Below are 55451 nucleotides of genomic sequence, written 5' to 3' on the forward strand. Positions count from 1 at the left end.
CGGCCGAGGGCGTCCTGGATGGCTTTCGCGTTGCCGGTGGCGTCGACGACCAGATCCCATCCGTGGTGCGGCGGGTCGATCTCGTCGGCGGACGCGGCTCCGGCGGAGCAGCCCAACTGCCATGCTGTGGCCAGACGTTCGGCGTTGAGGTCGACGACGTCGACGCTCGCGGCGCCGGTGGCCTTGGCGAGCTGGAGCATCATCAGGCCCATGGTTCCGGCGCCGTAGATGAGCACGCGGGAGGCGAGGCGGCTGCGCAGGACGTCGTAGCCGCGCACCGCGCAGGACAGCGGCTCGATCAGGGCCGCGTCCTGGGCGTCCACGTGGTCGGGCAGTCGGACGCAGTTGGCGGCGGGCGCCACGGCGTACTCGGCGGCGGCGCCTGGGTGGGTGACGCCGATGGCGGCCCAGCGTTCGCAGAGGTTGTTGTGGCCGAGGCGGCAGTAGTGGCACTCGAAGCAGTACAGCGACGGGTCCACGGCGACCTGGTCGCCGAGCGCGAGCTCGGTGACCTCGGCACCGCGGGCCACGACCTCGCCGGCGAACTCGTGGCCGGGGATGATGGGGAGCTTCGGGGCGAACTCCCCCTGGAGGATGTGCAGATCAGTGCCGCACAGCCCGGTGGCCGCGACCTCGACGACGACCTCGCGGGGGCCGGGAGCGGGGTCGTCGACGGTGGTGAGTTCGACGCTGCCGGGCTGCGTGATGACGGCCGCCCTCACTTCACCGCTCCGAGGGAGAGGCCTCGGACGAGCTTGTCCTGGGCGGCGAATCCGGCGATGAGGACGGGCAGCGAGACCAGGGTGGCGGCCGCGCACAGCCGGGCCAGGAACAGGCCCTCGTTGGTGATGAACCCGACGAGGAACACCGGCGCGGTGGACGCCTGCGTGGCGGTGAGGTTCACGGCGAACATGAACTCGTTCCAGCTGAAGATGAAGCAGATCAGCGAGGTAGCGGCGAGTCCGGGCATGGCGACCGGTGCGACGACCCGCCACAGCACGGTGAGCAGGCCGGCGCCGTCGACCTCGGCCGCCTCCAGGATCTCCTTGGGGACCTCGGCGAGGAAGGAGCGCATCATCCAGACCGCGATCGGCAGGTTCATGGCTGTGTAGAGGATGACCAGCGTCCACACGTTGTCCAGCATCCCGGCGTCTTTGACGATCAGGTACACGGGCAGCAGGGCCGCGATGGCCGGGAGGAACTTGGTGGACAGGAAGAAGAACATCACGTCGGTCCACTTCTCGACCGGCTTGATGGACAGTGCGTAGGCCGCCGGCACCGCCAGGGCGAGCACGAGCAGCGTCGAAAGGATGCTGGCCATGGCCGAGTTGAGGAGGAAGGGGGTGATGTCTCGGCTGAACAGCAGCTTGTACTGGTCGAAGGTGACGGCGGCGAAGGGGGTGGGCGGGTTGGTGGCCGCGTCGGCCTCCTGGTGGAAGGAGGTGAGGACCATCCAGGCCACGGGCGCGAAGAACGCCAGGGTGGCGAGCCAGGCGACGAAGGTCCACAGGGGGGAGAGCCGGGGCTCACCGCCCTGGTCCTGCTTGCGGCGGAAGAGCTTGGTGAGCCTCGCCCCGGGCGCGGCGGCTGCTGCGTGGGTCATCGGGATGTCTCCTCGCGGAACAGTGACGCGATGGTGCGCAGCGCGAAGGTCGCGATGACGAACGCGCCGAGGACGACGACGACACCGGCGGCGGCCGCCTCGCCGTACTCGTACTTGCGGAACATGGTCAGGTAGATCTCGTAGGGCAGGTTGGTGGTCTGGGAGCCGGGGCCGCCCTGGGTGATGGTGAAGACCGCGTCGAAGGTCTGCACGACGTAGATCGTGCCGAGCAGTACACCGAGCTCGATGTACTGGCGCAGATGCGGCAGCGTGATGTGGCGGAAGGTCTGCAGCGCGGAGGCGCCGTCCATGCGGGCCGCCTCCAGGACGTCACCGGGCTGTGCCTGCAGGCCGGCCAGGAGGATGAGCATCATGAACGGGGTCCACTGCCAGACCAGCGAGATCACGACGGCCGGCATGGGATACGAGGAGATCCAGTCGACCGTGGGGCCGTTGTCCGCTCCGAAGAACCTGTATACGGCGTTGAGGGTGCCGTTGAGCAGTCCGTAGTCGGGGTTGTAGATGGCGTGCTTCCACAAAAGCGCCGCCGCGACCGGCATGACCAGGAACGGGGCGATGAGCAGCGTGCGCGCCAGCCCGCGGCCGGCGAAGCGGCGGTCGAGGAGCATCGCCAGGCCGAGTCCGATGATCACGCTGATGACCACCACCGACGCGGTGAGGACAACGGTGTTGAGCACGGCCGTGCGCAGCCGCTCGTCGGTGAAGACGAACGAGAAGTTGGACAGGCCGACGAAGTGGCGCTCGCCCGGCTTGAGGATGTTCCACTGGAAGGTGGAGATGATCAGCGTGGCCACGAAGGGCAGCTGGGTGACGACGATGGTGAAGATCAGCGCCGGCAGCAGCGGGATGCGGCGCTTCCACTTGGCCGCCGCGCCCGAGGACTTGCGGGGGCGGACGGGTGGGGGTGGTGTCTTGGGGGGTGCGGTGAGCGTGGTCATGAGTGGTTCCTCTGCCGGTGAAGGCCGGGGTCGGGGAAGCGGCGCCCGGCCGGCGGGCCGGCCGGGCGCTGAAGGTCACTTCTGGTAGGTCTTGGCGACGTCCTCGGCCAGCTTCTGGCCGTCGTCGAGCGCCTTGTCCACGGATGTCTTGCCGGCGATGGCGGCGGAGATCTCCTGCGTCACCTTGGTGCCCAGGTCCTGGAACTCGGGGATGGCCACGTACTGGATGCCCACCGTCGGCCTGGGCTGGACGCCCGGGTTGGCCGGGTCGGCGCCCTCGATGGACTTCAGGGTGATGTCACCGAACGATGCGGCGGCCTTCTTGTACTGAGGGATCTCGTACGTGCTGGCCCGCTTGCCGGCCGGGACACGCGACCAGCCGAGCTTGTTGCCGACGAGGCTCTCGTACTTCTTGCTGGAAGCCCACAGCATGAACTTCGAGGCGGCGTCGGCGTTCTTCGTGGTCTTCGGCATAGCCCATGACCAGGCCCACAGCCAGCCGCTGCTGTCCGTCTTGACGGTCGGTGCGTAGGCGTAGCCGACATGGCCGGCGATCTTGCTGGAGGCGGAGTCCTCCAGCGATCCGGCCGCGCTGGTCGCGTCGTACCACATGGCGACCTTCTTCTGGCTCAGCGCGTTCAGGCACTCGGTGAACCCGGCCTGCGGGGCGCCGGCCTCACCGTGCTCGCGGACCAGGTCGACGTAGAACTTCGTGGCCTCCTTGAAGCCGTCGCTGTTGACCTGCGCCTTCCAGTCCTTGGTGAACCAGGTGCCGCCGAAGGTGTTGACCATGGACGTCAGCGGTGCCCCGAGCTCGCCCCAGCCGGCCAGACCGCGCAGGCAGATGCCCTTCATGCCGGGCTCGGCGCCGTCGACCTTGGCCGCGATGTCGGCGATCTGCTGCCAGGTCGGATGCTCGGGCACCGTGACGCCCTTCGCCTTCATGACGTCCTTGTTGTACATGAGCATCGACGACTCGCCGTAGAACGGCAGGGCGTACAGCTTGCCGTCCGAGCCGGTGAGTGACTGGACCATCGGCTTGAGCAGGTCGGCCTTGTCGAAGCTGGTGTCCTTGTCGGCGTAGGAGCCCAGATCGTGCAGCCAGCCGTTCTTCTCCCAGATAGGCACCTCGTAGGCGCCGATGGTCGCGACGTCGTACTGGCCGGCCTGGGTGGCGATGTCCTGGGTGACTTTGTCGCGCAGCTCGTTCTCGGGAAGGACCGTGAAGTTGACCTTGATCCCGGTGTCCTTGGTGAACGTGCTCTTGGTCAGCTTCGCGATGTCCTCCATCTGCGGGTTGCCGACCATCAGGACATTGATGCTCTTGCCGCCGCCCGAGGACCCACCGGCTCCGGCTCCGGAACAGGCGGTGGCGAGCAGGGCGGTGGCGGCGGCGCCGGCTATGAGGGCGTATCTGGTCGATGCCATGTGACGGGGGACCTCTCGTGCGGATTCGCCGGGACCTCGACTGAGGCGCGACGGGTCGAGCAGGGGTGTGGATGCGTCCCTGGGGAGTCGGGCGCGTTTCGATGGCCGAATTATTAGCAGGAGACTGCGCCGTTGTTAACACATCTTGCGAGAAATTCTCTTCAGACTTATCGTCAAGCGGTCTCTGAGGGCTGCGGGACTCCACCGATGAGCCCAGCCCCAGCCCGCGACCTTGCCGCCGCCGTCCCTGAGGAACCCGCATGAGCGCCAGACCGGAACCCGCAGACCAGCCTGCCGTCGTTGCCGCCGGTCTCGGCCGACTGCGAGTCCCCACGGCACTGCTCGCGCGCATCTCCGAAGACCACTTCGGCGATCTCCTGCGCGCGCACCTCGCGGCATCCGGCACCCGGCTCACCCACGCGCTGCCCGCATCCGACCCCACCACTCTCGCCGCCGTGCATCTGCGCGAGGACGGGCCGGCCGCCTACTCCTTCCACGCGAACGGCACCGCCGACCGCGGCCTGCTCCCTGAACATCTCGCCGCTCTCCCGGACCGCGGTGCGCTGCCCGCGGGGACGGCTCTGCACCTCGGGTCGCTGGGTCTGCTGCTCGAGCCCCTGGCCTCCATGCTCGACGGACTGTTGCGCCGGGAGGCGGGACGGCGGCTGGTGTCCCTCGACCCGAACGTGCGGCCGGGCCTGGTCACCGACCGCGCCGCCTATCTCCGGCGGTTCGCCGAGTGGGTGGCGCTCGCCGACGTGGTGAAGGCGAGCGACGAGGACGTGGCCTGGCTTTACCCCGGTGAGTCGTACGAGGCGGTGGCCGAACGCTGGCTGGCGTCAGGGGCAGGACTCGTCCTGATCACGTTCGGCTCCCAGGGAGCCTGGGCCGTCGGCCGCGACGCCCGCGTCCATGTGCCGGCCCCGGCGGTCCGGGTCGTCGACACGGTCGGAGCGGGCGATGCCTTCACCGCCGGAGTGCTCGCCCATCTGCACCACACCGGCCGACTCAGCCGCGAAGGAGTCGACCACCTCGGCGCCGGCGAGCTAGCCCGGCTGCTGTCGTACGCCGTGGACATCGCGGCCGACACCTGCACCCGCGCCGGCGCCCAGCCGCCATACCGCTACGACGGCGCGGCGACCCCCGTGCAGCGGCAGTCGCCGTGCCTGGAGGCCCGTCGATCCCTCATGTCGTCGGCTCGTCGGCCACTCGCTCGCGAGCCTCGGGCGCGTCCAGGCGAGCCCAGACCGGTCCGAGAGCCTCCAACGCCTCCCGGTACACCTGGTACGCCTCGTCGAGAACGGCGACCCGATCGGGGCGGGGTTCGTGGCGCCTGAGCACGGCCGCTGCGGCACGCGGGTCCGTCACGTCGTCGAGCAGTCCTACGGCCGTTGCGGCTAGTAGGGCTGCTCCCCGGGCGGCACTCTCTTGCACGTCGGTCACCTCGACCGGCCGCCGCAGGGCGTCGGCGAACATCTGGCTCCACACCTCGCTGCGCGCGGCGCCGCCGGTCAGCCGGGCTGCCCCGCTGATCGGCAGCTTCGAGCAGAGCGCGTCGACGTGCCAACGGTGATTGAGCACGACGCCTTCCATCAGTGCCCGCAGAAGATGGCCGCGCCCGTGCCAGCCGCGCAGTCCGAGGAACGTGCCCGACGTGGGATGCGGGTGCGGGGAGCCGTAGACGAAGGGGTGGAACAGCACCTCCGACGGACCGTCCAGGCATGCCTCGACCTCGCGGCCGATCGCCTCGTGGACGCCGTACCGCTGGTCGGCCGGCGCGCCCGCGACCCGCAGGAACCATTCCAGGTTCGCCACCGACGCGGGTGAGGTGGACATGGTCATCCACTGCCCCGGGCGGACGAAATGACGGACCTGCCAACGCGCATCGACCACCGGACGCTCGCCGACCACCTGGTTGATGCTGAACGACCCGGCGATCAGGCACAGTTTGCCCGGTGCTGTGCCGCCGATCCCGAGCGCGGCGGCGTCGACGTCATGGGCGCCCGTCACGACGGGGGTGCCTGCGGGGAGCCCGGTCAGCGCGGCGGCTTCACGGGTGACGGTTCCGCTGACCGCGTCGCACGCCAGGACGGGCGGCAGCAGGCCGGCGAGGGCGCCGAGACCGTAGAGATCGAGCAGCTCCGGCGCGTAGCCACCGCGCCGCATGTCGGTGAACGAGGCACTGGCGTCCGTGGGATCGGTGGCCGCCACGCCCGTCAGCCGCAGGCGCAGCCAGTCCTTGCAGGACAACAGCCAACGCGCCCGCTGAAGCACCCCTGGTTCGTGGCGGGCGAGCCAGGCCAGCAGGGCGGCCGGGGAGCCCGCGAAGGGCACCGTGCCCGACAACTCCAGGGAACGGGACCAGACCGGAGTGCCCCGCCACTCCTCCAGCACGGGTTCGGCGCGCGTGTCCATCGCCACGATCGCGGCGCGCACCGGCCGGCCGAGCTCGTCGACTGCGTACAGTCCGTCGCCGTGCCCGGCCACCCCCACCGCGGCGACAGCCCGCCCCGCGTCCGGACCGGCCTCGGCGAGACAGGCGGCGATGGCCCGGTGCGCCGTCCGCCACACGTCGTCCATGTCCCGCTCGACCCAGTACGGGCGAGGGGTGGACAGCGGCAGCGTGCCACTGCCCTGCGCCACCGGCCGGCCGACGGCGTTGAACAGCACGGCCTTGGCCACGGTGTGTCCCGCGTCGACACCGAGCACCAGTTCACGCGCCACCGCTCACACCCACCCCAGCTCGTCGAGGCTGCGGACCGGCCAGGAGCGTCGGACCGCACACCCACGCCAGGGCATCGACACGGTACCCGTCAGGGACGAAACGATCACCGACGACGAGAACCCACCATGCGGTCTCCTCGCGTGCCGAAGCCACACCGTTCACGAAACCGATCGTGCCACGCAACAGGACGGCGGGCCCGGACCGCCGCCTCATGGGGGCCACCTAGCGCCCGGCCGGAGCCTTGATCCGCGTGGAGCCTCTCCTGCGGACAGCAGTTCTTGAGGTAGCGGCGAGCGAGGGAGGTGGCGTGGTCGGCAAGGCGACGAGCGACCCGGAAATGGCCGCGCTGCGGGCTTCCCGGACGCTGAATCCCCGGCCGGAGGCTGTGGTCGATGCGGTGTTCAGCGCCTCGACGTTCTGTGATCCGCGGGATCTGGCGCAGGTGAAGTACGAGACGGTGCGGATCTTTGGGCTGCGACAGCGGTAGGGGTCCTCATGGCACGGATCTTCCTCGGCGTGTGAGGGTCGGGATCAGGAGGTGGCGCGCGGCAGTTCGCGGGTCCGCGGTCCGTTGTACTGCTCGTCGGAGACCGGCTCGGCCCAGGTGGTTTCCGTGCTGCCGTCGCCCTTGCCCTCCCATAGAGCGAGGTGCTCCATGAACCGGTCGGGCACGGCTCCGTGCCAGTGCTCCTCGCCCGGCGGGCACGTGACCGTCTCGCCCGGGTGGGCTTCGACGATCGTGCCGTCCCGAGTGCCGATCAGGGCGACGCCGGAGACGACGTGCAGGGCCTGGCCCAGCACATGGGAGTGCCAGTTGGTGCGCGCGCCCGGCGAGAAGCGGACCGTGTTGACGCGCATCCGGGACGGCTCCTGGCCGGCCACGATGACGTCCCACCAGACGTCACCGGTGAACCAGTCCGCCGGGGCCTTGCTGGTGGGCTGCTGCTTGACGAACTTCATGACGCCTCACAATCGTTGCTTACGAGCGGGGTTTGGGGTGCCGGCCCGATGCCGGCGTTGTGGCCTTTCCTTATCGGGCGACGTAGCCGCCGTCGACGGGGAGGGCGACGCCGACGACGAAGCTCGCGCCGGGGCTGCACAGCCACAGGACGGCCTGGGCGATCTCCTCGGCGGTGCCGAGCCGGTTGATGGGCTGGTTCGCCTCGGCCTCGGCGAGGTCCAGCTCGCCCTTGTCGATCATGTCGCTGACCATGGGCGTGTTGATGGTGCCGGGGCAGACGGCGTTGACGCGGATGCCGCGCGGGGCGTATTCGAGGGCGGCGCTGGTGGTCAGGCCGATCACTCCGTGCTTGGAGGCGTGGTACGAGGCGCGGCCCGGGAGACCGACCAGACCGCCGAGCGAGGAGCAGTTGACGATGGCGCCGCTGCCCTGGGCGCGCATATGGCGCAGCTCGTGCTTCATGCAGGCCCACACGCCGCGCAGGTTGATGGCGTTGACGCGGTCGAAGCGTTCGGCGGGCTCCTCGGCGGCGTCACTGGGCGGGATCTGGATCCTGGCGTTGTTGTAAGCCATGTCGAGGCGGCCGAAGGTCTCGACCGTGCGGTCGACCGCGGCAGTGACCTGCTCCTCGTCGCTGACGTCGCAGGTGAGGGCGAGGACTTGGTGGCCGGCGTCGGTGAGCTCCTTCGCGGCCGCGTCCAGCGTTGCTTCGTCGATGTCGGTGAGGGCGACGGCGGCCCCGGACTCGGCGAAGGCGCGGGCGGCCGCGAGGCCCATGCCGGAGCCGGCGCCGGTGACGAAGGCGACCTGTCCGGTGAAGTCGTAGGCGGGGGTCATGTCGTGCTCTCCCAACGTGGGCTGATTGTGGGTCCGGGTCTCGGCACGGCATTCGTGGCGAGGTCTGCGCGCCGCCTCCGTGCGCCGGTCCGTGTCGGTGGTCGTGCAGTGGGGGGTCCGCGCTCAGCGAGGGAACAGCGCCTGCGCGGGTTCGTCTTGCTCGGCGTGGGCCGGGGCAGTGCGCTGGGCCACGATGCGGCTCACGCCCGACGCGCCGTGGACGGCGAGGGCGATGAGCGGCAGCAGGGTGAGTACGGCGATGACCGTGCCGACCAGGGGCGGGCCGGTCAGGCCGAGGGAGGAGTCCAGGGCCACACCGGCGATCCAGGATCCGCCGGCCACGCCGACATTGAAGGCGGAGGTGGTCAGCGCGGAGGTGAGGGTGGGGGCGTCGCCGGCGAAGCGCATGGCGAGCGAGGTGACGACGGGGTTCACCGTGAATCCCGTCAGTCCCATGAGCAAGACGAGGACGGTGGCCGCGACCGCGTTGGTGGACAGCGGGATCATCAGGAACAGGACCAGGGCGGTGGCCGCGGCGGCGGTGATGGTGGTGGCCATCGGACGGCGCTCACCGAGGCGGCCGCCGGTGGTGGTGCCGCCCAGCGCGCCGACGCCGAAGGCGATGAGGACGAACGGTACGGCGTCCGCCGGGATCCCGGCGCGGTCGGTCAGCAGCGGGGTGACGTAGCTGTACGTCGCCAGGACACCGCCCATGATCAGCATGGCGGCGCTCAGCGCCAGCCACAGCCGGCCCTGGCGCAGGGCGCCGAACTCGGCACGCAGCGAGACGCCTCCGCGCTGTTCCTGGGCGGGGATGAAGCGGCCGATGAAGACGGCGGCGAGCGCGGAGAGGGCGGCCAGGGCCCAGAACGGGCCGCGCCAGCCGACGAACTGGCCGGCGAAGGAGCCGATGGGCACGCCGACGACGTTCGCCAGGGTCAGCCCGCCGATCATGACGCCGGTGGCGCGGGTGGCCCTCGCCGGGCCCGAGGCGGCGGTGGCGACGACGAAGCCGACGGACCAGAACGCTCCGGTGGCCAGCGCGGTGACGGCGCGGGCGGCGATGACGACGGTGAAGGAGGTGCTGAGGGCAGCCACCACGTGGCCGAGGCTGAAGACGGTCAGGGCGAGGATCAGCGTCTGGCGCTGGGGCAGGCGCAGGGTGGCCAGGGCCATGGTCGGCGCCCCGATGATCATGCCGATGGCGAAGGCGGTGATCAGCAGCCCGGCCTGGGAGGTGCTCACACCGAGGTCGGTGGACAGTTCGGGCAGCAGTCCGGCGATGACGAACTCGGTGGTGCCCATCAGGAACGTGCCTGCGGCGAGCACCCAGACGACGAACGGGAGCTTGCCGGGGGTGGTCCCGGACGCGGAAGACATGCGTGTGGTCTCTCTTCGAGCGGAATGGCGGAATCAGAAGGGCGGCCGGGACACCGGGGACGGGGAGGCGGGCGGAGCGGCCGGGGGCGGCCACCTGGCTGCCGAAGCTCAGGAGGCGGCTTCGATGGTGATGCGGTCGGCCGTGCCCAGTCGGTCGGCGTCGGCGTCGACGTGGCCGAGGATGAGCAGGTCGGCGGAGGCGGAGTCGCCGTCCCGGTAGTAGAGAGCCAGGTTGCCCCAGGGTGCGTAGTAGGCCAGGTCCCCGGCCCGGGGCACGGCTGGGTCCGGGGCGCCGGAGGTGGTCAGCCTGCGCGGCAGGTCCGCGATCCGCTCCGTCTGGTGGAAGTCCTCCAGATCCAGGGTGAGCGGGAGCAGGTCGGCGAAGTCGCGGGCGGCAGGGCTGTCGTTGAGAGTGGCGTCGACGGGCCGGCCGTCGATGGTGACCCGGATGGCCATGGCGGTGTTCCTGTCGGCTGATGCACTGGGTGCGGTGGATGAGGACGCCTCCTGCTGCCCCGAGGACGCCGGGGAGGAGGACGCGGAGGACGGCGTGGCTCCTGATGAGTCGCTGGTGCAGGCGGCCACGGCCAGCAGGAGAGCGGCTGCCGGGACGGTGCGGACCAGGGCGCGGCGGGCGGCGGAGTGCATGGGAGTGCTCCGGGGTCTCAGTCGGGCAGGGGCTCGGAGTAGTGGCGGAAGCCGTCACGCTCGCGGTGGATGTCGTAGAGGCGTTGGGCCAGGGCGTGGGGGCTACTGTGCTCGGCGTCGGGCCGGATGGCTCCGGGGACGATCAGCTGGGCGACGTGGATGTTCTCGGGGGCGAGCGTGTCGTGGAGCATGCGGGCGTACGCGCTCTCGGCGGCGAAGGCGATGGAGGTGCCGGCGACGTTCGGGTTGGGGCGTACGGCGCTGGAGCCGTTGATGAACAGCAGGGTGCCGCGGCCGAGTTCGCGCATACCGGGCAGGACGGCGTTCACGGCCGTGACGGGTCCCTTGACGGAGAAGGCGAGCGGGTCGTCGAGGTCGTCGGCGCCGGTGTCGAGGACCGGCTCCATGAAGTCGGCGCGGGGGACGGGACTGTACTGGAGGATCTCGATCGGGCCGAGTGAGGCTCCGGCCGCGTAGAGGGCCGCGTCGAGGGACTCGATGTCCAGGACGTCGGCGGCGAAGCCGCGGGCCTGGATACCGTCGTCGGCGAGTTCGGCCGTCAGGTCGTCCAGGTTCTGAGTGTTGCGGGAGATGAGGGCGACGGTGTGGCCGGCGGTTCCGAAGCGACGGGCGGTGGCGAGCCCGAGGCCGGGACCGGCACCGATGAGGGCGAAGGTGGTCACGGTGTGTCCTTGGTGGGGGAGGGGCGGGCTTGGCAAGCCCGCCCCGGATAGCGGGACGTTTTACGGGTCAGGGCTTGAGAAGGGTCTTGATGGCGCGGCGTTCGTCCATCGCCTTGTAGCCCTCGGCGACCTGGTCCAGGGGCAGGGTGAGGTCGAAGACCTTGCCCGGATTGATCCGGCCGGTCAGGACCCGGTCGATCAGATCGGGCAGGTAGCGGCGGACGGGGGCGGGGCCGCCGCGCAGGCCGACCTGGGAGAAGAACAGTTCCTGTCCGTCGAGGGCGACCTCGTGGGGGACGCCGACGAAGCCGACGTTGCCGCCGGGGCGGGCGGAGTGCAGGGCCTGCCGCATGGCCTCGGGGGTGCCGACACACTCCAGGACCGAGTCGGCGCCGATGCCGCCGGTGAGGTCCTTGACGCGGGCGATGCCTTCGTCGCCGCGTTCGTCGATGATGTCGGTGGCGCCGAATTCAAGGGCCAGCTTCTGTCGGGAGACGTGGCGGCTCATAGCGATGATCCGCTCGGCGCCGAGCTCCTTGGCGGCGATGACGCCGCACAGTCCGACCGCTCCGTCACCGACGACGACGGCGGTGGAGCCGGGCTTGACCTCGGCGGCCACGGCGGCGTACCAGCCGGTGCCCATGACGTCGGAAACGGCGAGCAGGCCGGGCACGAACTCACCGGACGGGTGCTCATCGGTGGCGACGAGGGTGCCGTGGGCGTTGGGGATGCGCACGTAGTCGGCCTGGCAGGTGCTCATGAACTCGCGGTGCAGGCAGCTGGACTGCCAGCCGTTACGGCAGTTGGCGCAGGTGTTGTCCGAGGTGGCGAAGGAGCCGACCACGAACTGGCCCGGCCTGACGTTGGTGACCTCGCTGCCGACTTCCTCGACGATGCCGACGTACTCGTGGCCCATCGGGTGGGGCTGGTCCACCGGCTCCGCCCCGCGGTAGGGCCATAGATCCGAGCCGCATACGCAGGTGGCGACCGTGCGGATGACAGCGTCGGTCGAGTGAATGATCTTCGGGTCATCGAGCTCTTCGAAGCGCACGTCGCCGGGGGCGTGAATGACTGCTCCGCGCATGGGGGTGCTTCCTTCAATACGAGGGTCTGTGTGCCGCAGCCGAAGTCAGGAATGGCTGCTCACGATCGAGCCTCACACGCGAGGGCGGGCGCGAAAAGCGGAGGAATCTATCCGGGGAGAGATGCATCCGGGGAGGAAATTCTCCCCCCTTCCAAAGGTGCGATCGATGTAATGCTGGGAAGCATGACCCGTAACGCCCCCCTCAATGAACTGGGAGAATTCCTCAAGCAGCGCCGCTCACGGCTGAGCCCGCTCACGGTCGGGCTTCCCTCGACCAGCCGGCCACGCCGGGTCGACGGACTGCGCCGTGAGGAGGTCGCCCAGCTCGCCTCCATCAGCACCGACTATTACACGCGTCTTGAACAGGGGCGTATGCAGGCGTCGGCTCCGGTGCTGGACACCGTCGCCCGCGTCCTTCGCCTGGACGACGACGAGCGGGGCTATCTGTTCCAGCTCGCGGGCAAGACCGCCACCCGCACCCGGCGCCGTGGCGCGCAGAAGGTCCAGCCGCAACTGCAGCGGGTGCTGGAGGACCTCACCTCCGTCCCGGCCATGGTCCAGGGGCGGCGCGGGGACATTCTGGCGTGGAACGCCCTGGCGGCCGCGCTGGTCACTGATTTCTCCCGCATCCCGGCGAAGCACCGCAACTACCCGCGGCTCCTGTTCACGGATCCGGCGATGCGCGACCTCTACGCCGACTGGGAGACGGCCGCGCACGTGACGGTGGCGCAGCTGCGGATGGAGGCGGCGAAGTATCCCGAGGATCCCCGGATGATCGCGCTCGTCGGTGAACTGTCTCTGCGCGACCAGCAGTTCGCCCAGTGGTGGGGCGACCACAAGGTCGCCGCCCGCACCGTGGGCAGGAAGACCCTGATCCATCCGGTCATGGGCGAGGTCACCCTCGACTGCGACACCCTCACCGCCAGCACCGACCCCGACCAGTACCTGACGGTCTGGACCGCCGCCCCGGGATCCCCCGCGCACGACCGGCTGCGCATTCTCGCCTCCTGGGCCGCCGACCAGAACCTGCCGGCCTCCTCAGGATGGGAAGCATGACCAGCAACGTTCCTCTCAATGAGCTCGGCGAATTCCTCAAGAAGCGCCGTTCCGAACTGAGCCCGCGCACGGTCGGGCTCCCGGAGACCGGAGGGCCTCGGCGGGTGGCCGGGCTGCGTCGTGAGGAGGTCGCCCAGCTCGCCTCCATCAGCACGGACTACTACACGCGTCTTGAACAGGGCCGTATGCAGGCGTCGGCTCCGGTGCTGGACACCATTGCCCGCGTCCTGCACCTGGACGACGACGAGCGGGGCTATCTGTTCCAGCTCGCGGGCAAGACCATCACTCGCACACGGCGCCACGGCAGGCAGAAGGTCCAGCCGCAGCTACAGCGGGTGCTGGACGACCTGACCGCCACCCCGGCCATCGTGCAGGGGCGGCGCGGTGACATTCTGGCCTGGAATGCGCTGGCGGCCGCGCTGGTCACCGATTTCTCCCGCATTCCGGAGAAGCACCGCAACTACCCGCGGCTCATCTTCGTCGATCCCGCGATGCGCAGCCTGTACGCCAACTGGAAGGGCTCGGCACACACGGCCGTGGCGCAGTTGCGGATGGAGGCGGCGAAGTATCCCGAGGACCCCCGTCTGATCGAGCTGGTCGGTGAACTGTCCACCCGCGACCAGCAGTTCGCCCAGTGGTGGGGCGACCACAAGGTCGCCGCCCGCACCGTGGGCACCAAGACCCTCAACCATCCGGTCGTCGGCGAACTCGTCCTGGACTGGGACACCCTCACCGCCAACACCGACCCCGACCAGCACCTGACCGTCTGGACCGCCGCCCCCGGCTCGCCCACCCACGAGCGGCTGCGCATCCTCGCCTCCTGGGCCGCCGACCAGAACATGGCGCCGTCCTCTGCGCTCCGCTGACCGCGCCCCGCGGCGGCCGACGAACCTGCTCGTGGGCAGGCCGAGCCAAGTGCAGCGTCAGCCACTGTCCTGAGTGCTGCACCCGACCGGTCGGCCTGAGGCTGGCCCCCGCTGAGTTGGGGGCGTCTCGGATCGGGCGGCGTGCATCAGCGCGAGGACGGTCAGCGGTACGAAGGTGAGGGCCGCCGCCACCGTGCCGACCAACGGAGGCCCCGCTTGCTCCAGCGGAGAGGCCAGGGACATGCCCGCCGTCCAGGATCCGATGGCGATTCCCACGTTGGGCGCCGCGCCACTGAGGCCGGAGGCGAGCGTGGGCGCGGAACCGGCGAAGCGCAGAGCCAGCGCGCCGAGCGCCGGGTTCGCGGCGAAGCCGGTCATCCCCATCAGCGTCACCAGAACGACGGCCGCCACGGGGCTCGGGGAGAGCAAGGTCAACAACAGCAGGACCAGCGTGGTCGTGGCGGCGGCCGTGAGGAGCGTGACAAGGGGGAGACGGTCACCCAGACGCCCGCCGACCGTGGTGCCCAGCAGGGCGCCCAGGCCGTAGCCGGTCAGAACCAAGGGCACGGCTCCAGCGGAGATACCGGCCCGCTCGGTGAGCAGAGGTGAGATGTAGGTGTAGGTCGCCAGGACACCGCCTATCAGCAGCGTCATGGAACTCAGCGTCAGCCAGACCCGAACATCCCGCAGCGCAGCGAACTCAGCCCGGACGGAAGGCGCATCGCGCCGCTCGTCGGCAGGGATGAACCAGCCGATGACCGCAGCCGCGCCCGCCGACAGCGCGGCCAGCACCCAGAACGGCCCGCGCCAGCCCGACAGCTGCCCCAGCCACGCGCCCAGAGGTACGCCCGCCACCGTGGCGACGGTCAGACCTCCCAGGAGCATGCCCAGGGCCCGTGATGTCGCCGTCGGCCCTGCTGCGGTCGTGGCCACGATCGCGCCGACGCACCAGAAGGTCCCGGTCGCCAGTGCGGTCACCACGCGGGCCGCGACCACGAGAGCGAAGGACGAGCTGAGCCCGGCGGCCAGGTGGCCGAGAGCGAAGACGACGAGCGCGAGGATCAGGATGGAACGCCGCGGCAGGCGCAATGTCGCGATGGCCATCGTCGGCGCGCCGACGATCATGCCTGCCGCGAATGCCGTGATCAGCAGGCCCGCATGAGAGACGCTGACATTCAGATCGTCGGCGATTTCGGGGAGCAGGCCCGCGACGACGAATTCGGTGGTGCCCATGAGGAACGTTCCGGCAGACAGCGCCCAGACGACGAAGGGCAGCTTGCGGGGTTGGCCGTCAGGGGTAGGTGACATTCGGTGGCATTCTCTTGCCAGGGCGACGTACGACCACTGCGGGGGATGAGACGTTATAGAGCATCGCACCGCGCTGGCGTTCTGTGAGGGGAGGAATTCCTCCCTGCTTCGCGGCGGATCGGCGAGTGACCTTCCCTTTCGGCGCCTGCCGCTTTACGGCAAGGGAAGCCTTTGAGCGTGGCCACTGATCGAGTGGCCGGATCGACGTCCGCAACGCCCGAGGCCCCTGTGTCGCGGGGCGGGTGGCCGACGTCTCAACGCGCAGGTACAGGAGTCGCATTGGCCGCTGGCGGAGTGTGACCAGCGCGGTGGCCGATCGGCCGAAACGGCCGCTGTGGCTCTCAACCGCACGCCCCGGGCCGTACACCCACCCTGCGGTTGTGCGGTATCGCACGACTGCGGTCAGCGGACCTTCCCCAACACGCACAAAGCTCCTATGCCGTTGAGGTCTCAGGGGGCTGCCGTCATCACGCTGGTGCAGGGCTACGACACGCCGCCGCCTGCGCCGAAGTGCCGGGCACTACGGGGGTCCTTCCGCGCTGCGGACTGTCTTCGCCATGCGCCCCGCCGGCGACCGGATGAGCGTCGTGCGCCGGATCGGCGACCGGTCCTGCGTCGGCTCCAGGCGGCCCCGACACCGAAGGGTCGGACACTCACCAGTTGTCAGGAGGTCGAGCGGGGGAAGTCCTTACGTCCGGTCGCAGCCCGAGACAGGCCGCGGAGCCTGCGCCGGGCGACCAGTGCCGAGCCTGCGACCAGCCCGAGTGAGACAAGAGTGAGCCGGCCGGCGATGGACGGGCAGTCGGATGGCGTGTCGTAACCGCCGTCTTCGAGCCCGGCCTGACGTTCGAAGTGGTTGAACGCACTGGGGAAGAAGGCCTCGTCGAGGGCATACAGCGTGGGGAAGACGGCAGGCCCGCCGACGAGCGAGAAGGCCGCCCACTGGTCGGCGTGCCGGGCCTCGTGTTCCGCCAGGCGCTGCGTGCGAGGCGAGTCCGTCTCCATGTGCTGATCGGTCAGGAAGACCGTGCCGAACATGGTGCCGGCGCGGACGACCCCCTCGTCCAGGACCACGGCAGTCGTCCCGTTGTCGCCCTGGTGCACCTCGCCGCCCGTGCCAACGCCGTAGAGCAGGGCCGCTCCGGAGACCGGCGCGTTGACCACCATACGGGTGGTCTCCCACAGACCTCCGTCACTGTCGGCTCCGGCCACCGCGAAGGAACCGCCAGACGCCAGCTGCACCGCCGCCCCGGCCGCGACCAGCCCGCGCCGCAGTTGGGACGGCACCCGCCCGCGCAGCGTGCCGACGATGGCCAGGACAAGGCCCATGAGGCCGCCACAGATCAGGCATGCCGCCCACCACAACGCCCTGCGGGCTCTCCGGTTCCCCGGCCGTATGGTGGGCGCCTGTGCCTCTGGGACGGCCGTCGGCCGGCTCTCCGGGGCAACCGTGGGAGCGGGCCGGTCCAGCGTCGGCGTCGTCATGGGCGCCTCTCGGAGTTCCGGTCGGCGCCGGTGATAGAGATGACCTTACTCATCGTTTCCTTGCGCTCCGTCAACGGTTTCAGTAACCACGCACAGGAATTGCCAAGGCGTGATCCATCGGCGAGAAATACTCGATTCCGACCCTCACACGCGGACGCGGGCACGAAAAGAGGAGAAATTCATCCAGGAAGGAGAGCATCCGGGGAGGAAACTCTCCTCCCTTTTACCGGGTGCGATGCGACGGCTACGCGGACACGGCCCGCGTCTGCACCGGTGCATCGGCCCGGGCGCCCTCGGCGGCGAGGACGCGCAGCCGATCGGCGGCCAGGGCGTACCCCGTGTCCGGGTGGGTGGCCGAGCGGGCGAAGACCATGCCGTAGACCTTCCTGTCGGTGGCCAGCAGCGGTCCGCCCGAGTTGCCGGGGCGGACGGTGGCGCGGAGCTGGTAGACGTCCCGGGTGACCGTGGACTGGTCGTAGATGTCCAGGCCGGTGGCCTCCATGCGGGTCGCCACCGTCGCGGCCCGCAGATCGAGGCCGCCGTCGTGCGGGTATCCGGCGACGACGGCGGAACTGCCCCGGGTCGCGTCGTCTTTTGCGAAGGAGACGGCCGGCGCGTCCAGACCGGCCACGCGCAGGACCGCGACGTCGGTCTCCGGGTCGAACAGGACGACGGCCGCGGGCAGCGGTTCCCCCACCCCGCCGACCTGCACGGACGGACGGTCCACACCGGCCACGACATGGGCGTTGGTCATCACCAGGTCGTCGCTGTAGACGAAACCGCTGCCTCGGAGCCCCGGCCGGTGTCGCCGAACTGCCCGGTGACCTTCACCGTGCTCTGCTGCGCGGCGCGCGTCACCGTGGCGGTCACGGCATCGCCTGAGGGCTCGGTGACCCCGGTGTCCGGCTCGCTCTGGAACGGGGTGAGCACTTGGGGGAATCCGGCGCGGGCGAGCGCGACTGAGGCCCGGTCGACCCACGTGACCGTCTGCTCGGGCAGCCGGTCGGCGAGAGTGCGCATGGTTGTCGACTCGCGTATCTGCTGCTGCACGACGGTCGAGGTGTACGGGGATCCCAGGGCCGCGTTGCCCGCGATCCACGCGACACCGAGGAGAGCGGCGGCACCGGCCAGAGCGCCGCCCGCACCGTCGGCCCAGCGCAGCGGACCCCGCGCCAGGATCCGGCCGCGCAGCCAGGAGGCCGGCCGCCGGGCCAGCGCGGAACCGAGCGCGGCCGGGACGAGCACGGTGAGCAGGGCAGCGGTGTTCACGGCCGTCGCGGAGTCGCCGATTTGGCCGAGGACCCACGGCAGAAGAGCCAGACCGAGCAGTGCGCCCGCCACGGTCAGCGCGAAGGCGACTGCGGAGGCCGCGAGCCCGCGCCGGTAGCCCGATACGGCGAACAGCAGCACGGCCAGCAGGATGAACAGGTCGAGCAGTGTCACGGAAGAATTCCTTTCCTGTCCCCGAAGCCGGTTAATTGGCTTGGGGACAGGAAAGACGTCCGGCAACATTCTTGCCGTTCCCGGATGTGCGTCATATCGCTCTGGCGGAATTAGGAGAATGCTGCGGGTAGGTGGTGAGGTCTTTTCATCCCAGGAACGATTTATCCCAGGAAGGAATTGTCTAGCCGCCGATCGCTGACATGGGCCGGTCCGGCTGCACGAACGTAGGGTCGTCCAGGCCCGCGCCCGCCTTCTTGCCCCACATCGCCTCGCGCCAGATGCGGGCTATCTCCTCGTCCGGGGCGCCCGATCGCAGGGCCGCGCGGAGGTCGGTCTCTTCCTGGGCGAACAGGCAGGTGCGGACCTGGCCGTCGGCGGTCAGGCGGGTGCGGTCGCAGGCCGCGCAGAACGGGCGGGTGACCGAGGCGATGACACCGACCACATGCGGGCCGCCGTCGACGATCCAGCGCTCCGCCGGGGCCGAGCCGCGCTTGTCCGAGCCCTCTTCCGTCAGCTCGAAGCGGGTGCGCAGCGAGGTGAGGATGTCGCCCGCGGTGATCATGCCGTCGCGCTTCCAGCCGTGCTGGGCGTCCAGGGGCATCTGCTCGATGAAACGCAGTTCGTAGTCGTGCTCGATGGCCCAGGCCAGCAGGTCGGGGGCCTCGTCCTCGTTGAGTCCCGGCATCAGGACCGAGTTGACCTTCACCGGGGTCAGGCCCGCCTCCCGGGCGGCGTACAGGCCCTCGATGACGTCCTTGTGGCGGTCCCGGCGGGTCAGGGTCTTGAAGACGTCCGGGCGCAGGGTGTCGAGGGAGACGTTGACCCGGTCCAGGCCCGCGGCCTTGAGGGCCGTCGCGGTGCGCTTGAGGCCGATGCCGTTGGTGGTCAGCGACATCTGGGGGCGGGGCTCCAGGGCCGCGACGCGCTCCACGATGCCGACCAGGCCGGGGCGCAGCAGGGGCTCGCCGCCGGCGAAGCGGACCTCCTCGATACCGAGGGAGGTGACCGCGATGTCGATCAGCCGGACGATCTCGTCGTCGGTGAGGAGGTCGGGCTTGGCCAGCCACTGCAAGCCCTCCTCGGGCATGCAGTAGGTGCAGCGCAGATTGCAGCGGTCGGTCAGCGAGACCCTCAGGTCGGTGGCCTGCCGGCCGTAGGTGTCGATCAGCACGTTCCTGCGACCATTCCTTCTCCGTGCCACGCTGTCTCCGCCACCGTCCCGGAAACGCGGTGGATCGGGCCGCTGACCCGGGCCAGAGGCAGGCCAGTCGCTCGGCCGGCGTGGGCGATGATTTCCGCGGTGATCGAGATCGCCGTCTCCTGGGGCGTGCGGGCGCCGAGGTCGAGGCCGATTGGGGACCGCAGCCGGGCCAACTGCTCTGGTGCGACGCCGACTTCGCGCAGACGGAGAAGGCGCTCTTCGTGGGTGCGCCGGGAACCCATCGCGCCGACGTAGCCGACGGGCAGGTCGAGTGCCAGATGCAGCAGGGGGATGTCGAACTTGGCGTCGTGGGTGAGGACACAGACGGCGGTACGGGCATCCACGGCCGTCTGTGCCAGGTAGCGGTGGGGCCAGTCGACGACCACTTCGTCGGCGTGCGGGAAGCGTGCCTTGGTGGCGAAGACGGGGCGGGCGTCGCACACGGTGACGTGATAGCCGAGGAACCGTCCGGCCTGGGCGAGGGCGGCGGTGAAGTCGATGGCGCCGAAGATCAGCATGCGGGGGCGGGTGGCGGCCACATGGACGAGGACGGAGAGCTTCTCGGGGCAGGTGTCGGCGTCTTGGCCGAGGGAGAGGAGTGCGGTGCGTCCGGTGCGCAGTTGGGCGGTGGCGTGGTCCGCCACTGCCCGGCCGGTCGGCCCGTCGCCGAGGGTGCGGTCGGCGATCCGGCTGTCGCCGAGGATGCTCAAAGTGGCGCCGAGCAATTCCTTCGGCCCGTGCACGATCTGGGCGACGGCGGCGGGCCGGCCCTCGACCGCCTCGGCGAGCGCCGCGCCGAGATGCGGCTGTACGGCCGGATCGACCCGCTGGACGAGAACATCGAGTTCCCCACCGCAGGTCAGGCCCACGGCGAAGGCATCGTCGTCGGAGTAGCCGAACCGGGCACGCCGTGGAGCGCCTTGTTCCTGAAGGACCTCTTGGCACAGTTCGTACACCGCGCCCTCGACGCAGCCGCCGGAGATGCTGCCGACCGCGTTGCCGTCCTCGTCCACCGCGACCGATGTACCGGTGGGCAGGGGTGCGCTGCCGGTGACGTCGACGACGGTGGCCAGGGCGAAGGGGCGTTCCTCGCGGCACCAGAGGTGCAGTGTGTCCGCGATGTTCAGCATGAGAGTCTCCAGAACAGACGGGCGCTGCCACAGAAAGTGGGTCGGGCCGCCGCCGCGTCGACGGGGGAGCATACGCGGCGGCGGCCCGGGGGAGTCCGGCAGCCGTACGGCGGGTTCGGCTGCCGGACCCGTCCAGGGAGGCGTTGGTGTCAGAGCAACGCCTCGGCGGTGATGGGTAGTTGGCGGATCCGTCGGCCGGTGGCGTTGTAGACGGCGTTGGCGATCGCCGCGGCCACGCCGACCTGGACGACCTCGCCGAGTCCCTTGACGCCCAGCAGGTTGCCGGCGTTGTCCTCGCCGTCGAGGTAGATCGCCTTGATGTTGGTGATGTCGGCGTTGACCGGGACGAGGTAGTCGGCGAGGCTGGAGTTCACGATCCGTCCGTCGCGGTGGTCGGTGACGGTGTGTTCCAACAGTGCCTGGCCGATGCCGCCCACGATGCCGCCGAGCGCCTGGCTGTCGGCGAGCTTGGGGCTGATGATCCGCCCCGCGTCGTACACGCCGAGCATTTTGCGCACCCGCACCAGCCCCAGGTCCGCGTCGACCGAGACCTCGGCGAAGGTCGCGCTGTAGGCGAAGTAGGCGGAGCGCTCGGAGCCAGGCCCTTCGTAAGAGCCGTTCGCTTCCAGGTGGGAGCGGTCGTTGCGGGCCAGCAGGCTCTTGTACGTCTCTCCGCGCGCTGTGTTGTTTTGGTCGTGCAGTCGGCCGTTGCGCACGACGACGTCGTCCGCGTTCACGCCGTACAGCGGCGACTCGCGGTCCTCCACGGCCAGCTTGATCGCCTGCTGGCGCACCTTGTTGCAGGCGTCGACGACGGCCGAGCCGACACTGGCCATGGTCGACGAGCCGCCGTGCGGCGAGGTGAACGGATACTCCGAGTCGCCCAGCCGGAAGGTCACCGTGCGCATGGTCAGCCCCAGGGCGTCGGCCGCGACCTGGGTCTGGGAGGTGTACGTGCCCGGCCCCATGTCGGTGGTGGCCGCCTCCACGACAGCCGTGCCGTCGGCGTCCAGCCGCGCCCTGGCCTGCCCCGGATACCGCCCGCTGTCGTACGCCCCGGCGGCCATGCCCAGGCCGATCAGCAGGTTCCCGTCCCGCGTGGAGCGCGGCTTGGGGTTACGGCGGTCCCAGCCGAACTCGCGGGCGCCGACCGTGTAGCACTCGCTCAGCCGGCGGGTGGAGAACGGCTCGTTGGTCGACTCGTCCTCGGATGGTTCGTTGCGCCGGCGCAGCTCGATCGGGTCGATGCCGAGTTCGTTGGCGAGCTCGTCCATGGCCGACTCGATCACGAACGACGCGGGGGCGAAGCCGGGTCCGCGCATCCAGATCGGGGTGTTCACGTCCAACGCCACCTGCCGGTACGCCTGGCGGACGTTGGGCATGCTGTACATCATCTGACCCGTGCCCAGGACGGCCTCGGAGAACGTCTCGTACGACGAGGTCTCGTGGTCGATGTCGTGGATCGCGGCGTTCAGCTTGCCGCGCCGGTCGCTGCCGAGGCGCAGCCGGTACTCGTAGGCCGGCCGGAATCCGGTGCCGAAGTACATCTGCTCGCGCGACAGCACCAGCTTCACGGAGCGCCGCGTCACCCGCGCGGCCAGCGCGGCGACGATGGTGTGCGGCCAGCAGCGCAGTCCACTGCCGAAGCCGCCGCCGACGAACGGGTTGATGACCCGCACCGCGTCCGCCGGGAGGTCGAAAACCGCGGCGATCTCGTCGTGCGTGCCCATCACCCACTGCGTCTTGTCCCACACCGTGAGCTTGTTGCCGTCCCAGCGGGCGACGGTGGCGTGCGGTTCCATCGGGTTGTGGTGGTTGCGCGCCAGTTCGTACGTCAGGTCCAGCCGTACGGCGGATGAGCGGAGCCCCGACTCCGCGTCACCGCGCGCATAGCGCGTCGGCTCGCCCGGCTTGGCCTTGGTGATGTCGGTCGAGGGCTGCTCGGCGTCGTAGCGGACGTTCACCAGGCTCGCCCCGTGCTGGGCCGCCTCCAAGGTGGTGGCCACCACGACGGCGACGGGCTGGCCGTGGAAGAGGACCTTGTCGTCCTGGAAGACCCGAAGTCTGCGTCCGGCCGGGTTGTTGGAGCCGGTGTTGTCGCGGTACGGCAGTTTCGGGGCGTTGCCGTGGTGGATCACCCGCAGCACGCCCGCGTGTTTCTCGGCGGCGCGTGTGTCGATGGACCTGATGCGTCCCCGTCCTATGCTCGCGTCGACGATGACGGCGTGCACGACACCCTTGATGTCGTGTTCGGCGGCGTACTCTGCCTTGCCGGTGACCTTGAGTCGGCCGTCCACGCGGGACAGCGGCGCACCTACGGCTGCCTGTGGCTGGGGGCTCATTCCATTTCTCCTACGGTGCGCAGCTGGCGTTCGACGGTTCGCTTCAGGAGCTCGACCTTGAACCGGTTGTGCTGAAGAGGGCGGGCGCCGTCGGCCGCGTGACTGGCGGCCTCGCCCCACAGGCGGTCCGAGGGGCGCTCGCCGATCAGGGCTCGCTCGACGGCGGCCAGCTTCCACGGCACCGTGGCCACACCGCCGGCGGCGACCTTCGCCTCCCGGATGACCCCGCCGCGTACGTGCAGGGCGACGGCCGCCGAGGTGAGGGCGAACTCGTAGGACTGCCGGTCGCGGACCTTCAGATAGCCCGACTTCAGCGGACGCGGCAGCGCCGGGATCTCCACCGACGTGATCAACTCGCCCTGCCGGAGGGCCTGTTCACGGTTGGGGGTGGTCCCCGGCTGCAGCAGGAAGTCGGCGAAGGGGAGACGGCGTTCCCCGTCCGGGCCGAGCAGGTGCACGGTCGCCTCCAGCGCGGTGAACGCCACGGCCACGTCGGAGGGGTGGGTGGCCACGCAGGCATCCGAGGTGCCCAGGATCGCGTGGGTGCGGTTGTGGCCCTTCAGCGCCGCGCAACCCGAGCCCGGCTCACGCTTGTTGCAGTCGGCGCTCACGTCACGGAAGTAGGTGCAGCGGGTGCGCTGCATGATGTTCCCGCCGATGGTCGCCATGTTCCGCAGTTGGGCGGAGGCGCTGAGCTCCAGCGACTGGGAGATGACCGGATACAGGGCGCGCACCTTGGGATGGGAGGCGGCCTCGGCCATCCGCACCAGCGCCCCGATCCGCAGGCCACCGCCCTGGGTGGCCCTCACCTCGCGCAGCGGCAGGCCGCTGATGTCGACCAGGGCCCCGGGGCGTTCGACGGTCTCGCGCATCAGGTCGACCAGCGTGGTGCCGCCGGCGATGTAACGCCCGCCGCGGCGGCCCGCGTTGAGAGCTTCACGGGTATCGGAGGCTTTGGTGTACGTAAAGGGATGCATGGTGGCCGCTCCTTACTTCCGGCCCGCGGTCTGCTCGACCGCGCGCACGATCTTGACGTAGCAGCCACAGCGGCAGATGTTGCCGCTCATCCACTCCCGGATCTCCTCCGGCGAGCCGGTGTGGCCCTCCTTGATGCAGCCGACGCCGGACATGATCTGTCCTGGTGTGCAGTAGCCGCACTGGAAGGCGTCCTCGTCGACGAACGCCTGCTGTAGCGGATGCAGCTTGTCGCCCTTGGCCAGGCCCTCGATCGTGGTGACCTCGGCCCCCTCCAGACGCACGGCCAGCGTCAGGCAGGAGTTGACCCGCTGCCCGTCCACCAGCACCGTGCACGCACCGCAGGCCCCGGCGTTGCAGCCCTTCTTGGAGCCGGTCAGGTCCAGGTGCTCGCGCAACAGGTCCAGCAGCGAGGTGCGGTTGTCCACCGTCACCGTCCGCCGGGTGCCGTTCACCGTCAGGGACACCTGGCTGGAAGGGGCAGTTCCCGCCGCGGTCGCTTCCTCGGCGCCGGCCAGGAACGTTCCTCCTGCCACCACGACACCACCCACCGCGACACCGGTGGCGATGACGGTACGCCGACTGGGCCCCGAGGCGGACTCACCGGCTCCGGTGGGCGGGGAAGCAGCAGAATCAGGGAGTTCAGAGGACATACGCTCGCCTTCGCATCACGGACGGATCAGTCGTGTACACCAGTGGGAGACCAGCCACGAGATCGACGCCACCGCGGGAAACTGGGTGACCGCTCGCCTCGGCAGGGCGGCTGATCACGCCGGAAGTCTTGCACCACAGGCGCCGACCATGGCAGGGAGACTTTTGTCCCCCCATGCTTTTCCTTGATCTTCCCTTGGTTTCTTCGCCCGCAGGTAAGTGCTCGGCGAAGGAGGAAGGACCGTCGAAAGCGCGGCACGCCGCCGTCCTCGAACTCACCGCACAGGTAAGGAGTCGTAACGGAGTCGAGGGCTACACGCGGCAGCTGTCGATGTGGGTGACTTCGCGGTAGTCGACGATGGTGGGGCTGGCCATGGACTCTCGGTAGACGAGGACGGCACGGCCGTAGGGCCAGGCGGGGTTGTTGCCGAAGTTCTGCTGGGCTTCGGAGCAGGTGCCGAACATCAGGCTGCGGACGATGTCCGTGAATCCGGTGTCGCCACGGTAGTCCTGTCCTTCCGGGTAGATACCGGGGCCGAAGGTGACGAACATGGTCTGGGCTGCGGGGTTGAACGTCACGGTCACGGTGTCACCCATGTACTGCTGTCCCTGAAGGACTGGCGCTGCGTCCGTGATCAGGTGCTGTGCGGCAGTCTTCTCGGCCGGCGTGGCCGGCAGGCGGGCTGCGGCCCATTCGTCCGCGTTGGGCTGGGCGTTGTCGCTGCGGGTGTAGGCGGGGGAGGGGATGCCAGCGGGTTGCTGAGGCGTGTGCGACTCCGCTGACGCAGAGGGAGAGGCCGCAGCGGCGCCGATTCTCCGAGGGGCGGACAGCTGCGCCGCGGCGGTGGCAGTGGCGGCGCTGGTGTGGTTGCTCGGTGCGGGGGCTTGGCCGCGGGCGCTGTTCGATGATTGGGAGGCAGCCGCGAGGACACCGCCGAGCAGACTCAGGGCTCGGCGCACCGCCCGACCTGGACCACCTTCAGGGACGCATCGCCATGCTGGAACAGCAACTCGCCGACAAGACCGGCGAGCTCGAAGAACGGACCGAGGAACTGAACGCGGCTCGCGCGGCCGACCGCGAACTGACCCGAACCTTGAACCAGGGCACGGCAGGAGTCGGCGACGCTGTCGGCCGCAGGCACCGCCCTTGATGGAGGACAACTGAGTCATCAGACCCGGCTCGTTCCAGTAGGAGTGCGTGACGATCGCGATCGCAAGGTCACACTCCCGTTCACGGAGCGCGGCGACCTGAGTTCCTGCAGTTCCAGCAACCGGACCAGCGCGGCTGCTGTCCGATGTGTCGGCAGCGGCGCTCGGTGTTGAGACCGGTGTAGCCGGCCACGAACTGGGCGAACAGAGTTCCGGCCCAACCCAGCACCCGCTCTCCCGGGCCGAGCCTCGACTCGTCCCTCGGCCCAGGACGTCAGGGGGTGAGCTGCTGGTGCCCTATGACAGAGAGCAGTTCGAGCTTGCTGTGGCTCTCCGTGCCGGGGCGAGTGGTCAGCACCATCAGGGTCTGGGCGCGGTTCTCGGTGAACAGGAGCTGGGCGTCGACGTCGATGCGGCCGAGTTCGGGATGGAGGATGGTCCCGCAGTCGTCGTAGTGTTGGGCGACCTCCTGAAGTTCCCACATGCGGACGAACTCGGGGCTGTGTTGCTGGAGTTCGGCGAGGATCCGGGCGGCTCGGGGGGTGTCGCTGCCGGCTGTCAGCGCGGCCCGCATGCGTGCTGCCTTGGCGCGGCCATGGCGTTCGTGGGTCTCCTCGGGAACCGTCAGACGTTCGGCCGGGTCCATGAACCAGCGGTAGTAACCACTACTGGCCAGACCGGTGTGGCGGGTCTGGTCGCCGAGCAGTGCGACGGCCAAGGGGTTCATCGCAAGGGTGTCGAGCAGGTCGGTCTGCACCAGGGCCGGAGTGTCGTCCAGGCGGTCCAGGACCCGCATCAGCGTGGGGCTGACGTGTTCGGAGCGGTGGAAGCGGGCCGGGGCGTTGTGGCCGATGAGGACGAAGAGATGGTCGCGTTCGTCCAGGGTCAGCCGCAGTGCCCGGGCGAGAGCCGTGGTGATCTGGACGGAGGGCTGCGGAGCACGCTGCTGTTCCAGCCGGGCGTAGTAGTCGGTGGACATGCCGGCGAGGTGCGCGACCTCCTCGCGGCGCAGCCCCTGCGTACGCCTGCGCGGCCCCTCGATCAGTCCGACGTCGCGGGGGCGCAGCGTCTCACGCCGGTGGCGCAGGAATTCCGCCACTTCCTTCTTGTCCATGCCCGTATTCTCGCCGCATCCCGCCCGGCTATCCAGAGACCACCGATCCATGGCTGAGCAGTCCTCTTCCACGCACGCGAAGCCGCTGGGAAATTCGCCGACTGTCGGCGGTGCGCCGCAGGTCGTCGGGTGACGGGCGCTCGCGTGCCCGTCGGCACGCAGGGCGGAGCCGGTCGCCTCCCATCCGACGACCGAGGGCAAGGTGCTTCCTTACCGTTCCGCGTCCTCGGTGAGGACCCCCCCAAGGGTCCGCCCGCGTGCTGTTTCGACGGAGTCTTCGTCGTCTTCGTCCGCGTGTTTCACGTCGGTCGTTACGGGTCGGTCAGCTGCCGCTGAACATGGCGAGGACCTCGTCGTAGGAGCCGTTGGCCTGCGCGTCGCGGATGAACCTGGCGCGCTCGACGACCAGCTCCTTCGCGTTGGGCTTCTCGCGCAGCAGGTCGAGGGTCTCGGCGAGGAAGTCGTCCAACGGCATGGACTGGTCGCTGTCCTGCTGGCCCAGCAGGGTCGTGCGCACGCCCGGCGGGACCACCTCTATCACCTGGACGCCGGCGTCAGCACCGGCGAGCTGGATGCGCAGGCTCTCGGAGAAGGAGTGCAGCGCGGCCTTGGTCGCGCTGTAGGTCGGGGTGCTCTGATACGGGACGAACCCCGTCGAGGAGGTGACGTTCATGACGACCGCGTCGTCCTTGCCCACCAGCAGCGGCAGGAAGGCATACGTCATCCGGATCGTGCCGAGCAGATTGGTCGCGACGTGATCCTCGGCGATCGGGAGTTCGGCCGGGTCGAGGAGGTTCTCCCGCAGCATGATGCCGGCGTTGTTGACCAGGACGTTCAGCCCCGGGTGGCTCGCCGCCACGGTCTCACGGGCCAGGGCGATCGAGTCGGGGTCCGCGACATCGAGGACGAGCGCGTCGATGCCCGGGTGCTCGGCCGTGATGTCGTCGAGGAGTTCCTTGCGCCGGCCGGCGACGACCACTTTGTTGCCGGCCTCGTGCAGGCGCAGGGCCAGACCGAGCCCGATGCCCGAGGTACCGCCGGTGATCAGGATCGTGTTGCCGGTCATCTTCATGGGGGTCGCGCTCCTTCGTCAGGCGGGCCGGTGAGCGCCCGCAGCCTCGACCGTAGGGGCGCCCGCGCAGGGGCGGGAGAGGAAGGTTTATCCATGGATCGGCGGTCCCTGCCTGGTGGAGTGGTCCCACCCGGCGGATCCGGTGTCGCTTCGGCGTCGTCCGCGATCACGGCCGCCACCATCGCCCCATACCTCGGCATCTGACCCTCTGGCGTCACCAGCAGCGCAGCCACTCGCCTCGCTCTGCCGACCGAGTAGTCCGTGGCCAGGCGATTAGCAAAATCCAATCAGCGAAGAGCACCACAGCTGTTGCACTAGTTAGAGTTCAATCACCAGTGGCTGAGCTGCACAAACCCGAGGCCCACACCATCACTACAGCCTCACTCCCCCAGAGAACGGGTGTTCTCTGATCGTCCCGGGCGCCAGTGGAGCGATGAGCAGGAGCCTGAGCTCGCCGCGGTCTACTTCAGGGCGGGCCGAGCCCGGGTCCGCGGGCATGTCGAACAGGATCGTGCCGTGGCGGTCGACCACACGTTTGGCGTCCTCACCCGGGCGGACCAGCGTGCGGAACTCGTCGTACAGACCGGCTGCGCGAAGCGCGGCCTGGCCGGTCTCTTCGTGGATGTCGAGCAGTCCGCCTTGCGTACGGGTCGTCGCCGAGGTCTCACCCTCGTAGATCGTCGGGGCATGGCCCCGAGCCTGAAGCACGCTGGCGAGTGTCAGCCCGCCCAGTCCCGCTCCGACGATGGCGATGGTCTTGTGCATGTTGCGCTCTCCTGTCGCGTCGGCATGTGCCGACGGTGGTCAGTGCCGGGACCGGACGGTGTGTCCGGTCTCGGTGAGGAGACGCTCAACGATCAGAACCATCTGTATCGATGTGTGAACGATGTCCTGTGCGGAAACCTGCGGAACATCGCTTTTCGCGACGAGTGACTATGGCTCGGCGTCGGCCTCGCGGCAGCCCGGTGACTGCCGGCCGGGACCGGTGGCGCCGAGGCAGAGGGGTCCGCCCGGCCCCTTGTGCGCCGGGCACCGGTCGGGTCGCCGGTCGCGGCGGGCCGCAGTGCTACTGCTGGAACTCGCCCGCCTGCGTTCCGAGTACGTCCAGCAGAGCCAGAGCCTCGGCGTCCGGGGATCCGGCCGGCGCCGAGTAGAGCACGAGGCACTGGTCGCGGTCGTCGAGGGTGAGCGAGTCGCAGTCGACAGTGATCTTCCCCACGACCGGGTGCCGGAAGGTCTTCGTGAGCATCTGCACCGCCTGGACGTCGTGCCGCTCCCAGAGCCGGGCGAACTCGGAACTGGCCTCGTACAACTCGTCGACGAGTCCTCGCACCACGGGATCCGCCGGGTAGCGGGCGAGCGCGGAGCGCAGTCCCGCGACGACGTGCAGCCGGAACTCCGCTCCGTGGGTGCTTTCCTGCAGCTCCGCTCCGGTGTCCGTGGTGCCGAGGAACGCCCAGCGTGCGAGATTGCGGTCCCTGGGGGCGAGTTCGGCGAAGTCCTCCATGAGTGCGGCTGCGAGGCTGTTCCACGCGAGCACGTCGTACACGGCGGAGACCACGAAGGCAGCCGTCTTCGGCAGCCGTTCGATGAGCGCGAGGATGCTCGGACGTACATCGCGCCGATGCAGTCCGGTACGGCTCGGTGCGGTGCCGGCGAGGACGTGGAGGTGGTCGGACTCGGCGCCCGTGAGCCGCAGGGCGGCCGCGATTCCGGCGAGTACCTCGCCCGAGGGCCGTGGTGCTCTGCCTTGTTCCAGCCGGACGTAGTACTCGGTGGAGATGTGTGCGAGGACCGCCACCTCCTCGCGGCGAAGCCCCGGCGTCCGGCGCCGCGGGCCCGAGGGGAGTCCGGCGTCCTGCGGGCGCAGCCGCTCGCGGCGGGTGCGCAGGAACGCCCCGAGTTCCTTCTTGTCCATACCTCGATTCTGCATGCGGCGCGGCGGTGGTTGCCTGGTACAGCCTGTGCCTGTATCCGCCCGGCGGCCGGCCGGACGCTGAAGCCATGACGAATGAAACCCGCACAGCGAACACGACGGCCAGCGCACCCATCGGCCTGCTCACCGGCAAGGTCGTGCTCATCACCGGCGCCAGTCGCGGCATCGGAGCGGCCGCGGCTCGGCTCTTCGCCGCCGAGGGCGCTGCCGTCGTGCTGGCGGCCCGCACCGCCGACGCCCTCGACCGCGTCGTGACAGAGATCCGCGCCGACGGTGGCGTCGCCGACGCAGTCTTCCTCGACCTCGCCGACCCCGCGAGCGTCCGCGCCGCCGTCGACCACGCCGGAACACTGCACGGCCGCCTCGATGGTGCCTTCAACAACGGCGCGGTGATCCAGCAGCCCGGTCCGCTCGACACAACGAGCGACCAGGACATCGACCGGCAATTCGCCGTGAACTTCCGCTCGCACTGGACCGCCATGAACGCCGAGGCGGCACTCATGCGCCGCCGCGGCGGCGGGGCGATCGTCAACACGTCGAGCATCGGCAGCCGCCGCGCGAACCCCGCTCTGCCCGCTTACGGCGCCATGAAGCGCGCGCTGAACAGCCTCACCGAGACCGCCGCGGTGAGCTGGGCAGGGGACCGCATCCGGGTGAACGGCATCGCCCCGGGCGGCACCGCCACGGAGATGATCGACATGTGGGAGGCGGCGACCCCGGGCATCGTCGAGCGCATCAGCACCTCGACCCCGCTCGGCGGGATGGCCGAACCCCGTGAGGTCGCCGAGGTGGCCGCATGGCTGCTCAGCGACCGCGCCTCGTGGGTGACGGGCGCCATCGTGCCGGTCGACGGTGGTGCCGGCGCCTAGACCGTGTCCAATGGGGCGGGTGAGCTGGGCTGGGGCTGAGTAGGAAGCCTCCGCCGTGGCCGACAGCGTTGGAGGACGGCGTCCAGATCCGATGACTACTTGACCTGGGACACAACACGTCCGATGACAGCTTCCGCGAGGGTGACATGAGCCTATGCGAGTTGTTTCCGCATCAACGTGCACATCGTTTCGTAGCGGCGCAACGATCCGTCAGGGGCTTGCTCGTCCCACGAGTCCGGCTGACGGTCGTACGCGACATAACCCAGCCTTTCGTATAGCGCACGTGCCCGGGGGTTGCTCTCCTCCACACCGAGTTCGGCCTGCTGCAGACCGCGGTTCCTGATCCGCAGTTCCGCGGCTGCAACAAGGAACGTGCCGATCCCACACGACTGCAATGCGGGGTGGACTGCCAGCTGCCACAAAGTGCCGACACCTGCCTTGACCTGGTAGTCGACGCCACCCTTCGCCACAGGGATATCCGTTGCAGGGCAGACCGCGAGGTAGTCGACCTCGCCGATCCGGGCACGTTCCAACTGCTTGGCGACGTTCGCCAGGTGGTGGTCAGACCCTGCCCACCCGCACGACGCCAGGTCCGCATGCACCAAATCACGGGCTGACAGCTTCAACACAACGTTGATCATCTTCAGTACCTCCGGCGAGCCAGCATCCACTCCGGTCACACAGGGCGCAAAGCCGTTTCCTCTGCCCCACTCCTTACTCACGGCCACCGCTGTTCAAGCAAGCAGCCGAACGCTGCTGTTGAAAGCGCACGAAGCCAGACGCGAGAGGCCACCGCGAATGGCCGGCAGTTGAGACGATCTCGCTGTGTCTGGTGTGCGGCGTACGAGCCGTCCTGGAGAGCCCCGTTCACCGGGCTGAGCCCGCGGCAGTTCGGCAAACTGGTCACCGCGCTGCGGCGCGAAGGTGCGGACCCCGTTCGCAAGGGTCGGCCATGGAACCTCCGCTGCAGGACCGGGTCCTGCTGGTCACCGCGTACTGGCGAACAAACCTGACGCTGCGGCAACTCGCTCCGCGGTTCGGAGTGTCCAAGTCGGCTGCGGACCGAATCGTCGGTCAGCTCGGCCCGTTACTGGCACTGCGGCAGCGCAAACGGTTCCGCAAGGAGACCGCGCTGATCGTGGACGGCACCCTGGTTCCCACCCGTGACCGCACGGTCGCCGAGCAGTCGAAAGGCTACCGGTACTCCACCAACCACCAGGTCGTCATCGACGCCGACAGCCGCCTGGTCGTCGTGGTCGGCCGACCGGTGCCCGGTAACCGCAATGACTGCACGCCATGGGTGGAATCAGGGGCCAAGGCTGCCGTCGGCTACACCATGACGATCGCCGACGGCGGCTACCTGGGCACCGGCCTCGTGATGCCCCACCGGCGCCGCAAGGGCGCAGAACTCGCCGACTGGAAGCAGGCGCACAGCAAGCCCCACAAGCAGGTCCGCGCCCGGGTCGAGCACGCCGTTGCCCGCCTGCACAACCTCGCACTCGCCGGATAGACGAGCGAGCAGGACAACGATCGACGCCCTGCACCCATTCGAAGATCAGTTACGGGACAAGCCTAGAGTTCGCTGAACGAAGGGCACATGGCGCGCGATGCAGCCGAAGCAGGAGTGAGGATGAACGGGATCACGTTTCCGGCCTGGCACGGACAGCACTACGTGACTCTGGCCGAGCTGCTGGTTCGCCTCGGCGGCTACGGCCTGGACCTGACGTGGCGCATCGAATTCGACGAGATCGTCGATCCTCGCTGCGCCGAGATGGAAATACGGTCCGCCGACACCGGCATGGACACGTTGACACTCTTGTCGCTGACAACCCCCTGCCTTCAGCTGATCGATGCCGAAGCACGCGGATTCGCCGGGAACGAACTGGTGCTCGTGCTGACCGAATTCGACAGCTCCTCGTGGGACGTCAGGGCTGTCGACGAGCGCGTACTGAGCGAACTCCGTCACCACTACCCGGGTGCCGAGGAGCTCTGAGGTGGCGCCGTTCACTCCGGACGGGGCCATGGGCGAATCGCCTTGTCGAACCCCGCGCGCCGACCGCCTCGTTCCGCCGCCCTGCCAGGGCGGCGGAACGAGGCGCGGAAGCCGCGGTCTCAGCAGGCAGGACGCCTGCTTCGAAGGGCACGCACGCCCACGCCCCCGCGGGCGCTTGGCGTCACAGGCCGGACGTGTCGTTTGGTTCGATCAGGCCGTGATGGTGGGCGAACCGCACGGCGTGTACGCGGTCTCTGAGTCCGAGTGTGGCCAGGACGCGTGAGACGTGGGTTTTGACAGTCTGTTCGCCGACGTAGAGCTGTTCGCCGATGTCGGCGTTGGAGAAGCCGGAGGCCATCAGCAGGAAACCTCGCGTCCGCGTGCCGTGAGCCGGTCCAGGCCGGGTGCCTGTTCCCGGTCCGGAGTGTGCGGGGTCAGCGCGTCAACCAGTCGTGGGGCGAGTCGGCTGGTGATCGACGGGTCGAGGTAGGTGTCGCCCCGGGCGGCGACGCGGATCGCGGTCACGAGTTCTTCGGGGGGGGGGCAAACTTTTCAGGACGAATCCGCTTACTCCGTAGGCCAGTGCTGTGCGCAGGTAGTCGTCGGTGCCGAACGTGGTGAGGAGGAGGACTTTCAAGGGTTTCCGCCCTGACGCCATCAGCTGGCGGGCGGCCGAGAGACCGTCGAGTTTGGGCATGCGCACATCCAGGACGGCGAGGTCCGCGCCAAGGGACCGGACGGCCTCGATGGCGCTGTAGCCGTCGCCGACGTCGGCGACGCATTCCATGTCCGGCCGTGCGTCGAGGACCGCGCGGAAGCCGGATCGGAACATCGCGTGGTCGTCGGCAATCACGATCCGCAAGGTCACGATGCACCGCCCAGGGGGATCGTCACGTTCGACTCCCAGTAGAGCCCGTCGCTGACAATGCCGAAGGCTGCCGAGCCGCCCAGCGCCTCCGCGCGCTTGCGCATTCCCTCGAGTCCGATCCCGAAGCCGGCGGAAGGGGAGTTGCCTGCCACCGGATCCGCGCCGGGGACGATCCGGTTGCGGGCGGTGAGGCCTATGCGGTCGCCGCTGTAGTCGAGTTCCACGCGAGCAGGTTTCCCGTCGCCGTGCCGCAGGGCGTTCGTCATCATCTCCTGCGCCACCCGGTACAGCGTGGTGTCGATGGCGCGGGGGAGCGGGTGCGGGGTGTCGTAGACGACGTAGGTCACCTGCAGGCCGGAAGACCGGATGCCGTCGAACAGATCGGGCAGCATTGCCAGCCCTGGCTGATCCGGTGACCCATCACCTTCGTGCAGCAATGACAGCAGGCGTCGCAGGTCGACCATCGCGGCCTGGCTGGACTTCTCGACCGCGGTGAGCGAGGTGCGCACCGCGCCGTTGTCGGTGAGCGGGTGCGGCGCGAGGTTCAGCCGGGCCGCCGTGGCGTGGACGCCGATCGCGCTGACGTGGTGGGAGACGACGTGCAGTTCGACGGCTATTGTTTCGCGCTCCTTGGCCACTGCCGCGGCCATCTCGGCTTGGGCGTCTCGCAGTTCGGCTTCGCGTCGGTGGCGCAGTTCGTCCACGTGTGCTTTGCGCGCGGTGGTGTACCGCCCGACCAGCCACGGCATCAGGGCATTTGCGGCCACGAGGCTCACCAGAGAAGCGGGGTCACTCAGCCCGGCGATCAGCAACGACCACAGGACCCGGCGCACGAGGCCGCCAGCGCTGCTCCTGCCGGCCAGCCCCGCAACCAGGCACCGGCCCGGTAGGCGCTGACCAGTTGGCCGGCGGTGCTCGCGCTGCGGCCGGGAAGAGCGAAGGCAAGCGCGGACACCACCAGGGCGTGTCCGACCGCGACCCAGCCGGAGAGCCTCGGCGAGGACACCAGGGCTGCGTCCGCAAGCAGGATCGCGGTCAAAAGAAGTGCGTTCCACGGGCCTGGCCCGGGGCCACGCGTCAGGAAGCTCACCGCATCGATGACCAGGCACATGACCCCCACCAGGACGGACTGACGTGCCAGGGACCGCTCTGTTTCGTTCGTACCTGCGCGGCCGAGTCACCGGCGCAGCGCAGAGCGGTCCACCTCGCTCGTGTTGCTGAGCATCTGGTCATTGCGCCCGGCGCGAGAGGGCCGGAAGTCACTCCTGAGAGGGACAGCGATCACATCAGGGTGTGACGCCGGGCGGTGGCTTCTGCTCCTAGCGTGCCGCCATGTGCTTGTCCCTCTTCCGCCGCCGGACGGTGGCCCTCGCCGGCTACGCCGCCTTCCTCAGGGAGCGCGGTGAGGAGGTGCGAGTTCAATTGCGTGAGAGTCATCTCAGCAGTGTTTTACATGCATTTGAAGTTAATGATGGGCCCTTCTACCTTCGAGATGCGGGCGGCGGATGAAACACGGTTTCGCCTGGTCCGCCTGGTCTTCTTGTTTCACCCCCTCTGCTCAGACGGGAGCACACCATGTCCGAAATGCTTCAGACCGCTGACGTCGCCACCTCCGACGCCGATCTGCTCGCACAGACCGCCAATGCCGTGCGCGCGGCGGGGTCGGTGCTCCGGGAGCGGTTCGGAGACGTGGTCCGCTACGAGACCCGCGAAGACCTGATGCGTGCGCTCGCCGTCAACGACGATGCGGCTCTCGACATCCTGCGCCCCACCCTCACCAGCCTGCGCCCGGACGCCGGCTGGGTGGAGGACGAACTGGACGGCGGGGCACTGCCGTCCGGTGAATGGTGGGTCGTGGACCCGGCCGAGGGCAACGTCAACCACCTGCACGCCCTGCCCGAGTGGGCGGTGACCGCCACTCTCGTCCGCGACAACCAGCCGGTGCTCACCGCGGTCTACCTGCCGTTGACCGGTGAGACCTACACCGCACTCGTCGGCGCCGGCGCTCACCTCGACGGCCGCCCGCTGCACGTCTCCCCGACCGCCGACCTCGGCCTGGGCATCGTGGCCACCAGCCAGGCCCGGCCCGACGAGGACGAGGAGGTGGTGCGGCGCGTCGGCTCGTCGATCACCGCGATGCTCTTCGGCGCGCTCGTCGTGCGCACCTCCGTGCCCGCCACCCTGCACCTGCTGAACGTGGCCGCCGGACGGATCGACGCCTTCTGGCAGTTCGCCGGCGCCCGCGCGGACCTGCTTCCCGGAGCTCTGCTCGTCACCGAGGCCGGCGGACAGATCTCCGACGCCCAGGGCCGCCCCTGGACCCCTCAGAGCGAGAGCTTCCTGGCCGCCGCACCCGGCATCCACGCAGAAGCCGTCGCCACGCTCTCCCGCTGACCGCGCCCCTCACAACTCGCACCAACCAAAGGACCTCATCACCATGAGCACGATCGCAGTTCTCGGAAACGGCCGTGTCGGCAGCAACCTCGCCCAAGCCCTCACCACGGCAGGCCACGAGGTGACCGTGACAGACCGCACGCCGGGCGCCGCCGCCGACGCCGCCCGCACAGCCCAGATCGTCATCAACGCCACCCCGGGCGCCGGCTCGCTGGAACGGCTCACCGCACTGCGCGAGGAACTTCGAGGCAAGATCCTCGTCGACGTCTCCAACGCCACCACCGACGGTCCGGACGGACTGCCCGCCAACCTGATCTACTCCGGCTCAAGCCTCGCCGAGCGGCTCCAGCACGCCCTCCCCGACACGCACGTCGTCAAGACCCTCAACACGATGCTGTTCATGGTCATGACCGCCCCGGGACAGCTGTCCACCTCGCCCACCGCCTACCTGTCCGCAAACGACGAGCAGGCCAAGAAGACCGTCACCGGCCTCCTCACCGACCTGGGCTGGGATCCTGCCTGGATCGAGGACCTCGGCGACATCACCACCGCCCGCGCCACCGAAGCCATGATCCTCATCGTTCCCCACATCATCCGCCGCAACGGCTTCACCCCCTTCGCCGTCTCCCTCGCCCGCTGACTTCGCCGCCCGGGGACACATGTCCCCGTGTCGCCGACTGACCGAGATCACGGCTTACGCCGACCTTGCGCCCGACGCCGGATCCGATGCCCTTGCAGGCGATGCGCGGGACTGATCCCGCGCTGACGTAGCCAGTGTCAAGGGGCGGGGTGTCTTACGTAGCTATCTTTTGGCCATCCATTGCGGAGATACGTATGTCTCAGGATTTGTTACGCGCCACGACCGCTGCCGTCCGCCAGGCGGGCGCCCGGCTGCGGAAGCGCTATTCCACCGCCGCTCGCCAGCGGGGGCTGCCCGACATGCTCGCCGATCTTCACGCCAACGACCTGGCCGTCGTCGACGTGCTGGAATCCGCGCTGGCCGAGATCCTCCCCGAGGCGCACTGGCTCAACGACGAGCACGGCTCCGGCCCGCTGCCCGAAGGCGCGTGGTGGCTGATCGATCCGGTGGGAGGAAACCTCAACGCCGTGCACGGAATGACCGACTGGAACATCGGGGTCAGCCTGGTCCGGGACCAACGCCCCGTCCTCGCGGTGCTGTATTTCCCGCTGCTGGACGAGATGTTCACCGCCACCGAGGGCGGTGGCGCCTTTCTCAACGGAGTGCCCCTGCGGGTTTCCGACAAGCAGTCACTCGACGGCGCGCTGACCGGAACCGGCCAGGCACAGCCCGGCACGACCGCCGCCCTGGCCGACCGCACAGGCGCCTCGTTCGCCGCAATGTCCAAAGCAGCACTGTACGTCCGGATCTCGGTGCCGGTCAGCCACCAGCTCGCCCAGGTCGCGGCGGGACGGATGGATCTCCACTGGCAGTTCGACAACGTCCGCGCCCACGCCGGCGGTGTGCTGCTGGTGCTGGAGGCCGGCGGACTGGTCACCGACCTCGACGGCAAGCACGCGGATCCGCAGCTTGACAGCACTGCTGAGACGGAGCCCGAAGGTGGTGTCCGCGCTACCGCGACGCCGAACATAGCTGCACGCACTGCGGACACCGCACCGACTGTCCTGCAGGCAGCCTCAACCAGCCCGGTCCTCCCTCCGCCGCCTTCCGCGTCGCCTATCGCAGGTGACCCGGGCGCATCACGATCCCCTTGCCGTCGACGCTGAGCACCAGCACGTTCGGCTGTCGGCCGGGGCAGGGGTGCGCGCGGCAAAGAAAGCCGCGATGTCCACCGCGGCTGCCCGCACGAGCTGTTCGGCCTGGCGTTTGCCCACCGCCCGCGCCCCGCAGCGGCGTTCGATCGCCTCCAGAGCCTGGTCGTAGGAGCCGCGGACCGCTTCCAGCACGACCAGACGCCGAAGGCTCAGGCTGTGCCGCTCGCGCGGCAGCCCCAGCACCTGATCGGCCGGATAGCAGTTGGCAAGGCCCGGTGCGCGCAGCGCGCACCGGGTGACGGTCACCGGCCCGACCACGGTGGCCAGTTGGCGCCGGTGACCTTTCTCCAGCCGGGTCCGGCCCGCGGCGAGTCGGGCTTGCCCGCCGGCGTCGAGGGCCGCCAGTGCGGCTTCCTCCCGGCGGGCGCGCAGGTCGAAGTGCCCGTGCAGGAGGAGGCGGGCCAGCTCCCTCGCCCCCTGTTCGGCGTCTTCCTCCACCCGTTCATGGGGCAGGAGCAGAGCTTCGGGACGGGAGAGGGAATCGATGAGACAAAGGGCTTGTCCCGCAAAGGGCCGGCTGGCGCCCGCGCCGGGGTGCTGAGCGGGATACTCGCGGGACCTCGACGCGGGGCTGTGACAGCCTGCGGACATGCCAGAGCTGCGGGTTCATGCGGGTCGTCACTACGCCATCCAGTTTCACTACGCATTGCCGGACGACGCCTGGTGTGTGGAGCTGAGCGAGGCCGTCCCGGCGCCGGTCGCATGGGCTGAGATGCACAACGCCGAGACGCACCTGCCTGGAGCTGCCTTCCTGGTGGCGGTGATACCCGACGAGGATCCGGACCTGGAGCCGACCATCCACATCCACAGCCACGACGAACACGTCATCCCCTACGAGATCATGCGCTGGTTCATGGAGCACGTGGCCCAGCAGGTTGAACGTTGCCGCATCGCCTTCGAGCAGGGAGAAGCCGAAGCAGTGGAATGATCACGCAGTGACTGGTGTGATCACGGCGTCGGAGCCTTCCTGGATAACCCCGTTCGGCGGGCTGAGCCCGCGTCAGTTCGGCAAGCTGATCACCGCGCTCCGGCGCGAGGGTGCAGATCCGGTGCGCAAGGGCCGGCCGTGGAGTCTGCCGTTGGAGGATCGCGTGTTGCTGGTCGCCGCGTAGTGGCGGACGAACCTGACCCTGCGCCAACTGGCACCGATCTTCGGAGTGTCCAAGTCCGCAGCCGACCGCATCATCAACACCTCGGACCCGCGCTCGCGCTCCAGCAACGCAAGCGTTTCCCCAAGGACGCCGTGTTGATTGTGGATGGCACCCTGGTCCTCACGCGCGACCACAGCATTGCCGAGCAGTCGAAGAACTACCGGTATGCGACCAACCACCAGGTCGTCATCGACGCCGACACTCAGCTGATCGTTGCGGTCGGCCGGCCGTTGCCCGGCAACCGCCACGACTGCAAGGCGTGGGATCTGTCGGGAGCGAAGGACGCCGTCGGCAGGACCACGGCCATCGCGGACGGTGGCTACGGGCCGGCGGTGAGCCAACGCCATACCGTCCGTTCCGAGCTGCCCAACGCGTGTGCGACCAAACGGATGTGAGTGGACATCAGCTCAGCCTCCAGACCGAGCAAGGGTTCCACTAGCCTCGGGCTTTCACGAGCGGTGCCGTCTACCGCTTGCTCAGAGACGCGAGAAGTGCTCCTGAACTGCATCGATGAGACCTGTGGAGGGTCCTGGCCGTTGCTGTCGAAGGAGCACTTCTCAGGTGAAGACCGCATGTCCGCGTCCAGCGCCACGGGTGGGGTCTGACGGGTGGGGTGCTGCTGGTCGAGACCGCACGGGCCCGCATGAGGTGATAATGATCGTTAGCGGCCTGTGCGTATTACTTGGGGGGTCTTGTGAGTCTGAGTCCGCGCGAGGTGTTTCTCCGGCTTGTTCATGGGGTCGCCGACGGGAACTTGAGCGAGTTGCCTGACCTGTATGGCGAGGTCACCGATGTCCGGCATCCGATGGCGACGCCGGAGTCCGAGCCGTTGACGAGTCGGCGTGCGCTCCGGGAGCACTTCACGGTGCCGCCGGAAGTTCGGGAGTCCTTGCCGAAGAGGCGTGTCGTCGATGTCGTCGTTCACGAGACCGCCGATCCTGAAGTGATCGTCGCCGAGTTCGCCTACGAGTTCACGTTGCCGGACGACTCCATGGCCAAGGTGCCCTGCATCTTCGTGATGCGTGTGCGGGACGGTCAGATCATCGAGTCACGCGACTACATCGATCCGATCCGTACGTACACGGCACGCGGGGACCTTGACCGCCTCATCGCGTCGTTGCGTAAGGGCGCTTCTTAACCCCCGCGCTTTCCGAGGTGGGCTGTCCAAAGGAAAGTGCTCTTGACCTGCAACGATAGGACTTGCTGAGGATCCTGTGGCTGCGAGGGAAAGAGCACTTCCCAGGTGAGAGAGCCTATCGCGTCCTACCCGCGTGTCCGTGTCCAGAGTGACGGTCGGCAGGTGGTCTCGCAGGTCGGTGCGGTCCTGTTGGTGGAGACAGTCCGCAAGATCGGTCTTGACCGGTGATATCCGCGGCACTGGCGACCTGGCGGAAGCCACGGGCCGTCCACGATCCCGGGAAGATCCTCCTGGACCTTGCCCTGGCGGTCGCGCTCGGCGGGGACTGCCTCGCCGACATCGCCCTGCTGCGGTCCGAGCCAGCCGTGTTCGGGCCGGTCGCCTCCGACCCGACGGTCTCCCGCCTGACCGATACCCTCGCCTCCTCGGGCGAGAAGGCGCTCACGGCGATCCGCGCCGCACGTTCCGAAGTCCGAGCCCATGTATGGGCGTTGGCCGGAGAACGGGCTCCGGATGCCGGCGGGCAGGTGACCGTGGACCTGGACGGAGTACTCGTCCTGGCCCACTCGGACAAGCAGGACGCGGCCCCGACCTGGAAGAAGACCTACGGCCACCACCTGCTGATGGGGTTCGTCGACCACGGCCCTGGAGGGACCGGCGAACCGGTCGCGGCCCTCCTGCGTCCCGGGAATGCGGGTTCGAACACGGCTACCGACCACATCACCGCCGTCCGCCTCGCCCTGGCCCAACTGCCGAAGAAGTACCGGCGGGGCCGGCGGACCCTGATCCGCTGTGATTCCGCGGGCGGGACCCATGAGTTCGTGGCCTGGCTCGCCCAGCGTGGGCGGTGGTTGTCCTACTCGGTCGGCATGATCACCGAGACCATCCACCAGTGCGTTCTCCAGATCCCGGCCTCGGCCTGGACACCGGCGGTCGAGTCGGACGGCGAGGTCCGTGACGGGGCCTGGGCCGCCGAACTCACCGGGGACCTGCTGGACGGCTGGCCGCGGGGCATGCGGCTGATCGTCCGCAAGGAACGTCCCCATCCCGGGGCCCAGTTGAGGATCACCGACGCGGACGGCATGCGGATCACCTGCTTCGCCACCAACACCGCCAGCCGTCCGATCGCCGAACTCGAGCTCCGTCACCGGCTGCGAGCCCGCGCGGAGTACCGGATCCGGGCCGCCCGGTCGACCGGCCTGCGGAACTTGCCCCTGCACGACACCACGCAGAACAAGGTCTGGCTGGAGATCGTCCAGATCGCACTTGATCTGCTGGCCTGGATGCCCATGTTCGCCCTGACCGGCCAGGCGAGACTCTGGGAACCGCGTCGCCTGCGGTTCCGCCTGTTCTCCGCTGCCGGACAGCTCGTCACCACCGGCCGGCGCCGGATCCTCCGCCTCGCACGCCACTGGCCCTGGACGTTCGAAATCACCACCGCTCTCGAACGGCTCGCACTCTTGCCAAACCCCGGATGACCAGCGGTTCTCCTGGTCCTACGACAGAACGTTCCAGTCCGGAGCAGTGGAACCCGGCGTCCACCCGAGACGACACTCGGGCTCTCGACCTGCCCAGCATCGGCCATCGACAACGAAACGGACCACCGACTCCCTCGGAGGCCCGTCAAGAAAGATCGAGGTTAGCGCCTGGTGGCCCCCGTTCACGATCTGCCCTGGCTTCCGCGCCCACGACGTGGATAGGTACCGTCATGTTGACTGACCTAAGGTCGAGTTCACCTGTCCAATGAAGGATCTGGCCCTTGGTGGAGGCCGGATGGGAGTATCTATGGAACCAATATCACTGTTGGCGGCGAGCGGCATCTGGGAGGCGTTGCTAGCCACCAGTGGCAGTACATCCGAGACGGAGCTGCGCCGCGCTTGACAGAACTCGCAAGAGTATCTTCGTCGTTGGCGAGCGTGGGCCTTGTTTGGTGGCGTCATCGCGGTGACTTTCCCCCTCGGTGTGTGGCTCATCGGCGGTCTCGAGAACTGGGATCAGCGAGCCGTCGCCATGGCTGCCGCGGCCTCGCTTCTGGCGGGAGGCGGAGCGCTGGCGTGGTCGTTTGGCCGCTTGCAGAGACGTAGATTTATCCACCGCTACACAACCGAACTGAAGGCCAAAGAGCAGGCCGCAAATAGCGACAGGGCCGAGTCTGAGCAACTTGAACTGGTGCGTCTGTGGGAGACCACGAGCCGTCGACTCGACCTTTACCATCAGATAGCTACCCGACAGGCAGAGCAAAGCTTTCGGCATGCCCAAATCGCAATGGCTGTTGGATTCGCAACCATCGTTGTCGCTGCGAGTATTGCTGCATTGGCCGCTAGGACCACGGCAGGAAGTATCGTCTCGGGCGTCTTGGGAGCAACCGGTGCGGCGATGGCCGCTTATATTGGGCGGACCTTCGTGCGCTCTCGCGAGGTCGCCGCGACCCACCTGCGTTCGTACTTTCTGCAGCCCTTGGAGTTTTCTCGCTACCTTGCTGCGGAGCGGCTGATCGGAACGTTGACGCCAGAGGCTCGACCGAGCGCGGTTGATCATCTTGCGCAAGCGATCATTCTGGGGCGAGTGCCTGGTGCCGATGCAGAGACGGACACGACCAATGGCGGCAGCGCCGACACGACTTGAGAGCAGTGACCAGGCCTATGTGAGGTGCGCGACGGGCGCACGTAGTCCTGGCGTCGGCCGCTCGCATCGGCTCACCTCCCAGGCGGCGCTCACCACCCGCTGATAATCGTTCGGGCCGAGCAGGTCGAGCAGGAACCGGCAGACCTGGTATGCGAGGTCGACGCGTGCGTCGGTCTGCATTCCGAAGCGTCGCTCGAAAGCCCACTGCCTCTGGACGCCGAGCAAGTCGTGCCTGGTTGGGTGCGAGGTCTCACCGTAGACCGCTTCCACGGCGCAGCCGAGAGCTGGCTCGAACACGGTCGGTGCCAGTACCTTCAGCATCACCAGCTGTGAGCAGCCTTGATGGTCAGGGGCCATGCGGCTTGAGGCCCGTACAGGCGCTCGCGGCCGAGCGCGAGGGTGATGTCGGTTGGCGTCTCGTTCGCAACAGCTTGATAGCGCACCTGGCCCAGCAGGGATGGAGGGCTGTCGGCGTACAAGTGAACGTGGCCCTGGCAAGATTTTCGTGAAACGGGGCTGTGCAACCGTGCGCCGGTGACGCTCCGTCACGGAGCGGCGTCGGAGGTGGGCCATGAGGACGACGCGGTGGCGCAGGAGCGGAACGCCGGCGCGGCCGGCCATGATCCTCTTTTGGAGTTTCAGATCCGTGATCCGGCCTTCGTTGACGCCGGAGTTGAACGGGGTGGTGATCCCCTGCACGACTGCTGGCTGGTCTTCGCGGATGGCGTTGGCCAGGCTCGCCAGGGCAGGCAGGCCAGAGGCCGCGAGTTGGTCGAGCTAGTCCGGCAGCGGGGCGGCGTTGCGGGCATCGAGCATGGCCGCGAACTGCCTGACCAGAGTGTGGGTTTGGTCGAGCTCCGGGCAGTGTTCGAGCAGGCGATGGAGTGCCTCGGTGGTGTGCAGGCCGCGTCGAGACGGTGTGGTGGTGATCCACCGGGCGACCTGGCGGGGCGAGGGTGGCCGCTCGCGCGGTGTGTCGATCGGCAGACTGCGGCGTAGCGGTGCGATGGCCATCTTGACCCGCTGGTAGTGGCCGCGGTAGCCCTTCGCGGCAATCTCCTGGTGCAGCACGGTCGCGGTGTGTTCGCCTTCTTCCCAGCGTTGCCCCAAGTAGTCCAGATACGGATCGAGGCTCGTGGAGCGGCGGGGCGGAGTACGCCGTATGCATTCCTGCCAGCAGGCAGCGCGTGCGCACTTGGCCACGGTGCGGCGGTTCAAGCCGATTTCGCGGGCTATCGCGCTGAGACTACGGGCTGTACCGGTGTATTCCTGGACGGTCTCGAACAGTCGCTTCGCGTGACGGCGGGCGGGAGTATCGGCCGCCTCGCGCGGTTCGTCCGACGGGGCCGGTTCGGGCTCAGGCACTGCGGCAGTCAGGCAGTCGCGGTGGGCCGCGGCGATGTCCGAGACCCGCTTCGACAGCCCCTGCGACAGGTGAAAACGGTCGCTGACCTGGACCGCGTCCGGGGCCCCTCGGTGATGCCCTGCCGGTAGACCAGCGAACCGTCCCGGCACACCATCTCGACGCCGGGATGCGCACGCAGCCAGGAGGCCAGCTGCTCGGCATCGCGCCCGGCCCACACCTCGATCGGCAGCCGTCTGTCGCCATCCACGAGCAGCGTGCCGTAGACGTCCGCGTACAACGCGAAGTCATCCACGCCCAGCACCCGCGGTGTCGCGGCCGACGGCAGTCCCATGCGCATCAACTGGAACAGCACACTCGTCCGCGACAACGGCGTCTTCAAGATGCGCAGCAGCCGGGCCCCGCCACGGCCGGCGAGCAGCACCCCGGCCATCTCGACCAAATGCTGCAGCAGCGGACTGCGACGCTGATAGCGCACCGTCAGCCCCTCCACCTGCTCGGCAAACGTCCGCCGACCGCAGTCCGCACGGTCACAGAACAACCGCCGCACCATCAGACTGATCAGCACCGGGCGGCCCCCGGCAGCGACATCGGCCAGCGTGCGGGAATACCGGCTGTGCACCCGCGCCGGCCCGCACCGGCAGTCCGGACACACCACCGTCAACTTGCGGGTACGGGCAGCGATACGAACCACACCACCCGACGACCACACCCGTTCCACCCGCAGCACATCCAGGTGCGGCGACACAATTCCTACGAAGTCATCACACTCGCCGAAAGTCCCGCTACCCGTGACGGAGCGTCACCGGCGCACGGTTGCACAGCCCCGCTTCACGGAAATCTTGCCAGGGCCACGTTCACTTGTACGCCGACACAGTCCGAGGGCATGGTCGGCCGGCTCGCCGGCCGGGGCCCCTTTTGACGGGCCCCGGGGGCGTGCTGGTGCGCCCGCACGATCGTGGAGTCGACTGCGATGACCCAGTCCAGGTCGCCTTCGGTATCCGCTTGAGCGAGCAGGGCGGTGAAGACCTTCTCCCAGGTGCCGTCGGCGGCCCACATTCGAAGCCGGTTGCGGGCGCCCTTCCACGATCCGAAATGCTCGGGCAGGTCCATCCACGGCGTCCCAGTGCGGTACTTGAACGCGATCGGGTCGATCACCTGTCGGTGATCACGCCACCGCCCTCCCCGCTTCGGCCTCCGGTCCGGCAGCAGCGGCTCGATGCGTGCCCACTGCGCGTCAGTCAACGACACACATAAACCAACGATCAGATGATCTGAAAGAAACGGCCTAAATGCGGCAGCAACCGCCCAAGCCCCCTGAACCGCACACTCGGTATATGCCCAGTTCAGGTGAGTGGTATCACAAGATCTTCGCCAGAGCCGAAATACATGACCGTCGACAGCTCCAGCATGAAGCACGGTGCGTGGTGAAAACCGCACGTCAGTCGGTCTGGTGTGCGTAGGCGCCGGGAGCCTCTGGCAGATCCGGAGCTGTAGTCCACTGAGACGGCCATCCGTCAGCGGGCGACTTCCCGGTTCGTCAGCACCAGCAGGGCCTCTCCAGCGCAGTCGCCCCACCTCGGATCCGTGCAGGCCCTTACTGAGGAGACGCCAATTCTTCAGATAGGCGAAGGCGTGCTCGACCGGGGACCGCACCGCGGCCCATGCCTTGTCGGACAGATTCTCCGCTTGACGTTTATCCTCGGCGGGCTTGGTGCGACTCCTGCGGCCCGCCAAGGTTGCTGCCGGCTGCATCGGCCATCTGTCTGGCCCCTCCGAACAGTGAGAAGCGCCTATGGCTCTCAGGCAGAGATTTGATACGCCAGCTATCCGGCCGGTCTCAGCGCCCGCGCGAGCGCGTCGACGGTCACGCCGACGATCGCCCGGAGTTGCTCCGGGCTCGACCCGGCCCTGCCCATCACCGCGAGAGACTGGTTCACGGCCGCTACGTGTACGGCGAAGTCCTCGGCGTTCTCGTCGGACATTCCGCCGGCCTTCAACGCGGTGCGCAGGCGCGGGCGCTGTAGGCCGAACAACTCTTTGACATGCTCTGCGACGCTCGGGCTCAGCGCCGGACTCGCCATGACCGACTGGGCCATAAGGCATCCGTCGGGCACGGCGGGGTCGGCGATGCGACCCAGGGTGACGTCGAAGAACGCACGGACGGCGGCAACGGGGTCCTCGGCCGCGCACGATAGGGCGGCGTCGAACTTGTCGCCGTAGCGCGTGGCGTAGCGATCCAGGCAGCGAAGGAAGAGCGCGTCCTTGTCGCCGAGCGAGGAGTAGATCGAGCTGCGGTTCAGGCCGGTTGCCCGGGACAGGTCGTCGAGCGAGGTGTCGGCGTAGCCGGAGCGCCAGAACTGGATCATCGCGGCGTCGAGCACCGTGTCCATGTCGAACTGTTTCTTGCCTGCCATGCGGCCCATCCTCTCATCTTGAACTGATCGGTTCAAGACGTGCTAGCGTCGAGTCACGGTCCACCCGCCTCGATGGAGGATTCCTATGACCACCCCCGTCCCCGCTCACGACCTGCCCCTGCACGACCTGGCCGGGTTCACGCACCGCTGGGTCGACGCCGACGGCGTCGGCCTGCACGCCGTCGAAGGCGGCCGGACGGACGGACCGGCCGTCGTCCTGCTCGCCGGGTTCCCGCAGACCTGGTGGGCCTGGCGAAAGGTCATGCCCGCCCTCGCCGATCGGTTCCGGGTCATAGCGATTGACCAGCCGGGCCAAGGCAATTCCGAGCATCCGGAGCTCAGCTACGACGCGCACACGGTTGCCGCGCACATCCAGGCCGCCGTGGATGCTCTCGGCGTGTCGGACTACTGGCTCGCCGGGCACGACATCGGTGCCTGGGTCGCCTTCTCCCTCGCCCTGAACCACGAGAGCCGACTGCACGGGGTCGCGCTGCTCGACGCCGGAATTCCCGGCATCACCATGCCGGAAGCGATCCCCCTCGACCCGACTGTGGCGTTCAAGACCTGGCACTTCGCGTTCCACGTGGTGCCCGACCTTCCCGAGACGCTGATAGCCGGCCGCGAGCGGGAGTACATCAGCTGGTTCCTGAAGACCAAGTCCCTCGCGCCCGACGCGTTCGAGGAAGCAGAGCTCGACCACTACGGCGCGGCCCTCGCCGTCGATGGCGGCCTGCGCGCCGGCCTCGCCTACTACCGCGACGCCGCCGAGTCCGCCCGCAAGAACCGCGCGGCACTCGAGCAACGGCGACTGACCGCACCCGTCCTCGCAATCTCCAGCAGCCACGGCTCGATCCCGGACATGGCGGCCTCCATCAGCCCGTGGGCCGACAACGTGAGGGGCATCATCGTGCCCGACGCCGGTCACTACATCCCTGAGGAGCAGCCCGAGGCCGTCGCCGCCGCCCTCACCGACTTCTTCAGCGGCCGTTAGGCCGTATCTTCAATTGATCTTGGATGGTGGATCATGGTCGGGTGATACGTCGTCATGAACTGTCCAATGAGGAGTGGGAGTTCCTGCGTGAGATGGCGTCTAAGCGTGGAGGTGTCGGATCTCGGCGAGTTCCTTGTCAGTGACTGGATTGGTGTTCTGGTTTGCCGTGGTCACCTTCTGCCGCATCAAGGCCCGGCCGTCCGTGGCTGAGGGCCGGGTCGGTCAGTGAGGCTTGGTCAGGTTTTCCAGCCGGCGTAGAGGCAGGACTGCGCGAACGTATCGGCTGCCAGTTGCCAGGCAGTCTCGCCTCCGTCGGAGCCGCGAGCGAGGATGGTGGCACCCTCGGCGATGCCGTTGGTTTTGCTGGACTGGGCCCACTCGTTGACCTTGTTGGCGAGATCGACGCGGGCGTCGGTGGTCTGGGCGGCCTTGTAGCCGTTCGCGAAGTCGTCGCAGGCGAGCGATGCCGCGTCGTCGAGTTTGGTCGGGTCGGCTCGCTCGGCGTGGCTTCTGCTGCCGCAGGCGGTGAGGGCGAGCGCGGCGAAGGTGAGGGCGGCAAGGTGTCTGGTGCGCATGTTCCCCCCTGGGACTGGTGTTGAGGGGGCATCATGCCTGACCCGGGGTGCTGGTTTCCGGGTACGCCAGAACTGGCCGCAGGATTCAGCATGATTGCCCGCCGCGCAACTGCTGTCCGCGTGCAAGCTCATGCACATTCTCGACCTCGCCGTCCTGGACGGCATCGTCTCCCCGGCCACGGCCACCGTGCTGCTGTAGGAATTCCGCAGCATCGAGCGCGCTACTGGCGGTGGATAGGGCCCTTGAAGCCGCAAGATGACACCCGGCGGGGCAGGACAATGCCGCGGCGGGGTTGGTGCCCAGCGGGTACTCCCTTCATGGTGCGTCGTCCGAGAGGAGTCGGGCGAGGGTGCGGACGGCCCGGTACTGGAGGGTCTTGATGGCGCCCTCGTTCTTGCCCATCACGCGAGCGGTCTCGGCGACCGAGAGGCCTTGCAGGAAGCGGAGCGTGACGCACTCCTGCTGCTGCGGGTTGAGCCGGCGTATGGCCTCCAGGAGGGCAGCGTTGGAGAGGGATTCCAGGACGGAGTCCTCCTGGGAGCGCTCGACCTCGTTGGCGTCGAGCATCTCGCCGGTGGTGACCTCCAGGCGGAAGCGGCTCGACTTGAAGTGGTCGGCGACGAGGTTGCGGGCGATGGTGACGAGCCAGGCGCCGAAGTCGCGGCCGTGCCAGGTGAAGGTGCCGATCCTTCTCAGCGCGCGCAGGAATGTCTCGCTGGTGAGGTCCTCGGCGGTCGCCTTACCTCCCACCCGGTAGTAGATGTACCGGTAGACGGTGTCGCTGTACTGGTCGTAGAGGCGGCCGAACGCGTCGGCCTCGCCGGCCTGGGCGCGCTTCACGAGGTCCATCATCCGGGCGCTGTCGCTGTCCGCGGCCAGACTGCGGGCGGTGGCGGTGCGGGTGTATTCGGCGTTGCTGACGCCCCAGCTGCGAGCTGCAATGGCGTGCGCTCCGCGCCCAACAGGTACCGGAGTCGCGCGCGGTGCGGTGGAGCGCAGACCGGACATCCCTGCCTTTTGAAAGGCCGTCCGGTCAGGTGCCGGGAACTGTGCCGTACGGTCCTCTGTCTCTGTCTCTGTCTCTGAGTCAGACGTTGCGTTCGCGGCGGCAGCATCGGCGTGCTGTGGTGCGCTGACACTGTCCAGGAAGCGGCGCAGGCGGTCGGTGGTTGCTGCTTCGTCCGACCACATCTCTGCGAGGGCGCGCTGCGCTTCGGAGAGACGGCTTTCGACGCTCATGTGCATCCCCCTTCCTCGTTGTTCGCTTTGGCTTGCAGCTCGGACAGGCGCGCCAAGGCGCGGGAGACGAGGGCGCGCGCCGAGCTGGGTCGCACTCCTATGACTTCGGCGATCTCGGCGTAGGGAAGGTCCAACAAGTGGCGCAGAATCAATGCCTCACGCTGCTGCTCGGAAAGATGGCGGCGCAGCGTGGCCAGGAGATCCAGCCGCCTGTCGGATCTGGCTGTCGTGTCGTCCTGGCAGACGTCCTCGAGGAGAGCGGGGTCGGTCAAGTTTCCGTGTCTCAGGTGATCCTTGTAGACCTTGGCGTAGCGCTGTCGGGCGACGGTGAACAGCCATGCCTTTTGTTTGGGGTGGTCCCGGAGGCGCTCCCAGGAGCTGAAGGCTTCCATGAGCGTCATCTGAGCCGCGTCGTCGAGGAGACTGTCACGTGCTCCCAGCCCATACAGATATCGGCGCAGGTGTGGCTCGTGGTGCCTGAAGAACGCGTTCCACCCTGGTGGAGGCGGCCGGGTGCAGTCGTCTCCCGAGGGAGGTTGTACGGCCGTCACCGGGTGTCCTGGTTAGCTGTGCCGGCTGGCAGCGGGGAGTGGACCTCTACACTGCTGCGTCCGCCAGGATGCTCTCGCACGACGAGCCGACCCCCGGGTGGCAGGCGATCCGCCAACTCCACCAGGAAGTGCCGGCGTTCCCGCTCTGCGCGCACCGCTGTCCGTCCGCGCACCATGTCCCTCAGCAGTAGCCACCATCCGGCCCGCCTGCCGCGATGCGCCATCCATCCCGCGACAGCGGTCACCACCGCCAGGGCCGGCGCCGCTTCGTTCACTGCCCCCATGCCCGCCTCCACGTTCTGCATCAGGGCCGTTGGGGCCCCCTTACCCATAGAGAGTTCCGGAGGCGCCCAAAATGCTGCAGCCGATGACGAGTTGAGTGGAAGCCACGTCCGCACAGGCCGGGTGACGCTGGACTTTCCCAGGTGACATGACGGCGGCTTGGAGCTCATGGGCCGCGTGCGGTCATCGACCGCACAGCCGAGGAGCAGCCCGTGTACGTCACTGGTGGCGCGCAGGGCTCCCAGCAGGTCAACCACCTGGTGCGGGATGTGTTGCCGTGGCTGGTGGAGCACGCCAACGTGATCCACCAGTGCGGTCCCGGCAACGTCACAGAACTGCGCCAGCAGACTGCACAGTTGCCCGCTGCGAGCGCTGGGCGTTACCACCTGGCCGGCTACATGGGAGCCGAGCTGCCGGATGTGTTCGCGCTGGCCGATGTGGTGATCTCCCGCAGCGGGGCAGGGACGATCGCGGAGCTGACCGCGCTGGGTAAGCCTGCCGTGTTCGTGCCGCTGGCCACCTTGGCGGGCAACGAGCAGGTCCACAACGCCCGGCACCTGGCCGATGCCGGGGCCGCCGTGGCGCTGACGGGCGAGGTCTCGCCCGGGCAACTGCGGGACGCGGTGGCGCCGCTGCTGACGGATCCCGGCCGGCGCGCAGCCATGGCCGACAGGGCCCGTGCCCACGGGCGCCCCGATGCCGCGGAGCGCCTGGTCGATGTGGTGCTTGCCGCAGCCGACAGGTAGTCAGCCCGCAGCTTGTGGCCAGAGGAGGGGGAGGGACGGACCTTTCCTTGACGAGGTCGGCGGTATGGGCGAAGCCGTTCTTCGGACCGTCACATGGCTTACGGCCCAAGACGAGAGATGGAGCGGCTCCTTGCCGTGTCGAGGATCAGCGGCTGCTGCCCCTACCGTATTCGGGGAGCAGGAGTTACCTCGCCGCTGAGGCTTGCTGGGCAGCGTCGAGGAGCAGGTGCCAGGGATACTCTTTCGGCTTGCCCTGGCCTGGCTGGTTGGGCACGAAGCCGTCCTCGCCGTACAGGACCCGTACGCCCATCGCGCGCAGTTCGGCGACACTGCGCTCGAACTGGTGATGCTGGACGTATGCGGCGTTCACGCACGGCATCGTCACGGTCGCAATGTTCTTTCCGATGGCCTCGGCGACAACACCCACCACGAAGTCACGCGTGAGGCCGAGCGCCCACGAGTTGACCGTGTGGAAGGTGGCTGGCGCGACCGCGATCACGTCCGCCGCCGGCCACACGTCGGGCTCGCCGGGCATCTTGTACTCGCTGCGCAGGGGATGCGCGGGAAAGCGCTCCAGCTCGGCCAGTTGCGGGGCCGGCCAGCGGGCGGCGGTCGGGGTGAGACCGAGGCACACGTCGAAGCCTCGCTCGTGCGCGACTGCAGCGCCGGGTCACGGGGCTGGCGTGGAAGAAAGCTCATGCAGTCCCGCAACCACGCACGAGCCAACGCGGCCCGACGACGGCAAGCCGAGACCGGCGAGTCCTACGCCGCCGTACTGGAAGCCGTCCGGCTGGACCAGCTCCGCACTCCTGATCACGTCTCGGTGATTCTTGGCGGTCACAGCTCGACGTGGTGGGGGCCGCTGGAGTTCGCGCCAGGCGTGCGGGACCGCAGCGCAGTGCTTTGCGGGAGGCTCAGGGTTCTGGATTGTCGGGCGGTCCGCCGATCATGCTTCTGGCCTTGTACAAGCAACTGCGCCCTCGGCGGGGGTGGCGGTTGCACACCGACATCGGATCTGGTGCCCGTCCGGAGGGCGTCGATTGTGCACTGGACGATGTGGTGTGGGAAGCGACAGCCGGGCTGTGCGGACCGTCGCCTTTCGGGCATCCTGTGGGTGCAGGGGGTGCGAATTGGAGGACAGCCAAGGCGAGCCGTCGACCGGCCGTCAGGGCGATCCTGTTGACGGGGTCGCGAGCGAGCCGTCGACTGACATCGTGGGCCCGTCGGAATCTGCCGACCCTGGCGCTTCGTCGGGTGCGCCTGAGCTCGAAGCGGAGAAGATTGCCCGACTCCGAGAGCTTCTGTCAGATGCTTCTGCCACAGAAGCCGAGCGGACCGTCACTATTCGCGAACTGAGCCACGCGTACCGGCAACTCCTGGCTCGATCCACCGCTGCGCGGCCTTCGCCGGAAGCGGGGGAGCCGAAAGTGCGCGACGTGGCTCTCACCTACCCCAAGAAGAACGCAAAGGTGGAGCCGCCGGTCGTGGCCCAGTATCTGCGAGCGGCCTCGGCACCTCCGGCTTCGCGCTCATGGGCCGACGTGAAGCATCACTTCGGAGAGAGGTCGGGCACCTCGGATGCGGCTTTCGCCGAGCATGCGCGGCTTGTGGCGGAGATTCAGTCCGACGCGGATGCAGCGCTGTCCGCTTCGGATGCGGACATGGGGGAATTGGCGGCTCTTGCCAACGAGTCGGGGCGGGCAGTGGATGTCGAATTGGTTGGCCTGTTCCTGCGGTTGGGGCCGCCGCCTGACGGAGCCGGCTCCGGCGACCTGGCACCAGTGAACAGTGGCGGGGGAGCTCAGGAGTGACGACAGACGAATCGGGAGCCCTCGCCGTACCTGGCCCGGACGCCGACCAGCAGGGGGACTTCTTCGCAGGAGAGGCGCACCGAATCGCGGCGCAGTGGGGTGAGTTGCCTCCTGAGCACTTCAAGGTGGCTGTGCAGGCGGCAAAGGCTGAGGGAGCTCTTCGCTCGCAGGAGCGGGTGCTGAGGATGCGCCTGACACACGAGATCGAGCTCATGCGGGTGGAGGCCGAGAAGGTTGCCGCAGAGGCGAGGGCGCGCGCGGAGCAGCAGGTCGCCAAGCAGCAGGCCTCGATGGAGGCGGCGCGACTGCGACACCGGCGACATGTGATCGACGTGTCGGCCGGACTGGTGACCTCTCTGGCGCTGCTCGTGGTCGCATTGCTCGTGGTCGACAAAAGCGTCTGGCTGTCGGGTGTTCTGGCCGGGCCAAGTCTGCTCTCCCTGGCGAGGATCTTTGTTCTGCGCAAGAGCGAGGCGGGCGACACGAAGAACGCGGGGCGGGTCACAGGCGGGCCTCCCGCACCGTGATCAGGGGGGAGTTGGCTAACAAGCCATCTCAATCGGCTGGGTAGGCTGCCGGTTGTGGTGGGGATCGTTGAGCGGCTGGTGCCGGACGAGTTGTGGGAACTGTTCCAGCGGGTGGTGCAGGAGGCACCGACTCGGCCTCAAGGCGGCGGCCGGCATCGCCACGGTGATCGTCAAGTGCTGGCTGCGATTGTGTTTGTGGCGACTTCGGGCTGTACCTAGCAGCAGCTCCCAACCGCCTCGTTCGGGCCGTCGGGAGCAACGGCTCACCGCCGGTTCACCGAGTGCCAGCAAGGCCAGGGTGTGGGCCAAGCTGCACCGGCTGATCCTCGACGAACTTGGCTCCCGTGGCGAGCTGGACTGGTCCCGCTGCGCGATCGATTCGGTCAACATGCGGGCCATAAAGGGGGACCTGACAGGTCCGAATCCTGTTGACAGGGGTAAATACAGCTCGAAGATCCACCTGATCACCGACCGGAATGGTCTGCCCCTGTCTGTCGGAATCTCCGGGGCCAACGTCCACGACAGCCAGGCCCTGGTCCCGCTCGTGCAGGGCATCCCGCCGATCCGCTCCCGCCGCGGGCCTCGGCGGCGTCGGCCCGCAAAACCGCACGCCGACAAGGGCTACGACTACGCCCACTTGCGTCGATGGTTATCGGGACGGGGCATCCGGCACCGGATCGCCCGCAAAGGAACGGACAGTCCCCAGCGGTTGGGCCGCCACCGTTGGGTCGTTGAACGGACCGTCTCCTGGCTGGCCGGCTGCCGCCGCCTTCATCGCCGATACGAACGCAAGGCCGAACACTTCCTCGCCTTCACGAGCATCGCCAGCACCCTCATCTGCCTGCGCCGTCTGACCCGCTGATGTGCCGCTCCAACAGCTTGACTGCCAGGTCATGGCCGTAGTGAACGGCGACGTCCATGGGCGTTCGCCCGTCGAACCCCGGGAGCTGTGGGTCAGCGCCGAAGGCCAGGAGTACTGCGGTGGTATGCACGGTCAGCGGACAGCCGCTCTGCAAGGCGCCATCGCCTTCCGCGTCAATGGCATGCGTCAGGAGCGTCATGCTGCCGCATACCTCATCGGGGTCGACGCCCTTGGCCAGCAGCTGCGCCAGAGCCTCTGCGTCCTCGTCCTCCACCGCCTGGTGGGCCGGTGTCCAGATGTTCTCCACGGCGGCATTCAACCGTTGCTGCACCAGCCCGGCCAGCACCTTTCCCAGCCTCTGATCGCCAATTGAGATGGGCTGTAAGACCGTGTCCTACGTGGTGAGGCGGACGTTGACCCGGTATGGGGCGGGGAACATGGAGCTGGATCGTGCCGGACGGGTTGTGGGAGAGCGCCAAGCCGTTGATCCCTCCGTCGCGGGTTCGGCCGCAGGGCGGCGGAACGCAGGACACGCCTGATGAAACGCTGTTCGCGGCGATCATTTACGTCCTGGTCAGCGGATGCGCCTGGCGTCAACTTCCGCCGTGCTTCGGCATATCGAAGTCGACCGCGCACCGCCGGTTCCTGATCTGGTCCCGGGCCGGTGTCTGGGGTCGCCTGCATGAAGCAGTGCTGCACCGGCTCGACGACGCCGGCCTCATCGACGTCACCCGCGTCGTCCTCGACACCGCCCACGTCAGGGCTAAAAAGGGGGCGAACACACGGGTCCGAGCCCCGTGGACCGGGGCAAGCCGGGTTCCAAGATGCACATCCTGTCGGACGCGAACGGCCTGCCCCTCCTCGTCGGCATCTCGGCCGGCAACACCCACGACAGCGAAGGGCTGAAGCCCATGATCGAGGGTCACCAAACGAGACACGACCCCCACCGCGGCCGGCACCTCAAGCCTCAGCGGCTGCACGCGGACAAAGCCTATGACCGTTCCGACCTGCGCAGATGGCTCCGATGGAAGCGGATCGGAGTACGCATCCCCCGCAAAGGGATCGAGTCCAGCGAACGATTAGGGCGACGCCGCTGGGTCATCGAGCGCACGATGTCCTGGCTGTCCGGCTACCGCAGACTCAGCCCTCGCTACGAACGAAATCCCCGCAACTACCTGGCCTTTCTCGGCCTCGCCGCCGCCCTGTGCTGCTACAAGC

53 protein-coding genes and 8 pseudogenes (2 of these 61 only partly in view) are annotated in these 55451 nt (G+C 68.6%); 22 read left to right on the forward strand and 39 right to left on the reverse strand.

Going from position 1 to position 55451, the window contains the following annotated elements; all coding sequences use genetic code 11:
* From OG866_RS44075 to OG866_RS44090, 4 genes are all read right to left on the reverse strand, one after another.
* On the reverse strand, positions 1 to 722 hold the 5' portion of the coding sequence (locus OG866_RS44075; protein ID WP_329343706.1) for a zinc-dependent alcohol dehydrogenase family protein. 286 nt of this gene lie to the left of the window's left edge; the window shows 722 of its 1008 coding nt (coding positions 1-722); it begins with the start codon at positions 720 to 722; the stop codon falls past the left edge of the window.
* Positions 719 to 1603: a carbohydrate ABC transporter permease gene (locus tag OG866_RS44080; RefSeq protein ID WP_329343708.1), complete on the reverse strand. Its 885-nt coding sequence runs from the start codon at positions 1601 to 1603 to the stop codon at positions 719 to 721. Before OG866_RS44080 ends, OG866_RS44075 begins: the two co-directional genes overlap by 4 nt.
* Entirely contained in the window at positions 1600 to 2562 is a 963-nt protein-coding gene (locus OG866_RS44085) for a carbohydrate ABC transporter permease (protein WP_329343710.1), read from the reverse strand. The genes OG866_RS44080 and OG866_RS44085 overlap by 4 nt, the downstream gene beginning before the upstream one ends.
* A 75-nt stretch (positions 2563 to 2637) precedes the next feature.
* A complete protein-coding gene (locus OG866_RS44090) occupies positions 2638 to 3990 on the reverse strand; it encodes an ABC transporter substrate-binding protein (protein ID WP_329343711.1) in 1353 nt (450 codons plus the stop codon).
* A 260-nt stretch (positions 3991 to 4250) separates the two neighbouring features.
* On the opposite strand from OG866_RS44090, the pseudogene OG866_RS44095 reads away from it, so the two are divergent.
* Positions 4251 to 5096 (forward strand): annotated as a pseudogene (locus OG866_RS44095) (PfkB family carbohydrate kinase); the annotation flags it as partial.
* Positions 5097 to 5175: 79 nt separating this feature from the next.
* Here the strand turns inward: OG866_RS44095 and OG866_RS44100 are convergent.
* Positions 5176 to 6714 carry an FGGY-family carbohydrate kinase gene (locus OG866_RS44100; protein WP_329343713.1) on the reverse strand — a complete coding sequence of 513 codons (1539 nt, stop codon included), beginning with the start codon at positions 6712 to 6714 and terminating at the stop codon, positions 5176 to 5178.
* Between the two features lie 308 nt (positions 6715 to 7022).
* Here OG866_RS44100 and OG866_RS44105 point away from each other — a divergent pair, with 308 nt between their 5' ends.
* Entirely contained in the window at positions 7023 to 7202 is a 180-nt protein-coding gene (locus tag OG866_RS44105) for a hypothetical protein (protein WP_329343715.1), read from the forward strand.
* A 44-nt stretch (positions 7203 to 7246) separates the two neighbouring features.
* Here OG866_RS44105 and OG866_RS44110 read toward each other — a convergent pair whose 3' ends face one another.
* The 6 genes from OG866_RS44110 to OG866_RS44135 form a co-directional block, all read right to left on the reverse strand.
* On the reverse strand, positions 7247 to 7675 hold the full coding sequence (locus OG866_RS44110; protein WP_329343717.1) for a (R)-mandelonitrile lyase: 429 nt from the start codon (positions 7673 to 7675) through the stop codon (positions 7247 to 7249).
* Positions 7676 to 7745: 70 nt separating this feature from the next.
* Complete coding sequence (locus OG866_RS44115; RefSeq protein WP_329343719.1) at positions 7746 to 8513, reverse strand: SDR family NAD(P)-dependent oxidoreductase; 768 nt, start codon at positions 8511 to 8513, stop codon at positions 7746 to 7748.
* A 123-nt stretch (positions 8514 to 8636) separates the two neighbouring features.
* The gene (locus tag OG866_RS44120) at positions 8637 to 9893 is read right to left on the reverse strand and encodes an MFS transporter (protein WP_329343721.1); all 1257 of its coding nucleotides are present in this window, start codon (positions 9891 to 9893) and stop codon (positions 8637 to 8639) included.
* Positions 9894 to 10001: 108 nt separating this feature from the next.
* Complete coding sequence (locus tag OG866_RS44125; RefSeq protein ID WP_329343723.1) at positions 10002 to 10541, reverse strand: cyclophilin-like fold protein; 540 nt, start codon at positions 10539 to 10541, stop codon at positions 10002 to 10004.
* Between the two features lie 17 nt (positions 10542 to 10558).
* Positions 10559 to 11224 (reverse strand): SDR family NAD(P)-dependent oxidoreductase, encoded by a 666-nt coding sequence (locus OG866_RS44130; protein ID WP_329343725.1) that lies wholly within the window; start codon positions 11222 to 11224, stop codon positions 10559 to 10561.
* 67 nt (positions 11225 to 11291) lie between these two features.
* Complete coding sequence (locus tag OG866_RS44135) at positions 11292 to 12308, reverse strand: zinc-dependent alcohol dehydrogenase family protein (RefSeq protein WP_329343727.1); 1017 nt, start codon at positions 12306 to 12308, stop codon at positions 11292 to 11294.
* 183 nt (positions 12309 to 12491) lie between these two features.
* Between OG866_RS44135 and OG866_RS44140 the strand changes: the two genes are divergently transcribed.
* Both OG866_RS44140 and OG866_RS44145 read left to right on the forward strand, forming a co-directional pair.
* On the forward strand, positions 12492 to 13364 hold the full coding sequence (locus OG866_RS44140; protein ID WP_329343730.1) for a helix-turn-helix domain-containing protein: 873 nt from the start codon (positions 12492 to 12494) through the stop codon (positions 13362 to 13364).
* Positions 13361 to 14230: a helix-turn-helix domain-containing protein gene (locus OG866_RS44145; protein WP_329343732.1), complete on the forward strand. Its 870-nt coding sequence runs from the start codon at positions 13361 to 13363 to the stop codon at positions 14228 to 14230. Before OG866_RS44140 ends, OG866_RS44145 begins: the two co-directional genes overlap by 4 nt.
* A 57-nt stretch (positions 14231 to 14287) precedes the next feature.
* Here OG866_RS44145 and OG866_RS44150 read toward each other — a convergent pair whose 3' ends face one another.
* The 9 genes and pseudogenes from OG866_RS44150 to OG866_RS44195 all read right to left on the reverse strand — a co-directional run bounded on the left by OG866_RS44150 (position 14288) and on the right by OG866_RS44195 (position 25362).
* Positions 14288 to 15538 carry an MFS transporter gene (locus OG866_RS44150; RefSeq protein WP_329343734.1) on the reverse strand — a complete coding sequence of 417 codons (1251 nt, stop codon included), beginning with the start codon at positions 15536 to 15538 and terminating at the stop codon, positions 14288 to 14290.
* A 663-nt stretch (positions 15539 to 16201) separates the two neighbouring features.
* Positions 16202 to 16867 carry a hypothetical protein gene (locus OG866_RS44155; protein WP_329343736.1) on the reverse strand — a complete coding sequence of 222 codons (666 nt, stop codon included), beginning with the start codon at positions 16865 to 16867 and terminating at the stop codon, positions 16202 to 16204.
* Positions 16868 to 17267: 400 nt separating this feature from the next.
* Positions 17268 to 18466, reverse strand: a pseudogene (locus OG866_RS45365) (MarP family serine protease).
* Positions 18467 to 18647: 181 nt separating this feature from the next.
* Entirely contained in the window at positions 18648 to 19637 is a 990-nt protein-coding gene (moaA, locus tag OG866_RS44170; protein ID WP_329343742.1) for a GTP 3',8-cyclase MoaA, read from the reverse strand.
* On the reverse strand, positions 19631 to 20797 hold the full coding sequence (locus OG866_RS44175) for an XdhC/CoxI family protein (protein ID WP_329343744.1): 1167 nt from the start codon (positions 20795 to 20797) through the stop codon (positions 19631 to 19633). Before OG866_RS44175 ends, moaA begins: the two co-directional genes overlap by 7 nt.
* 149 nt (positions 20798 to 20946) lie before the next feature.
* Complete coding sequence (locus OG866_RS44180; protein ID WP_329343746.1) at positions 20947 to 23139, reverse strand: xanthine dehydrogenase family protein molybdopterin-binding subunit; 2193 nt, start codon at positions 23137 to 23139, stop codon at positions 20947 to 20949.
* A complete protein-coding gene (locus OG866_RS44185; RefSeq protein WP_329343748.1) occupies positions 23136 to 24116 on the reverse strand; it encodes an FAD binding domain-containing protein in 981 nt (326 codons plus the stop codon). Before OG866_RS44185 ends, OG866_RS44180 begins: the two co-directional genes overlap by 4 nt.
* Positions 24117 to 24128: 12 nt before the next feature.
* Positions 24129 to 24767, reverse strand: coding sequence for a (2Fe-2S)-binding protein (locus OG866_RS44190; RefSeq protein ID WP_329343750.1), 639 nt, complete (start codon positions 24765 to 24767; stop codon positions 24129 to 24131).
* A gap of 310 nt (positions 24768 to 25077) precedes the next feature.
* Positions 25078 to 25362 carry a hypothetical protein gene (locus tag OG866_RS44195; RefSeq protein ID WP_329343752.1) on the reverse strand — a complete coding sequence of 95 codons (285 nt, stop codon included), beginning with the start codon at positions 25360 to 25362 and terminating at the stop codon, positions 25078 to 25080.
* A 398-nt stretch (positions 25363 to 25760) separates the two neighbouring features.
* Between OG866_RS44195 and OG866_RS44200 the strand changes: the two genes are divergently transcribed.
* Positions 25761 to 25916, forward strand: coding sequence for a hypothetical protein (locus tag OG866_RS44200; RefSeq protein ID WP_329343754.1), 156 nt, complete (start codon positions 25761 to 25763; stop codon positions 25914 to 25916).
* Between the two features lie 272 nt (positions 25917 to 26188).
* On the opposite strand, the gene OG866_RS44205 is transcribed toward OG866_RS44200, so the two are convergent.
* The 4 genes from OG866_RS44205 to OG866_RS44220 form a co-directional block, all read right to left on the reverse strand.
* A complete protein-coding gene (locus OG866_RS44205) occupies positions 26189 to 27028 on the reverse strand; it encodes a helix-turn-helix transcriptional regulator (RefSeq protein ID WP_329343756.1) in 840 nt (279 codons plus the stop codon).
* 322 nt (positions 27029 to 27350) lie between these two features.
* On the reverse strand, positions 27351 to 28100 hold the full coding sequence (locus OG866_RS44210) for an SDR family oxidoreductase (protein ID WP_329343758.1): 750 nt from the start codon (positions 28098 to 28100) through the stop codon (positions 27351 to 27353).
* Positions 28101 to 28472: 372 nt separating this feature from the next.
* Positions 28473 to 28865 carry an FAD-dependent oxidoreductase gene (locus OG866_RS44215; RefSeq protein WP_329343760.1) on the reverse strand — a complete coding sequence of 131 codons (393 nt, stop codon included), beginning with the start codon at positions 28863 to 28865 and terminating at the stop codon, positions 28473 to 28475.
* Positions 28866 to 29166: 301 nt separating this feature from the next.
* Positions 29167 to 30018, reverse strand: a complete 852-nt coding sequence (locus OG866_RS44220; protein ID WP_329343762.1) for a helix-turn-helix transcriptional regulator — start codon at positions 30016 to 30018, stop codon at positions 29167 to 29169.
* An 86-nt stretch (positions 30019 to 30104) separates the two neighbouring features.
* Between OG866_RS44220 and OG866_RS44225 the strand changes: the two genes are divergently transcribed.
* On the forward strand, positions 30105 to 30905 hold the full coding sequence (locus tag OG866_RS44225) for an SDR family NAD(P)-dependent oxidoreductase (protein WP_329343764.1): 801 nt from the start codon (positions 30105 to 30107) through the stop codon (positions 30903 to 30905).
* A gap of 152 nt (positions 30906 to 31057) precedes the next feature.
* On the opposite strand, the gene OG866_RS44230 is transcribed toward OG866_RS44225, so the two are convergent.
* Positions 31058 to 31546 (reverse strand): GNAT family N-acetyltransferase, encoded by a 489-nt coding sequence (locus OG866_RS44230; protein ID WP_329343766.1) that lies wholly within the window; start codon positions 31544 to 31546, stop codon positions 31058 to 31060.
* Positions 31547 to 31714: 168 nt separating this feature from the next.
* Between OG866_RS44230 and OG866_RS44235 the strand changes: the two are divergent.
* Positions 31715 to 32415, forward strand: a pseudogene (locus OG866_RS44235) (transposase family protein).
* 120 nt (positions 32416 to 32535) lie between these two features.
* A complete protein-coding gene (locus OG866_RS44240) occupies positions 32536 to 32898 on the forward strand; it encodes a hypothetical protein (protein WP_329343767.1) in 363 nt (120 codons plus the stop codon).
* Positions 32899 to 33079: 181 nt separating this feature from the next.
* Here OG866_RS44240 and OG866_RS44245 read toward each other — a convergent pair whose 3' ends face one another.
* The 3 genes from OG866_RS44245 to OG866_RS44255 all read right to left on the reverse strand — a co-directional run bounded on the left by OG866_RS44245 (position 33080) and on the right by OG866_RS44255 (position 34599).
* Positions 33080 to 33256: a response regulator transcription factor gene (locus OG866_RS44245; RefSeq protein ID WP_329343769.1), complete on the reverse strand. Its 177-nt coding sequence runs from the start codon at positions 33254 to 33256 to the stop codon at positions 33080 to 33082.
* Positions 33257 to 33340: 84 nt separating this feature from the next.
* Positions 33341 to 33751, reverse strand: coding sequence for a response regulator (locus OG866_RS44250; protein WP_329343771.1), 411 nt, complete (start codon positions 33749 to 33751; stop codon positions 33341 to 33343).
* Between the two features lie 11 nt (positions 33752 to 33762).
* Positions 33763 to 34599: a sensor histidine kinase gene (locus tag OG866_RS44255; RefSeq protein ID WP_329343773.1), complete on the reverse strand. Its 837-nt coding sequence runs from the start codon at positions 34597 to 34599 to the stop codon at positions 33763 to 33765.
* 742 nt (positions 34600 to 35341) lie between these two features.
* Between OG866_RS44255 and OG866_RS44260 the strand changes: the two genes are divergently transcribed.
* The 3 genes from OG866_RS44260 to OG866_RS44270 all read left to right on the forward strand — a co-directional run bounded on the left by OG866_RS44260 (position 35342) and on the right by OG866_RS44270 (position 37906).
* Positions 35342 to 36160: an inositol monophosphatase family protein gene (locus tag OG866_RS44260; RefSeq protein ID WP_329343775.1), complete on the forward strand. Its 819-nt coding sequence runs from the start codon at positions 35342 to 35344 to the stop codon at positions 36158 to 36160.
* A 43-nt stretch (positions 36161 to 36203) separates the two neighbouring features.
* Complete coding sequence (locus tag OG866_RS44265; RefSeq protein WP_329343777.1) at positions 36204 to 36800, forward strand: NADPH-dependent F420 reductase; 597 nt, start codon at positions 36204 to 36206, stop codon at positions 36798 to 36800.
* A gap of 194 nt (positions 36801 to 36994) precedes the next feature.
* A complete protein-coding gene (locus OG866_RS44270) occupies positions 36995 to 37906 on the forward strand; it encodes an inositol monophosphatase family protein (protein WP_329343779.1) in 912 nt (303 codons plus the stop codon).
* Here the strand turns inward: OG866_RS44270 and OG866_RS44275 are convergent.
* Positions 37880 to 38392: a hypothetical protein gene (locus OG866_RS44275; protein ID WP_329343781.1), complete on the reverse strand. Its 513-nt coding sequence runs from the start codon at positions 38390 to 38392 to the stop codon at positions 37880 to 37882. The genes OG866_RS44270 and OG866_RS44275 overlap by 27 nt on opposite strands.
* 151 nt (positions 38393 to 38543) lie before the next feature.
* Between OG866_RS44275 and OG866_RS44280 the strand changes: the two genes are divergently transcribed.
* From OG866_RS44280 to OG866_RS44300, 5 genes and pseudogenes are all read left to right on the forward strand, one after another.
* The gene (locus OG866_RS44280) at positions 38544 to 38882 is read left to right on the forward strand and encodes a hypothetical protein (RefSeq protein ID WP_329343782.1); all 339 of its coding nucleotides are present in this window, start codon (positions 38544 to 38546) and stop codon (positions 38880 to 38882) included.
* A gap of 7 nt (positions 38883 to 38889) precedes the next feature.
* A pseudogene (locus OG866_RS44285) lies at positions 38890 to 39428 on the forward strand (transposase family protein); the annotation flags it as partial.
* 371 nt (positions 39429 to 39799) lie between these two features.
* Positions 39800 to 40243 carry a nuclear transport factor 2 family protein gene (locus tag OG866_RS44290; protein ID WP_329343783.1) on the forward strand — a complete coding sequence of 148 codons (444 nt, stop codon included), beginning with the start codon at positions 39800 to 39802 and terminating at the stop codon, positions 40241 to 40243.
* Positions 40244 to 40348: 105 nt separating this feature from the next.
* Positions 40349 to 41721: pseudogene (locus OG866_RS44295) on the forward strand (IS1380 family transposase).
* 466 nt (positions 41722 to 42187) lie between these two features.
* Positions 42188 to 42868 (forward strand): TRADD-N-associated membrane domain-containing protein, encoded by a 681-nt coding sequence (locus OG866_RS44300; protein WP_329343785.1) that lies wholly within the window; start codon positions 42188 to 42190, stop codon positions 42866 to 42868.
* A 15-nt stretch (positions 42869 to 42883) separates the two neighbouring features.
* Here the strand turns inward: OG866_RS44300 and OG866_RS44305 are convergent, their stop codons facing one another.
* From OG866_RS44305 to OG866_RS44325, 5 genes are all read right to left on the reverse strand, one after another.
* On the reverse strand, positions 42884 to 43189 hold the full coding sequence (locus tag OG866_RS44305; protein WP_329343787.1) for a hypothetical protein: 306 nt from the start codon (positions 43187 to 43189) through the stop codon (positions 42884 to 42886).
* Between the two features lie 456 nt (positions 43190 to 43645).
* Positions 43646 to 44233 (reverse strand): hypothetical protein, encoded by a 588-nt coding sequence (locus tag OG866_RS44310; protein ID WP_329343789.1) that lies wholly within the window; start codon positions 44231 to 44233, stop codon positions 43646 to 43648.
* 8 nt (positions 44234 to 44241) lie between these two features.
* Positions 44242 to 44979 carry a transposase family protein gene (locus OG866_RS44315; RefSeq protein WP_329343791.1) on the reverse strand — a complete coding sequence of 246 codons (738 nt, stop codon included), beginning with the start codon at positions 44977 to 44979 and terminating at the stop codon, positions 44242 to 44244.
* An 83-nt stretch (positions 44980 to 45062) separates the two neighbouring features.
* Entirely contained in the window at positions 45063 to 45986 is a 924-nt protein-coding gene (locus OG866_RS44320) for an IS5 family transposase (protein WP_329343793.1), read from the reverse strand.
* 71 nt (positions 45987 to 46057) lie between these two features.
* Complete coding sequence (locus OG866_RS44325; RefSeq protein WP_329343795.1) at positions 46058 to 46648, reverse strand: TetR/AcrR family transcriptional regulator; 591 nt, start codon at positions 46646 to 46648, stop codon at positions 46058 to 46060.
* Between the two features lie 85 nt (positions 46649 to 46733).
* On the opposite strand from OG866_RS44325, the gene OG866_RS44330 reads away from it, so the two are divergent.
* Positions 46734 to 47639, forward strand: coding sequence for an alpha/beta fold hydrolase (locus OG866_RS44330; RefSeq protein ID WP_329343796.1), 906 nt, complete (start codon positions 46734 to 46736; stop codon positions 47637 to 47639).
* A 236-nt stretch (positions 47640 to 47875) separates the two neighbouring features.
* Here the strand turns inward: OG866_RS44330 and OG866_RS44335 are convergent, their stop codons facing one another.
* From OG866_RS44335 to OG866_RS44345, 3 genes are all read right to left on the reverse strand, one after another.
* Positions 47876 to 48214, reverse strand: a complete 339-nt coding sequence (locus OG866_RS44335; protein ID WP_329343798.1) for a hypothetical protein — start codon at positions 48212 to 48214, stop codon at positions 47876 to 47878.
* Positions 48215 to 48530: 316 nt separating this feature from the next.
* Positions 48531 to 49223: an ECF subfamily RNA polymerase sigma factor, BldN family gene (locus tag OG866_RS44340; RefSeq protein ID WP_329343800.1), complete on the reverse strand. Its 693-nt coding sequence runs from the start codon at positions 49221 to 49223 to the stop codon at positions 48531 to 48533.
* A gap of 227 nt (positions 49224 to 49450) precedes the next feature.
* Positions 49451 to 50005 (reverse strand): RNA polymerase sigma factor, encoded by a 555-nt coding sequence (locus OG866_RS44345; RefSeq protein WP_329343802.1) that lies wholly within the window; start codon positions 50003 to 50005, stop codon positions 49451 to 49453.
* Positions 50006 to 50499: 494 nt separating this feature from the next.
* On the opposite strand from OG866_RS44345, the pseudogene OG866_RS44350 reads away from it, so the two are divergent.
* Positions 50500 to 51033 (forward strand): annotated as a pseudogene (locus tag OG866_RS44350) (UDP-N-acetylglucosamine--N-acetylmuramyl-(pentapeptide) pyrophosphoryl-undecaprenol N-acetylglucosamine transferase); the annotation flags it as partial.
* Positions 51034 to 51217: 184 nt separating this feature from the next.
* Here OG866_RS44350 and OG866_RS44355 read toward each other — a convergent pair.
* Positions 51218 to 51688 (reverse strand): annotated as a pseudogene (locus tag OG866_RS44355) (flavoprotein); the annotation flags it as partial.
* Positions 51689 to 52163: 475 nt separating this feature from the next.
* Here OG866_RS44355 and OG866_RS44360 point away from each other — a divergent pair.
* The 3 genes and pseudogenes from OG866_RS44360 to OG866_RS44370 all read left to right on the forward strand — a co-directional run bounded on the left by OG866_RS44360 (position 52164) and on the right by OG866_RS44370 (position 54233).
* Entirely contained in the window at positions 52164 to 52844 is a 681-nt protein-coding gene (locus OG866_RS44360) for a hypothetical protein (protein WP_329343805.1), read from the forward strand.
* On the forward strand, positions 52841 to 53371 hold the full coding sequence (locus OG866_RS44365; RefSeq protein ID WP_329343807.1) for a hypothetical protein: 531 nt from the start codon (positions 52841 to 52843) through the stop codon (positions 53369 to 53371). Before OG866_RS44360 ends, OG866_RS44365 begins: the two co-directional genes overlap by 4 nt.
* Before the next feature lie 63 nt (positions 53372 to 53434).
* Positions 53435 to 54233: pseudogene (locus OG866_RS44370) on the forward strand (IS5 family transposase).
* Here the strand turns inward: OG866_RS44370 and OG866_RS44375 are convergent.
* Complete coding sequence (locus OG866_RS44375) at positions 54205 to 54540, reverse strand: ankyrin repeat domain-containing protein (protein ID WP_329344589.1); 336 nt, start codon at positions 54538 to 54540, stop codon at positions 54205 to 54207. The pseudogene OG866_RS44370 and the gene OG866_RS44375 sit on opposite strands and share 29 nt — an antisense overlap.
* Before the next feature lie 116 nt (positions 54541 to 54656).
* Here OG866_RS44375 and OG866_RS44380 point away from each other — a divergent pair.
* Positions 54657 to 55451 (forward strand): IS5 family transposase gene (locus OG866_RS44380; protein WP_329343809.1). Its coding sequence is split into 2 segments (ribosomal slippage): positions 54657 to 54999 and positions 54999 to 55451, totalling 819 coding nucleotides (it continues 23 nt past the right edge of the window); the frame shifts between segments, so codons are not numbered across the junction.

The sequence above is a fragment of the Streptomyces sp. NBC_00663 genome, from assembly GCF_036226885.1.
Lineage (GTDB): Bacteria > Actinomycetota > Actinomycetes > Streptomycetales > Streptomycetaceae > Streptomyces.

Bases quoted from the DNA above. Each gene is read 5' to 3' on its own strand.
- OG866_RS44085 (WP_329343710.1), bottom strand. From the start codon at position 2,562: ATGACCACGCTCACCGCACCCCCCAAGACACCACCCCCACCCGTCCGC.
- OG866_RS44305 (WP_329343787.1), bottom strand. From the start codon at position 43,189: ATGCTGAAGGTACTGGCACCGACCGTGTTCGAGCCAGCTCTCGGCTGC.
- OG866_RS44185 (WP_329343748.1), bottom strand. From the start codon at position 24,116: ATGCATCCCTTTACGTACACCAAAGCCTCCGATACCCGTGAAGCTCTC.
- OG866_RS44270 (WP_329343779.1), top strand. From the start codon at position 36,995: ATGTCTCAGGATTTGTTACGCGCCACGACCGCTGCCGTCCGCCAGGCG.
- OG866_RS44180 (WP_329343746.1), bottom strand. From the start codon at position 23,139: ATGAGCCCCCAGCCACAGGCAGCCGTAGGTGCGCCGCTGTCCCGCGTG.
- OG866_RS44230 (WP_329343766.1), bottom strand. From the start codon at position 31,546: ATGATCAACGTTGTGTTGAAGCTGTCAGCCCGTGATTTGGTGCATGCG.
- OG866_RS44120 (WP_329343721.1), bottom strand. From the start codon at position 9,893: ATGTCTTCCGCGTCCGGGACCACCCCCGGCAAGCTCCCGTTCGTCGTC.
- OG866_RS44155 (WP_329343736.1), bottom strand. From the start codon at position 16,867: ATGGGCCTTGTCCTGGCCATCGTCGGCACGCTGCGCGGGCGGGTGCCG.
- OG866_RS44140 (WP_329343730.1), top strand. From the start codon at position 12,492: ATGACCCGTAACGCCCCCCTCAATGAACTGGGAGAATTCCTCAAGCAG.
- OG866_RS44125 (WP_329343723.1), bottom strand. From the start codon at position 10,541: ATGCACTCCGCCGCCCGCCGCGCCCTGGTCCGCACCGTCCCGGCAGCC.
- OG866_RS44210 (WP_329343758.1), bottom strand. From the start codon at position 28,100: ATGAAGATGACCGGCAACACGATCCTGATCACCGGCGGTACCTCGGGC.
- OG866_RS44330 (WP_329343796.1), top strand. From the start codon at position 46,734: ATGACCACCCCCGTCCCCGCTCACGACCTGCCCCTGCACGACCTGGCC.
- OG866_RS44080 (WP_329343708.1), bottom strand. From the start codon at position 1,603: ATGACCCACGCAGCAGCCGCCGCGCCCGGGGCGAGGCTCACCAAGCTC.
- OG866_RS44335 (WP_329343798.1), bottom strand. From the start codon at position 48,214: ATGCGCACCAGACACCTTGCCGCCCTCACCTTCGCCGCGCTCGCCCTC.
- OG866_RS44340 (WP_329343800.1), bottom strand. From the start codon at position 49,223: ATGTCCGGTCTGCGCTCCACCGCACCGCGCGCGACTCCGGTACCTGTT.
- OG866_RS44260 (WP_329343775.1), top strand. From the start codon at position 35,342: ATGTCCGAAATGCTTCAGACCGCTGACGTCGCCACCTCCGACGCCGAT.
- OG866_RS44220 (WP_329343762.1), bottom strand. From the start codon at position 30,018: ATGGACAAGAAGGAACTCGGGGCGTTCCTGCGCACCCGCCGCGAGCGG.
- OG866_RS44325 (WP_329343795.1), bottom strand. From the start codon at position 46,648: ATGGCAGGCAAGAAACAGTTCGACATGGACACGGTGCTCGACGCCGCG.
- OG866_RS44110 (WP_329343717.1), bottom strand. From the start codon at position 7,675: ATGAAGTTCGTCAAGCAGCAGCCCACCAGCAAGGCCCCGGCGGACTGG.
- OG866_RS44115 (WP_329343719.1), bottom strand. From the start codon at position 8,513: ATGACCCCCGCCTACGACTTCACCGGACAGGTCGCCTTCGTCACCGGC.
- OG866_RS44240 (WP_329343767.1), top strand. From the start codon at position 32,536: ATGAACGGGATCACGTTTCCGGCCTGGCACGGACAGCACTACGTGACT.
- OG866_RS44280 (WP_329343782.1), top strand. From the start codon at position 38,544: ATGCCAGAGCTGCGGGTTCATGCGGGTCGTCACTACGCCATCCAGTTT.
- OG866_RS44215 (WP_329343760.1), bottom strand. From the start codon at position 28,865: ATGCACAAGACCATCGCCATCGTCGGAGCGGGACTGGGCGGGCTGACA.
- OG866_RS44175 (WP_329343744.1), bottom strand. From the start codon at position 20,797: ATGCTGAACATCGCGGACACACTGCACCTCTGGTGCCGCGAGGAACGC.
- OG866_RS44145 (WP_329343732.1), top strand. From the start codon at position 13,361: ATGACCAGCAACGTTCCTCTCAATGAGCTCGGCGAATTCCTCAAGAAG.
- OG866_RS44150 (WP_329343734.1), bottom strand. From the start codon at position 15,538: ATGTCACCTACCCCTGACGGCCAACCCCGCAAGCTGCCCTTCGTCGTC.
- OG866_RS44090 (WP_329343711.1), bottom strand. From the start codon at position 3,990: ATGGCATCGACCAGATACGCCCTCATAGCCGGCGCCGCCGCCACCGCC.
- OG866_RS44135 (WP_329343727.1), bottom strand. From the start codon at position 12,308: ATGCGCGGAGCAGTCATTCACGCCCCCGGCGACGTGCGCTTCGAAGAG.
- OG866_RS44195 (WP_329343752.1), bottom strand. From the start codon at position 25,362: ATGGGTGACACCGTGACCGTGACGTTCAACCCCGCAGCCCAGACCATG.
- OG866_RS44200 (WP_329343754.1), top strand. From the start codon at position 25,761: ATGCTGGAACAGCAACTCGCCGACAAGACCGGCGAGCTCGAAGAACGG.
- OG866_RS44190 (WP_329343750.1), bottom strand. From the start codon at position 24,767: ATGTCCTCTGAACTCCCTGATTCTGCTGCTTCCCCGCCCACCGGAGCC.
- OG866_RS44205 (WP_329343756.1), bottom strand. From the start codon at position 27,028: ATGGACAAGAAGGAAGTGGCGGAATTCCTGCGCCACCGGCGTGAGACG.
- OG866_RS44265 (WP_329343777.1), top strand. From the start codon at position 36,204: ATGAGCACGATCGCAGTTCTCGGAAACGGCCGTGTCGGCAGCAACCTC.
- OG866_RS44320 (WP_329343793.1), bottom strand. From the start codon at position 45,986: ATGCAGCCGGCAGCAACCTTGGCGGGCCGCAGGAGTCGCACCAAGCCC.
- OG866_RS44245 (WP_329343769.1), bottom strand. From the start codon at position 33,256: ATGGCCTCCGGCTTCTCCAACGCCGACATCGGCGAACAGCTCTACGTC.
- OG866_RS44225 (WP_329343764.1), top strand. From the start codon at position 30,105: ATGACGAATGAAACCCGCACAGCGAACACGACGGCCAGCGCACCCATC.